Here is a 55,682-nt window from a genome sequence, read left to right on the forward strand (position 1 = left end):
CGCGTTTCACGTGAAACACCACCCGGTCATTGAGCGAGGAGCCCAGCACCGAGACGAAATGAGCCTGCGCCCTCGAGGGATACTCGTTTCGACTCGCTTCGCTCGCTCAACGTCCGAGTCCTCTCACCCGGTCATTGAGCGCGGAGCGCAGCGACGAGACGAAATGCCCGCCGCCCGTTGCGATGCGTTTCGACTCGCTCCGCTCGCTCAACGACCGAGTCCCCTCCCCTGTCAAACCTCTCCGCAGACGCCCGGCGATGGCTGCCGTTTCACGTCAAACACCACCCGGTCATTGAGCGACAAGCGAAGCGACGAGACGAAATGAACGCCACCGCAGGGTGTGCGTTTCGACTCGCTCCGCTCGCTCAACGACCGCGGCGTCACTTCCGGCCACACTGCGGAACTCAGTACCGGCACCCGTTTCACGTGAAACACCACCACCGGTCATTGAGCGAGGAGCGAAGCACCGAGTCGAAATCTGCGCCCCCAGTAGTCGCGCACGTTTCGACTCGCTTCGCTCACTCAACGACCGGAGGCGCCACCGCGGCGGAGAGCACGTTCGCGTGCACTCCAGCCCTTGATCGCGTCGTAGCCTCCCTCCATGAACGCCAGACGCTTCGCGTGACTCCACCCCTGCATTCGCTTCTCGAGAGCAAACGCCTCATCAATGCGATCGAACTCGGCCCACCAAACCAGCGTCACCGGTAGCCGGCAGGACGTGTAGTCACTCCCCAACCCCTGCGCGTGGGTCTGCACTCGGGTATCAAGGTCTTTGGTGCTGCCTACGTAGAACGTGCCGTCCGAGCAGCGGAGAACATAGGTGTATCCGATCATTTTCGGACACTATGCGCACCGGGGAGTACGGCGATGTCGAGATCACGGGAGCTGTGGATGTTTCACGTGAAACGTGGAGTTGGGGAGAGCGAGGATTTCGGGGGCGCTAGTGGTGTTCGCGTTTCGTCTCGCTCCGCTCGCTCAACGACCGAGGAGAGATCCGCTCACGTACTTGCGTTTCGTCTCGCTCCGCTCGCTCAACGACCGGGGGTCGCGCGGACGCGAGCGCGGAACACACGCGTCGGCTCGGCGAGCACTCCCTCGCCGAGCACGTCCACTGTGGCGTCCGACACCTTGAACTTCTTGAACACCTTCTGAGCGGCATCGATCTCGGCCGGCACGTTGTGCCCCTTCAGCAAGATCAACTCACCGCCGTCCTTCACCAACGGAGCAGTAATCGGGATCAACGTACGAAGTGCACTCACCGCACGTGCCGTGACGGAATCGAACTCCAGTCCGACATCCTCGCCACGAGCGCGCATCACACGTACGTTATCCAGTCCCAGAGCATCGACCTGCTCCGTCAGCCACGCCACCCGACGCTCCATCGGCTCGATCAGCGTGAAATGGACATCCGGACGAGCAATCGCGAGCACAAGACCCGGCAACCCCGCACCGGAACCGACATCAGCAACCGAGCCATTGAACAACGGCGCAGCGATCGCAGAGTTCAGAACATGACGCGTCCAGATGCGCGGCAGCTCGAGCGGGCCAATCAGGCCGCGCGTCTCCCCCTCAGCGACCAACGCATCGGTGAAACGACGCGCAAGATCAATGCGTGCGCCGAAGAGCTCCGCGGCGACGGAGGGTTCAGGTTCAGGGGTGTGGGACATTTCGTCTCGCTTCGCTCGCTCAATGACCGGGAGTTGGGGCGGTGCTGGGGGTTCCGGTCATTTCGTCTCGCTTCGCTCGCTCAATGACCGGAAAAGGGGACCGTTCAATGACCGGGGACCGGGGCGGCTATGCGCATCACCGTTTCACGTGAAACATCACCGACGGGTGATGACCGTGTGGCGGTCTGCTCCCTCGCCGTAGGACTCCGACACCAACCCACGCTCCGAGACGATATCGTGCACGACCTTGCGCTCGTAGCTCGACATCGACGGCAGCGATGCCTGGCTGGCACCGCCATCAAGCTTCACAACCGCAGCGTCAACCAAGGCCTCGAGCTGCCGGCGACGCGTGTCGCGCGAACCACCGATGTCGAGGATCATCCTCGAGAACGAGCCCGTCTTGTTCTGCACGGCGAGGCGAGTGAGCTCCTGCAGAGCCTGCACGGTGTCGGGGGCCGACAGTACCGAAAGCCCCTCGCTCTCGGCCTCAACCGAGACATATGCCCGCCCCTGCCGCACATCGAGGTTCAGATCACCGTCGATGTCGGCGATATCGAGCAGCTCCTCGAGAAAGTCGGCTGCGACATCCCCTTCACGCTCGAGATCCTCCACCGAGGGAACCGACGAGGTCTTCACGTCTTCAACGGTCATCAGTTCGAGCCCTTCTTCTTGGCACGCTTCTTGCTCATCGGCTGCTCACGCTTGGGAGCCTCCGCCTTGGCGCGCTCCATCTCTTCGAGCTTGCGCTGCTCCTCTGCCCGCACGACCTCGATCGGAACGATCTTGCCCTCGGCGTTGATGGCCTTGCCCTTGCGCGCAAGGCGCTCTTCACGCGCCTTCGCCGCCTCGGATCCCGGCGTGGGCATCTCGCGGATGACCAGGAACTGCTGACCCATGGTCCACAGGTTCGAGACGAACCAGTACATGACGACACCGAGCGGGAAGAAAACACCCGAGAAGATGAAGCCCAGCGGCAGCACATAGAGCATGATCTTCTGCATCTGGTACGCCTGGCCAGTCTTGGCCTCAGGCGAGAGGTTCTTCGAGATGATCTGCAGCTGGGTGAAGAACTGCGACACGATCATCAGGACGACGAGGATCGCCAGCAGCACGATCGCCGGCGTGTTCCCAGCCGACCAGGCCTCGCCCAGCGTCTCGTGCAGCGACACCGAACCGAACAGCGTCGCATCGAAGAACTGCTTCGTCAGCTCGGGGCTGAGCAGCCCGACACCACCGACCCCGGCCTCCGCGTGCATCTTGACGTCGCGCAGCACGCTGAACAGCGCGAAGAAGATCGGCATCTGCACCAGCAGCGGCAAGCAGCTCGACATTGGCGTCGTGCCGTGCTTCTTGTACAGGGCCATGGTCTCGCGGCTCATCGCCTCGCGAGAGAGCTGATCCTTCTTGCCCTTGTACTTCTCCTGAACCTTTCGCAGGTCAGGAGCGATTTCCATCATCTTCCGCTGGCTCTTGATCTGCTTCACGAACAGCGGGAAGACCGCCGCGCGAACCACAATCACCAGACCGACGATCGACAGCACCCAGGTGATCCCGTCGGCCTCGGGCATGCCGGCGGCCGTCAGCAGCCAGTGCCAGGCGACGAGGATGAGCTCGACGGCCCACTTCAGCGGCCAGAGAATGGCACCGAACAGGTCGAAGCCACCGCCGGAGTCCTCGGCGGCAGGGGTGCTTGCGAGCAGGAGGTCAAGACCCACTGTTCAGTCCTTTCGAGCAGGTACGACGAAACCACGGGCGGTCAAGTCGTATCGGAAGTGAGCGTGCGGGCGGACGTCGTCAACGCCGCCTTTGCTCCAGGGATTGCAACGCAGGATGCGCCATGCCGAGAGCATCGCTCCCCACACGGCGCCGTGCTGCTGCACCGCTCCTACAGCGTACGCGGAACAGGACGGGTAATACCTGCACACGTCGCCATACAGCGGAGAGATGATCGCCCGATACACGACGAGGAACGCAAGCACCGCGTTACGCGGCAGCACCAGCAGACCTCGAAACAGATCGGATGCCCGGAACCGCGCCGTTCCGAAGGCGTAGGAGGGCAGTGCGCTCATAAGCTCACCGCATCGGCGAACCGTTTGTTCAGGCAGCGTGCCACGTCTGCCCGCAGCGAGGAGAATTCGGCGGTCGCAGACGCAGGAAGGGCACGGATGACGACATCCGTGCCCTCAGGAACCATGTCGACGAACTCCGCGCACACGGCTTTGAGCCGTCGACGAACGGTGTTGCGAACCACAGCGGTTCCTACCTGCTTGCTGATGATGAACCCGAACCGAGGGGGCCGCGCGTCGGTGCTCACGAGCACCGAGATGATGAGTCGCGGACCGCCGCATCGTGTGCCCCGGCGAACAGCCTGACGATAGTCAGCGCCGCGGGTCAGACGATTCGGTCGGGCGAGCACTGGGCGTTACGCCGAGAGCTCGGTGCGGCCCTTCGCGCGGCGTGCCGACAGGATGGCGCGGCCGGCGCGGGTACGCATACGGGCGCGGAAGCCGTGCTTCTTGGCGCGACGACGGTTGTTGGGCTGGAAAGTGCGCTTGCTCATGGAATCACTCCGGGACTGGTGTCACCGGTATCAGACATCCGGAGACAGGGGGTACTGCCGTTAGGCATAAGTCAACCGATTAAGGGTACGACTCGCCGACGCACAGAGCAAATCGTGTGCGAAGACCGCCATCGGCACTGAGAGTTACGCACAGCCATTATCCACAACTGTGGAAACGCGTTCCATCTCAGGAAGATCCGCGTATTTCCGCGGACGGCTTGCCGTTCGGGCCTTCGGTGACTACCGTTGCATCCATCGTTATCCACAGGGGGAGATCACGCTTCAAGGCGACCTTTCCACAACCTCGCCCGGAGCACCATGAGCGCAGCAGAACAGCCCGATGTACCGATCTGGTCGACGGTGCTCGAGAAGCTGACCGCCGATGAGCGGGTCAGCCCGCAGTTGCACGGTTTCCTGAGCCTGGTCGTTCCGGCCGGCGTCATGGGCGGCGTTCTCTATCTCGATGTGCCGAACGATCTGACGGCCGCGCAGATCAACAAGCGTCTGCGCGCTCCGCTGATGGAGGCGCTCTCAGCGAGCGGAAACGAGGTCACCTCGTACCGCACGGTCGTGAACCATGAGCTCGCCGACCAGCCCACGGCGCCGATCAGCGTTCCCGACTTCACGACACCGGAGCCGCTTCGCGTCGAGTCGCCGATCGAGCAGCATCCGACCCCGGTGCGGCACGAATCGCGTCTCAACCCGAAGTACACCTTCGACAACTTCGTCATCGGTCAGTCGAACCGTTTCGCGCACGCGGCCGCGGTCGCGGTCGCCGAAGCGCCGGCCAAGGCGTACAACCCGCTGTTCATCTACGGCGACTCCGGCCTGGGCAAGACGCACCTGCTGCACGCGATCGGTGACTACGCGCAGTCGCTGTACGCGGGAGTGAAGGTCAGGTACGTCTCCAGCGAGGAGTTCACGAACGACTTCATCAACTCGATCGCGAACAACCGCGGTGCCGCGTTCCAGAGCAGGTACCGCGAGGTCGACATCCTGCTCATCGACGACATTCAGTTCTTGCAGGGTCGCGCCGAGACGCAGGAAGCGTTCTTCCACACGTTCAACCAGCTGCACGACCACAACAAGCAGGTGGTCATCACCAGCGACGTCGCGCCGAAGCTGCTCACGGGTTTTGAAGACCGCATGCGCAGTCGATTCGAGTGGGGTCTGATCACCGACGTCCAGGCGCCCGACCTCGAGACCCGCATCGCGATTCTTCGCAAGAAGGCGCAGAGCGAGTCGCTGCACATCCCCGACGAGGTGCTGGAGTACATCGCCAACGTCGTCTCGTCGAACATCCGAGAGCTCGAGGGCGCACTCATCCGCGTCTCGGCGTTTGCCAGCCTCAACCGGTCCTCGCTCGATATCGCCTTGGCCCAGACGGTGCTGCGCGACATCGTCGACACGACCGAAGACAACGTGATCTCGCCGACCGACATCATCACGGCGACGGCGGCGTACTTCAAGCTCACGGTCGATGACCTGTACGGCTCGAGCCGCTCGCAGCAGATCGCGACGGCCCGGCAGATCGCGATGTACCTGTGCCGTGAGCGTACGAGCCTGTCGTTGCCGAAGATCGGTCAGCTGTTCGGCAACCGCGATCACACCACCGTCATGTACGCGTGCAAGAAGATCAGCGAGCTCATGAAGGAGCGTCGTTCGATCTACAACCAGGTGACCGACATCACCACCCAGATCAGCCGTCGCTGATCCCGCGAAACGCCTGTCCGGACGCGGTTAACGTGTAGTTATCCGCAGTGGGTGTGGATAACTTGTGCAGAACTCGACGTTCGGATGCCCGTTTCGCAACGCACTGTGGATAACTCGAGCTCGAGGCCTCAGACCGGGTTCCCCCGAATCCCGCGGATTCCTCAGCGTTTCCACAAGTCACACGGCTGTAGTTTCCTACTCTCGAGCGCTATCCACCGAGTTATCCACAGAATCCACAGTTGTTAACACCGTTAAGAGATTTTCAGTGAATTCGGGTGATTCGATCACCGGACGGATGTGGACAGATCCCTCGAGCCGCTCGCAGATCGGTAGCGTCACGCCGACAGCGTGCGGCTAGCATGGGATGGCTTGCGGTGGGCCCACCGCAAGCGCAGATGTGCAACGAGGGAGCGCCCGTGAGGTTTCAGGTCAACCGCGATGTGTTCAGCGAGGCTGTGTCCTTCGTCGTCAAGCTGCTTCCGCAGCGCAATCCGCAGCCGATCCTCGCGGGAGTGCTGATCGAGGCGAACGAGAACGGACTCACGCTCTCGGCCTTCGACTACGAAGCATCCGCGCGCACCACGATCGAGGCGACAGTCGATGAGCCGGGCACGATCCTCGTGCACGGGCGCCTGCTCTCCGACATCGCGAGTCGGCTTCCGAACGCTCCGATCCAGATCGCTGTCGAGGAGGATGGCGGCATCGCCGTCACCTGCGGGTCTGCACGCTTCACCCTGGCGTCCATGCCGGTAGAGGAATATCCCTCGATCCCCGAGGTCGCTGGTGCAACAGGTGTCGTTCCCGCCGAAGAGTTCGGCACCGCGATCGCTCAGGTCGCCTTCGCCGCATCGCGCGACGATGTCACCCCCGTGCTCACCGGTGTGCAGCTCGAGGTCTCCGGACAGACGCTCAGCCTGGTCGCGACGGACCGCTACCGCGTCTCGCTGCGTGACGTGCCGTGGGACGGCGCCGAGGCAGAGCAGACCGCGCTCGTTCCCGCGCGTACCCTGACCGAGGTCGGCAAGACCTTTGCGCACGCCGGCACGATCGAGATCTCGTTCTCGGGCGGTGGCGACCGCGAGATCATCGCGTTCACGGCGGGCAACAAGACCGTCACTTCGTTGCTGATCAAGGGCAACTTCCCGCCGGTCCGGCGACTGTTCCCCGAGCAGACCGACCACTACGCCGTGATCAACACCGCCGACCTCGTCGAGGCCGTCCGCCGTGTTGCCCTCGTGCTCGATCGGTCCGCCCCGCTGCGTTTCACCTTCAGCAGCGACAGCGTGACGATGGATGCCTCGGGCAGCGAGCAGGCACGGGCATCCGAATCGGTGGACGCGCACCTCAACGGCGGCGACGAGGTCACGCTCGGTCTGAACCCGCAGTACCTCCTCGAGGCGCTCGGCGCCGTCAAGAGCGAGTTCACGCGTGTGACGTTCACCTCGAGCGACAACGCCAACAAGCTCAGCCCCGTGCTGGTCACCAGCCAGACCTCGGTCGACCAGGCGGGTCTTGACTCGTTCAAGTACCTGCTGCAGCCGAACCTGCTGCTGCGCTGAGGCCTCGAGCCCGCCCAACGATTCCGCCGGGCCGATGTCGGTCGCCGAAGGTAGGCTGATGCGGTGATTGTGGAGCACCTGAACCTGGTCGATTTCCGCAATTACGCGACCGCCGACCTCACACTGCACCGCGGCCCGAACGTGCTCGTCGGCAGCAACGGGCAAGGCAAGACCAACCTCGCCGAGGCGATCGTCTTTCTCGCGACGCTCGGGTCCCACCGGGTGTCGTCGGATGCGCCGATGGTGCGAGATGACAAGGATTTCGCCGTTGTGCGCGCCCGGCTGGCGCATGGAAAGCGCACCGTTCTTGTCGAAGTGCAGATCAATCGACAGGGATCCAACCGGGCTCGCATCAACGGGTCGCCGTCGAAGACCAATGAGCTGCCGCGCTACGCGCACGTGGTGCTGTTCGCCCCGGAGGATCTGCAGATCGTGCGCGGCGACCCGTCGTCCCGACGACGCTTCGCCGATCAGTTGCTGATCCAGCGCACCCCGCGCATGGCCGGTGTGATCGCCGACTACGACCGGGTGCTGCGCCAGCGAACGGCGTTGCTGAAATCCGCTCGTGCACGCGGTGTGCGTGGCGAAGGGCTGAGCACCCTCGACGTGTGGGACGACAAACTGGTCGCGCTGGGTTCCGAGATCATCCATGCGCGGCTGCGCCTCGCCGCGGATCTGCGCGGTCCATTGACCGAGGCGTATGCGGCCATCGCCGGCGCCGATCACCAGCCCGAGCTCGAGTGGGCGCTGTCGGTGCGCGGCGCGGATCCGGATGCTGACGATTCCGCGGCCGATGCACCGGCATCCGACGAGGGCGACATCCCGACCATGTTCCGCGCCGCGCTGCAGCAGCGCCGCGCGAAAGAGATCGAGCGGGGTCTCACCCTGGTCGGCCCGCACCGCGATGACCTGCTGCTGCGGGTTCGCGATCTGCCGGTGAAGGGGTATGCCTCGCACGGCGAGTCGTGGTCGGTGGCGCTCGCTCTGCGGCTCTCTTCGGCGGAGTTGCTGCGTTCCGAGTCCCCGGCCGGCGATCCGGTGCTCATCCTCGATGATGTCTTCGCCGAGCTCGATGCCGACCGCAGGCGTCGCCTGGCGGCGTTGACCGCCGGATACGAGCAGGTGATCGTCACCGCCGCGGTCGAAGCCGACATCCCCGAGGCGTTGCACCGTCACGTGGTGCGGATCAGCGCCGGCACGATCACCGATGAGAGGGACACAGACGAGAGGGAGGATGCCGATGACTGATCCGCAACCCCCGGAGACGGTCGCCACCTATCTGCGCCTGCGTGGACTCAAGCCGAGTTCGACGAACTGGAAGCGCAAGAAGCGTCTCGTCGTCGATGATGACAACGCCCCGTTCACGAAGGGGCGGGATCCGGGAACGCTCGGCGACGTTCTCGCCAAGCTCACGCGCGATTCGGGCTGGGAGAAGACGCTCGCCGCCGAGGATCTCGTACGCCAGTGGGCCGAATTGGCCGGGGCAGACACCGCCAAGCACTCCGAACCGGTGTCGCTCGAGCGCGGGGTACTCACAGTGAAGTGCGATTCGACGGCGTGGGCGAAGAACCTGCAGTTCATGCGCGCGGTCATCATGACCGAGATCACGAATCGGTATCCGGATGCCGGTGTGCAGAACCTGCGGTTCATCGGACCGGACGTTCCGTCATGGAAGTGGGGACCGCGGGTGGTGCCCGGACGCGGCCCACGGGACACCTACGGGTAGGGCATCACGCGCGCACCCTCAAGCGCTCAGAACGCCCCACACGGCCTTAGAGCCGCATCTCGATGCTCGAAACCCGCTAGAATGGCAGCGACCTTTCGAAGTGTGGAGATCTACCTCTGATGACGTCTGAAACACCTGCCGACGACAACGAGCGCTCGACGAACCCCGAGACCGCGAACGGGCAGGCGCCCAGCGATTACGGCGCGGATTCGATCCAGATCCTCGAGGGGCTGGAGGCCGTCCGCAAGCGTCCCGGTATGTACATCGGTTCGACGGGTCCTCGAGGCCTGCACCACCTGGTGTATGAGATCGTCGACAACTCGGTCGATGAGGCGCTGGCGGGCTACGCCGATCGCATCCGTGTCACCCTGCTCGCCGACGGTGGCGTGCGTGTGGTCGACAACGGTCGCGGTATTCCCGTCGATCCGCACTCCTCTGACCCCACGAAGTCGACCGTCGAGGTCGTGCTCACGATCCTGCACGCCGGCGGCAAGTTCGGTGGCGGCGCCTACGCCGTGTCGGGTGGTCTGCACGGTGTCGGGTCATCGGTCGTGAACGCGCTCTCGACCCGTTTCGAGGTCGAGGTCAAGCAGAAGGGCTACGTCTGGCGGCACAGCTTCGCCGATGGTGGCACCCCGCAGCAGTCGCTCGAGCAGGGCGAGGCGACCGACGAGACCGGAACCACGATCACGTTCTGGCCGGATGCTGAGATCTTCACCGAGACGGTCGAGTTCGACTACGACACGCTGCGCACGCGATTCCAGCAGATGGCGTTCCTCAACAAGGGGCTGCGCATCTCGCTCAGCGACGAGCGTCCGGCATCCGCCTACGAGGTCGAAGAAGAGGGCGCGCTCATCAGCAAGCAGCCGTCCGATGACTTCCTCTACGAGCGCGGTCTGGTCGACTACGTCGAGTACCTGAACAAGGTGCGCAAGGCCGAGCCGGTCAGCGAAGAGATCATCGACTTCGAGGCCGAGGACACCGAGCGCAAGATCTCGCTCGAGGTCGCCATGCAGTGGACGACCTCGTACAACGAGAACGTCTTCACGTACGCCAATACGATCAACACGCACGAGGGTGGAACCCACGAAGAGGGATTCCGCGCTGCGCTCACGAGCCTGGTCAACCGCTACGCGCGGGCGAACAACCTGCTCAAAGAGAAGGACGACAACCTCTCGGGTGATGACGTGCGCGAGGGACTGACGGCGGTCATCTCGATCAAGCTCGGCGAGCCGCAGTTCGAGGGGCAGACCAAGACCAAGCTCGGCAACACCGAGGCGAAGACGTTCGTGCAGAAGATCGTCAACGAACAGCTCGGCGACTGGCTCGACCGCAACCCGGCGCAGGCCAAGAACGTCATCCGCAAGGCGATCGATGCGGCCACCGCCCGCATCGCGGCACGCAAGGCGCGCGAGACCGCACGACGCAAGAGCGTGTTCGAGTCGGCCGCGATGCCCGACAAGCTCAAGGACTGCACCAGCAAGGACCCGTCGATCAGCGAGATCTTCCTCGTCGAGGGTGACTCGGCAGGCGGTTCGGCCGTGCAGGGTCGCGACCCGCACACGCAGGCGATTCTGGCGCTGCGCGGCAAGATCCTGAACGTCGAGCGCGCGCGACTCGACAAGGCGCTGGCCAATAAAGAAGTCCAGGCGATGATCCAGGCCTTCGGCACGGGCATCGGTGAGGACTTCGACATCGAGAAGGCCCGGTACCACAAGATCGTCCTGATGGCGGATGCTGACGTGGACGGCCAGCACATCACGACGCTGCTGCTGACGATGCTGTTCCGCTACATGCGCGGGCTCATCGAGGCGGGCTTCGTGTATCTCGCGATGCCGCCGCTGTACCGCCTGAAGTGGACCAACTCGCCCCACGAGTACGTGTACTCGGATGAGGAGCGCGATGCGCTGATGGCCTACGGGCAGGAGAACGGCAAGCGCCTGCCGAAGGATGCCGGCATCCAGCGCTACAAGGGTCTCGGCGAGATGAACGCCAAGGAACTCTGGGAGACCACGATGGACCACACCACGCGCACGCTGCGTCAGGTGTCCATCGACGACGCGGCCACGGCCGATGAGATCTTCAGCGTGCTGATGGGTGAGGACGTCGAGTCTCGACGCACTTTCATCCAGCGCAACGCCAAGGATGTCCGCTTCCTCGACATCTGAGCGCGTCGCCTCGTACGTGAACGACCGGAACTGAAAGACACTCATGACTGACGAAGAACGCCCCGAGCCGGCCCACGAGCACGGCCGCATCAACCAGGTCGACCTGCAGGCCGAGATGCAGCGCAGCTATCTCGACTACGCCATGGCTGTCATCGTCGGTCGTGCGCTGCCCGACGTGCGCGACGGACTCAAGCCCGTGCACCGCCGCGTGATCTACGGCATGTACGACGGCGGATTCCGCCCCGACAAGTCGTTCTCGAAGTGCGCGCGTGTGGTCGGCGAAGTGATGGGTCAGTATCACCCGCACGGTGACTCGGCGATCTACGACACCCTCGTGCGTCTGGTGCAGCCGTGGTCGCTGCGCTACCCGCTGGCGCTCGGCCAGGGAAACTTCGGCTCCCCCGGCAACATGGGCGCTGCCGCGCCCCGGTACACCGAGACCAAGATGGCTCCGCTCGCGCTCGAGATGGTGCGAGACATCGAAGAGGAGACCGTCGACTTCTCGCCGAACTACGACGGGCAGACGCAGGAGCCCGACGTACTGCCGGCGCGGTTCCCGAACCTGCTGGTCAACGGCTCGATCGGTATCGCGGTCGGCATGGCGACGAACATCCCGCCGCACAACCTGCGTGAGGTCTCGGCCGCGGCGCTGTGGGCACTCGACAACGCCGGAATCAGCCGCGAGGAGTTGCTCGAGGGCCTGATCCAGCGCATTCCCGGCCCGGACTTCCCGACCGGCGCGCAGATCCTCGGCACCAAGGGCATCCACGAGGCATACCGCACCGGACGCGGGTCGATCACGATGCGCGCCGTCGTCGAGATCGAAGAGATCCAGGGGCGCACGTGCCTGGTCATCACCGAGCTGCCCTACCAGGTCAACCCCGACAACCTCGCGGTGAAGATCGGTGAGCTGGCTCGCGACGGCAAGATCACCGGCATCGCCGACATCCGTGACGAGTCCTCGGACCGCACCGGACAGCGCCTGGTCGTCGTGCTCAAGCGCGACGCGGTCGCGAAGGTCGTGCTGAACAACCTGTACAAGCACACCCAGCTGCAGGACAACTTCGGTGCCAACATGCTGGCGATCGTCGACGGCGTCCCGCGCACGCTGGCCCTCGACGGCTTCATCACGCACTGGCTCGACCACCAGCTCGACGTGATCGTGCGCCGCACGATGTACCGCCTGCGCAAGGCAGAAGAGCGCATGCACATCCTGCAGGCATTCCTGAAGGCGCTCGACGCGCTCGACGAGGTCATCGCGCTCATCCGTCGCTCGCCCACGGTCGCCGAGGCGAACGAGGGGCTGCGCGAGCTGCTGACCATCGACGAGAAGCAGGCGGATGCCATTCTGCTGATGCAGCTGCGTCGTCTCGCGGCGATGGAGCGCCAGAAGATCATCGACGAGGCCACCGAGCTCGAGGCGAAGATCGTCGACTACAAGGACATCATCGCCACCGAGGCCCGCCAGCGCGACATCGTGCGCACCGAGCTCACCGAGATCGTCGACCGTTTCGGCGACGAGCGCCGCACGCACATCCTGCACGGCTTCGACGGCGACATGTCGATGGAAGACCTCATCCCCGTGGAAGAGATGGTCGTCACCGTCACCCGCGAGGGCTACATCAAGCGCACGCGCAGCGACAACTACCGGTCGCAGCACCGCGGTGGCAAGGGCGTGAAGGGTGCGCAGCTGCGCGCCGACGACCTGGTCGAGCACTTCTTCGTCACCACCACGCACCACTGGCTGCTGTTCTTCACCGACAAGGGCCGCGTGTACCGCACGAAGACCTACGAGGTGCCCGAGGCCGGCCGCGACGCGAAGGGCCAGCACGTGGCGAACCTGCTCGCGCTGCAGCCGGACGAGAAGATCGCCCAGGTGCTCGCCGTGCGCGACTACGAGGCCAAGGAATACCTGGTGCTCGCCACCCACGACGGTCTGGTGAAGAAGACGCGCCTCAGCGACTACGACACCAACCGCCAGGGCGGCGTCATCGCCATTCGCCTGCGCGAGAACGACGAGCTGGTCAGCGCCAAGCTGGTCGACGCCGACGAGGACATCCTGCTGATCAGCGCCAAGGGCATGTCGGTGCGGTTCCACGCCACCGACGATGCGCTGCGCCCGATGGGCCGCGCGACCGAGGGTGTGCGGGGTATGAAGTTCAAGGACGACCAGGATCACCTGCTGTCAGCATCCATCGTCGACGAGGACTCGTACGTGTTCACCGTCACCGACGGTGGCTACGCCAAGCGCACCTCGGTGTCGGAGTACAAGGTGCAGAAGCGCGGCGGAACCGGCATCAAGGTCGCCAAGCTGAGCGACGAGCGGGGCGAACTCGCGGGTGGTCTGATCGTCTCTGAGGACGACGAGGTCTTGGTGGTTCTGTCCAGCGGCAAGGTGGTACGCTCTGCCGTGGCCGAGGTGCCCGCCAAGGGTCGCGACACCATGGGAGTGGTGTTCGCCCGCATGACGAACGGGGATCGCATCCTCGCCGTCGCCCGCAACAGCGAGCGGGTGGTCGCCGAAGACGACAACGAGGGCGAGGCACCCGAAGCCCCGAGCCCCGAGACCCCCGAAGCCTGATCTGAAGAGAGCAACGACACATGAGCACAGTCGCGGACAAGCTGGCGAAGAAGTCCACCCGCAAGACCGCCGGCAAGCAGGTTCGCCTGCGCCTGGTCTACGTGGACTTCTGGTCTGCCGTGAAGCTGTCGTTCCTCGGGGCGGTCGCCCTGGCGATCGTGACCATGGTGTCGTTCTTCTTGATCTTCATGGTGCTGCAGGCGACGAATGTCATCGCGCAGGCGGGTGAGATCCTCACGACACTCACCGACGGCAGCGTCGACCTCGAGAGCCTGCTGGGTCTGCCGCAGGTGATGGCCTTCGGCGCGGTCGTGTCGATCCTGAACCTGATCGTGTTCACGGTGCTGGGCGCCGTGATCGCCGGTATCTACAATCTCGCGGTCAAGGTGACCGGCGGTTTGCTCGTCGGCTTCATGTCGAACTGACGCAGCGGGGTTGAACCCCGCCGCGTGAGTAAACCCGCCGAGCCGGCGATTTCGGGGGTCAGACGACTCCGGTCGTACCCAGCAGGGTACCGATGACCCAGGTGACCAGCAGCGCCAATGCGCCTCCGACCACCAGGCGCACGGTTGCTCGCACAGGTGAGGCGCCACCCACCTTCGCCGAGATCACCCCGGTGAACGCGAGGGCGAGCAGCACCGCGACGAAGGTCACGGGCACGCGCAGTTCGGGCGGCGGAAGCAGGATCGCCAGCAGCGGCAGCAGCGCGCCGATGGTGAACGAGATGGCTGACGAGATCGCCGCGTGCCACGGGTTCACCAGATCATGCTGATCGATACCCAGTTCGATGTCGAGGTGCGCCGCGAGAGCATCGTGCTCGGTGAGCTCGGTGGCCACCTGACGGGCCGTACTTTCGCTGAGACCGCGCTGGCGGTACAGCTCGGTGAGCTCATCGAGCTCCTGCTCGGGCATCGTGCGCAGCTCTTCGCGCTCCTTGGCGATCAGTGCACGCTCGCTGTCGCGCTGGCTGCTGACCGACACGTACTCGCCGAGGGCCATCGAGATGGCTCCACCGACCAGGCCGGCGATTCCCGCGATCAACAGCGGCGCCGAGTCCGTCGACGCGCCGGCGACACCGACCACGAGGGATGCCACCGAGACGATGCCGTCGTTCGCGCCGAGCACTCCGGCGCGCAACCAGTTCAGTTTCTGACCGAGACCTGCTCCGTGCGGCTCGGCGGGATGCGTAGCGCTCATGCCCCCATGATGGCCGAGTTCGGCCCCGATCACAGCCCGAAGGGTAGGGAAAACCCGAATGGGGCTCTCGGGCTGGCCCCGTGTCGGGAAATGACGAACGACCGTAGCGTTGTTGACATGACCACGAATCCGTCTCCCCCGCCGCCACCGGTGCCGCCGGTTCCCCCGGCACCCGCACCGCCCGTGGCCGATGCCCAGGCCAAGGACGGCAACACGCCACCGTTGCGCATTCTGCTCACCATCCTTGAGCTGGCCGCTCTCGGTGCCATCGGCACCGGGGTCATCAGTGTGCTGGCGGGCGCTCTCGGCGTCGGTGTCGGGCTGTTGTTCGCCTTCGGTATCGGAGCGATCGTTCTCGTGGGTGTGGTGTACGGCCTGTTCGGCGTCGCCTGGTTCGAAGTGCGTCGCGTGAGCACGCTGTACGACATCGACCTGCCTGATCTGAGATGGCGCGCGTTCGCCAAGCCCGGTTTCAGCGGCTGGCTCGGATCTCTCGCACGGCAGTCGATCAGCGGCCCGATGTGGCGCGCGGTCGCGAACTTCACACTCGCCTGCATCGCCGGTTCGCTGGTGATCCGCCTGTTCGGGGGCATGATCTGGTCAGCGTTCTTCGCGTTGTCGCCCCTGACCGGACAGGACACCACCCCGGGGCCGTTCGGCGCAGTGATCCACTCCGCGTGGGCGCCGTTCGTCGGCATCCTCGGTGTGCTCGCGGCGGGCGCCGCGATCGTCGGCCTCGCGTTGCTGCATCGCGTCATCAGCCGTGCTCTGGTGGTTCCCAACCGTGAGGCCGAGCTGACCGCGCAGGTGCGCACGTCCAGCGCGCAGCGCGCGGGCGCTGTGCGCGCCGCCGAGGTGGAACGCACCCGCATCGAACGTGACCTGCATGATGGCGTCCAGCCCCGGCTCGTATCGGTGGGCATGACCCTCGGCCTGGCGCAGCAGAAGATCGACAATGATCCCGCCGCGGCCAAGGAGCTGATCGGCGAGGCACACACCTCGACGAAGGCGGCGATCACTGAACTGCGGCAGCTGGCCCGTGGCATCCACACCTCAGTGCTGGACGATCGCGGACTCGACGCGGCGCTGTCGGCGCTGGCGGGGCGCTCACACATCCCCGTGCATCTCGACGTGCGTATCGAGCCGGGTGCGGTGGGCGGATGCCGGGACGCCGAGGCGGCCGTGTACTTCGCGATCGCCGAGTCGTTGACCAACGCCGCCAAGCATTCGCGCGCCAGCGAGTGCCGTGTCGTGGTGCGTAGTCGAGACAACGGTCTGTGGGCCCGTGTCGAGGACAACGGACTGGGTGGTGCCCAGGTGCAGCCCGGTGGTGGCCTCGACGGCATCACCAACCGGGTGCTGGCGGCCGGCGGAACGTTCCGCCTGGAGAGCCCCGCGGGCGGTCCGACGAGCTTGGAGGTGACGGTGCCATGCGCATCCTGATCTGCGAGGACTCCGTGCTGTTGCGTGAGGGGCTGGTGCGTCTGCTCGAAGACGCCGGTCACGAGGTGGTCGCGGCTCTGCCCGATACGGACGGACTGCTGGATGCCGTTGTCGAGACCGCACCCGATCTGTGCATTCTCGATGTGCGCCTGCCGCCGTCGTTCACCGACGAGGGCATCCGTGCGGCTCTGGCGCTGCGCGCCGGGCATCCGACACTCCCCCTGCTCGTGCTCTCGCAGTATGTTGAGGAGCGGTACGCGAGCGAGCTGATCGCCGCGCAGGGTGGCGCGCTCGGGTACCTGCTCAAGGATCGTGTCGCCGACGTCGGTGACTTCGTGGGATCGGTGGAGCGGATCGCGGCGGGCGCGACCGAGCTGGATCCCGAGGTGGTCGCGCAGCTGCTGACGCGTCGCAATCGCGACGAGCGGATGCTGCGGCTCACCGAACGGGAGCGCACGGTGCTTGCGCTCATCGCCGAGGGCAAGTCGAACGGCGCGATCGCCGGATTGCTGTTCCTCAGTGAGGCGAGCGTCGAGAAGCACATCACGTCGATCTTCCAGAAGCTCGGGCTCGACCCGGCGGACGGCAACCGTCGGGTGCTGGCGGCGCTCGCGCACATCGACAACACGAACAATGGCAAAGAACAGGGAGGCCAGTGATGGCGAGCAAAGCGGTGACGATCGTGCTGGCCGTGGTCGGTGGAGTGGTGCTGATCAGCGGCGGGACCATGGCTGCGGTCGCAGCAGTGGGTGCCATGGCACCGGTGTCGGAGGTCAGGGACGTCGACATCAGCGGAGTACAGGGACTGGATGCCACGGTCGATGCGGCTGGCCTGACCATCGAGTTCTACGACGGCGACGACGCACGTTTGCGTGCGGATGAGGGATCCACGGATGGGTGGACGCTGCGCACGCGCGGCGAAGAGCTCGTGGTGCGCACCCCACAACCGTCGTGGCTCGGGTGGCTCTCGCCGGACTGGCTGCGCGGAGACTGGTTTGATGGTGGTGACCAGGTGACCCTGCTGTTGCCGGAGACGCTGAAGGGCATCGACGCCGATCTCACACTCAACGCCGGTGCGCTGTTCGCCAATGGGGACTTCGATGAGATCGAGGCGCAGGTCAATGCGGGACGTATGGAACTGCTCGGTTCAGCCGAATCGTTGGACCTCTCGCTGAACGCCGGTGCCGGTAGTGTCGAGCTCGAGGGCGTCGATGAGGCGGGCTTCGACGTGGCTGCAGGGCGGATCGATGCCGAGTTGACCGGAACCGCACCTTCCGAGGTGACGATCGATGTGTCGGCGGGCGATGTGACGCTGACGCTTCCGCGCGGCGACTACGACGTCCGCCAGGACGTGTCGGCGGGAGACCTGAGCAGTGAACTGCGTCAGGACCCGGACAGCACGAACCGGGTGCGGGTCTCGATTTCGGCGGGTTCGGTGAACCTCCACGAGGGGTGATCAGTGACGGGCGCGCCGCGGGTTTCGACTCGCGGCGCGCCCGGGATTCATCCTCTCGGCGTCCGATTGGATTTCTCCCGTGTTCTTCGGGTAAAGTCTTCAAGGTTGACGGGGCTATAGCTCAGGCGGTTAGAGCGCTTCACTGATAATGAAGAGGTCCCAGGTTCAAGTCCTGGTAGCCCCACTCCGTTCGCGGAATCCCCGCGGTGACCGTGCCGCACGGGGCCTTAGCTCAGTTGGTAGAGCGCTGCCTTTGCAAGGCAGATGTCAGGAGTTCGAATCTCCTAGGCTCCACAGTAGAAACCCCCGTGCTTCGCACGGGGGTTTCTTCGTTTACGACGCCCGTCCCACACCCGAGGCAGACGGTCGAAGAACCCGGCGCCGAGTATCTCGCCGCTAACTGATCGCCTGATATCCACGGGCGTACGGCGCCCGGAATCCCCGCGGAATCAATAGAGTGGAAGTCCTCGCGGATGGAGACGGAAATGACTGAGAAGATCGTCGTCGGAGTCACTGGGGCCTCAGGCAGCCGCCGTGCTGTCGATTGGGCCGCGGCACGTGCGGTGGCACGCAAGCAGCAGCTCGAACTGATCAACGTCGTCGGTGGTGCCGTCGGCATGATCGGTGAAGGAGCCGTGCTGCAGGCCGCCAGAGAAGCCGCGGACGAACTGCTCCGCGAAGAGGCCGAGCGGATCGCATCCGATGGTCTCACCGTCACCACGCGCATCGAGACCGGCGACCCGGTTCACACGCTCATCGACGCGTCCAAGGACGCCGCCCTGCTCGTGATCGGCAGCGACTACCAGGGGCCGGGACAGGGACCTGCCCGTGGTTCGCACGGCATCCGCATCGCGGCCGCGTCGTCGAGCCCGGTCGTCGTCGTCCCCGACTTCGACATCACCGGGGAGCGCTCCGGTGTCGTCGTCGCGGTCGACGGCTCCCCCGTCTCGGAATCGGCCATCGCCTTCGCCGCCGCCGAGGCCGACCGACTCGGCGAGCCGCTCACCGCGCTGATCGTCTGGACGCCCATCGCGGTACCCCGCAACGCGCTGATGGTGATGCCGCAGGCCTACCGTGAGGGCATGGAGCAGAGCGCCCGTGAGGCGCTGTCGCTCTCGTTGGCCGGCCTGCGTTCGCAGTACCCGGGTCTCGAGATCGAAGAGGCCGTCGCTGAGGGCTTCCCGTCGGTGATCATCAACGAGCTCGCCGAGAGCGCGCACCTCACGGTCGTCGGCAGCCGCGGTCACGGTGCCGTGCGTCGCTTCCTGTTGGGCTCGATCAGCCACGAGGTGCTGCAGCGACTCGCGACGGTGACCGCCGTCGTGCACTGAGCGCTGATCGACAGGTGATCGATCCGCGCACTACTGTGAACAGATGGATCTGCGGGTAGCGGCGTACGGGGTCGTCACGGACGATGCCGGTCGCATCCTGCTGGCGCGGTGGGTCGAGGGCCGTCGCGTCGCATGGACGATGCCCGGCGGAGGCCTCGAGGCGGGCGAGGATCCCGAACTCGCCGTGCGCCGGGAACTGCGCGAGGAGACCGGTTTCGACATCGAGCCGACCGAACTGCTCGGCATCCACTCCCGGGTGATTCCCGCGTCACGGCGCGTGCGCCGAGACGACATGGACACGCCGCTGCACACCCTGCGCATCGTCTACCGCGCCAGGATCATCGGAGGCACCCTGCGCTTCGAGAAGAACGGCTCGACCGATATGGCGGCCTGGTTCACTCTCGACGAGGTCGCCGAACTGCAGCGCGTCCGGCTCGTCGACACGGCGCTGCGGATGGCGCAGATCCTCTGAAGCGACTCCCGCGCCCGCCGTGCCGCAAGATGGTGGGATGCACTCGTCGTTGCTCGCCGTATCCGCCGTCCGCAACATCCGCCCGTGGGGCGGTGACCGAAGCGACATCCTCATCGAGAACGGCCTGATCACCGCCGTCGTTCCCGCCGAAGACCGCGCGCCCGCGCACGGAGAGATCGACGGCCGAGGCATGCTCGCCCTGCCCGGGCTCGTGAACGCGCACGCCCACGTCGACAAGTCGTGGTGGGGCCACCCGTGGCAGTCCTACGGTGGAGAGCCGGGCACCGACGGACGGATCCGCCATGAGCGCGCCCGCCGCGACGAGTTGGGCATTCCCAGCGTCGAGACCACCGCCCAGGTGCTCGAACAGTTCGCGCGGCACGGCACCACCGCCATGCGCACGCACGTCGACGTCGACACGGGCATCGGTCTGCGCGGCATCGACGCCGTGCGCGAGGCCGTAGCGGCGTACCAGGGGGCGTTGGCGTGCGAGATCGTCGCGTTTCCGCAGGACGGAGTGCTGCGCAGGCCGGGAGTGCTCGAGCTGCTCGCCGACGCCGCGCGCGCCGGCGTGGAGCACATCGGTGGTCTTGATCCGGCGGGCATCGACCGTGACCCGGTGGGGCAGATCGATGCGATCTTCGCGCTGGCGGATGAGCACGGGTGTGGCCTGGACATCCACCTGCACGACGGTGGATCGCTCGGGGCGTTCCAGTTCGACCTGATTCTGGATCGGACGCAGCGCCTCGGTCTGCAGGGCAGGGTCAATATCGCGCACGGCTTCGCCATCGTCGAGGTGGATGCTGTGCGCCGCCGCGATCTGCTGCACACGATGGCCGAGCTCGACGTGACGATGACGACCGTCGCACCGGTGCGGATGCCGCAGCTGAGCGTGCACGAGTTCGATGACGCCGGCGTGCGCTACGGACTCGGCACCGACGGCATCCGCGATCTGTGGAGTCCCTACGGAACGGGGGACGTGATGGGCATTGCGTGGCAGCACGCGCGCGGCGGAGGAATCGTGCGTGACGAGGACCTGCGGCGCGTGGTCGAACGGGCGACGTCGGCCGCCGCTCCGTTCGCGGGCGTGGAGCGCGCTGATCTCACGCCGGGATCGCGCGCGGATGTGGTTCTGGTCGACGCCGAGAATCCGATGGATGCCCTGGTGCGCGTCGTTCCGCGCGAGATCGTCATCGGCGCCGGGCGTGTACTGCACGGCTGACGACCGAGATCACTCCGGGACGGAGATGTCGGCGATCGTCGCGTCGTAGGCGCGCACGAGGGCATCCGCGTCGACGAACAGGCTGAAGCCATGACTTCCGGCACCCATCGCGACCCGTCGGCCGAGCACCGTCTCATCGACGTATACGGGCCAGTCGACCGTGCTGCCGATCGGGACGATCGTGCCGCGTTCATAGCCGGTCGCGGCCAGTGCGAGGTCGGGTTCCGGCAACCGAAGCCGGTTGACGCCGACGACGGCGCGCAGCTTCGGCCACGAGATCGACCTGCCGCCGGGCACCAACGCGAACAAGTACGTGTCGTCCGACTTCTTGACCACCAGGGTCTTCACGATGTCGGACGGCGTGAGTCCGAGCAGTTCAGCGGCCTCGTGCAGACTGCGCGCGTCAGGCCGCTCGCGGATCTCGATCTCGAGACCGCGAGCGGTCGCAGCGTCGCGCACCCTGCGGTGCGGATCGGATGTCACACGTTGGGCGGCGACAGCGGGTCGTCAGCGACCCACAGCTCATCATCGGCACGCAGCGCCTGCCATGCGGCGACGACAACGCCCACGGCGGCAGCGGCACCGAGCACGATGGCGATGACCGAGCCGAGGCCCAGGCCCTTCTTCTCGGGCACGGCCACGGGGACGGGCCGACCGGTCAGCACGTGCCGCTTCTGATTCGCGACATCCCATGCCGAAAGGGCGGTGCCGACGACGCCGCCGACGATCGGGACGACCCGCTCATCGACGACCTTCTTGCCGCGGTTCACCGTCGGAGCGACGTGGCGCTCGTAGGAGTCGTGCATCGCGGGCACGACCTGCTCACGGTTGAAGTTGCCGAGCTGGCGTCCGGCCTCGCGTGCGATGTCTGCGGCATCGGCCACGAGAACCTGCTGCGATTCCCAGAGTCGGCCGGCGTTCTTCTGAAGCTGGCGCAGTTCTTTCTTGCGCTTACGGCTGAGGTTCACGTTGCTCTCCCGTCGGTCGGAGTCCGTTCAGCACTCATCTAACCAGAACAGACTGAACGACAGCACAGTCTTGTGGATGTGCTGTAGGCGTACACGATACGCGGCTTGTTCCAGAGTCGCTCTGAGACAATGGAGCCATGGCTCACGCTTCTCACGTCGCAACCCTGCACACCAACCACGGTGACATCGTCATCAACCTGTTCGGCGACCACGCGCCCAACACGGTCGCGAACTTCGTCGGCCTCGCCGATGGGTCGAAGGACTGGACCGACCCCGCCACGGGCAAGCCCGGTGAAGGCCCCCTGTACAAGGACGTCATCTTCCACCGCATCATCCCGAACTTCATGATTCAGGGCGGTGACCCGCTCGGCCAGGGCATCGGCGGCCCCGGCTACAACTTCAACGACGAGATCCACCCCGAGCTGAACTTCAACGCTCCGTACATCCTCGCCATGGCCAACGCCGGCCTGCGTCGCAACGCGATCACCGGTCAGGCCGAGGGCACCAACGGCTCGCAGTTCTTCATCACCACCGACCCGACGCCGTGGCTGATGGGCAAGCACACCATCTTCGGCGAGGTCGCCGATGACGCCTCGAAGGCCGTCGTCGACGCGATCTCGGCCGTTCCCACCGGTGCCGGCGACCGCCCGGTCGAGCCGGTCGTGCTGCAGTCGATCGACATCGTCGCGGCCTGACGAGAGCACGAGCCGATCCGGATGACCTCGCCAGACCTCACGCAGAACCGCGAGAACTTCTGCTACCGGCATCCGGATCGGCAGAGCTTCGTGCTCTGTCAGCGATGCATGCGCACGATCTGCCCCGAGTGCCAGACCCAGGCACCGGTCGGTGTGATCTGTCCGGAATGCATGAAGGCCGAGCGCAAGGCGCGCGCGCCCGCCCAGCGTCGGGCGCAGCGCCGCTGGGGCGGATCGATCGCCGCTGACGGGCGTCCGCTCGTCACCTACGCGATCATCGCCGTCACCGCGGCGGTCAGCCTGCTGCAGATGGTTCCGGTCATCGGCGGCTACATCCAACGCGCGCTCATCTTCGCGCCGGCCTTTCTCTACCCCGACCTGTCGGGTGCCCCGTTCGAGCCGTGGCGCATGCTCACCGCGATGCTGCTGCACGGCGGCTTCATCCACCTCGGCCTGAACATGCTCGCGCTGTGGATGCTGGGGCGGTCGCTCGAACCGATGCTGGGGCGCTGGCGCTTCTTGAGCCTGTACCTCATCAGCGGGTTCGGTGGCTCTGTCGCCGTCGCATGCCTGGCACCCAACACGCTCACCGTCGGTGCATCGGGTGGCGTCTTCGGTTTGATGGCCGCGCTGTTGATCATCGGCCGCCACATCGGCGCCAACGTCACGGGCATCCTCGTCGTCCTCGGCATCAACTTCGCGTTCGGACTGTTCGTCGGCGGCATCTCGTGGCAGGCACACCTGGGTGGTGCCCTCGTCGGTGCCGCCGTGGCCTACATCTTCACGCGCACGCGGCAGCGGCAGCAGCGCACCGCACAGATCTGGCTGCTGGTGGCGCTGGTCGTCGTGCTGATCGGGATCACCGCGTTCGTGCCGCCGGCATTGATCGCCGCGGGCATCTTCGGCTGAGTCCTGCGCGGCATCCGCAGGTTTTACACGGAGTTATCCACAGGACTCTCCACAGATGGGGAGAATTACACCGGTGTTATTCACAGTTCTCCCCCGTTGTTAACAACTTTCTGGGGATAGCACGAGGCCCCCTCACGTTCGTGAGGGGGCCTCGTGTCAAGAAGCGGATGCTGGTCAGCGCCAGCGTGTGGTCATCAGGAAGCCGATCAGCGCGATACCCAGGCCGATGCCGAGGTTCCAGGCGTCGAGGCCGGGGATCGGAAAGCGCGAACCTGAGATGTAGTACACCAGGATCCAGATGAGCCCGAGCAGCATGAAGCCGACCATGACGGGCTTGAACCAGACAGCGTTGGGGGCCTCATCGGTGCCCTCGGGGCGGTCGACGGGCTCTTCGGGTACGCGGGATCGTGCCATGCGAGTCAGTCTAGCCCGGGTGAATAGACTTTCCCTATGCACGAACACGGCTCCTCGCGCCGATCGCGCCGCGCAGCGCGCCGATCGCGCCCGAGGGCGACCTTCACGAGCGTCCTCGGTGAGCTGCTGCTGACGGCCGGCACGCTCGTGCTGCTGTTCGTCGCCTGGCAGATGTGGATCGGCGACATCATCATCGGCGCCGAGAACAACGCCAAGGGCGCCGAGCTGTCGCAGGAATGGGCGGCCGTTCCGGCCCCCGAACCGCCGCCCGCCATCGAGCAGGACGGCGAGCTTGTCTACGAGCCGCCCGTGCTGCCCCACCCGGACGACGCCGAGATCTTCGCGAACATGCTCATCCCCCGGTTCGGCGACGATTACAACGTGCACATCGCCGGCGGCACCAGCCGCGCCCGCACCCTCGACACGATCGGCATCGGGCTCTACGAGCAGTCGAAGATGCCCGGTGAGGTGGGCAACTTCTCACTGGCCGGTCATCGCACCACGTGGGGCATGCCGTTCAACAAGGTCGACAAGCTCAAGCTGGACGACGCGATCGTGGTCGAGACGCCCGAGGGCTGGTTCACGTACCGTTTCCGCACTCTCCAGTACGTCACGCCCACCCAGGTGGATGTGCTGCTGGACGTGCCCCAGATGCCCGAGCTCGACACCGACGAGCGCTACATCACCCTCACCGCGTGCTCACCGCTGTACTCGCTCGCCGAGCGCATCGTCGCCTACGGCGTGTTCGAGTCGTTCCAGCCGAGGGCCGAGGGCCCGCCGGCATCACTGGCATCGGTCGAGGCGGCGACGCCGTCGGCCGGAGCCGCACCGTCCGAAGGAGTCCGCTGATGTACGCCGCCCTGTGGCGCCTGCTGCCCGGCCCGTGGTGGGTGCGGCTGCTGATCGTGCTGATCGTGCTCGCCGCCGTGCTGTACGCCCTGTTCTTCCACGTCTTCCCGTGGGTGAGCCCGTACATCCTGCCCGAAGAGGTCGACCTGGCATGAGCGTGCGCGTGCTGGTCGTCGACAACCACGACAGCTTCGTGCACACCCTCATCGGATACCTGCGCGAACTTGGCGCGGACGTCACGATGGTCGAGGCCGATGCGTCCGACGCCGACTGGCCGGCGCTGCTCGGTGCACACGATGCGGTGATGATCTCACCCGGGCCCGGCACACCCGCCGACGCCGGTGCATCCGTCGCCGTCGTAAGGCTGGCGGCAGACCGGCGGATGCCCCTGCTCGGCGTCTGCCTCGGACACCAGGCGATCGGCGAGGCATTCGGTGCAACCGTGGCACGCGCCCCCGAACTGATGCACGGGATGGTGTCGCACGTCACCCACGACGGTTCGGCGCTGTTCACGGGCATCCGATCGCCCTTCGACGCCGGACGCTACCACTCGCTCGCTCTCGCGGATCTGCCGGCGACGCTGCGCGTCACCGCGCGCGCCGAGCACGGCACCGTGATGGCCGTCGCTCACGAGGAGCTACCGATCGTCGGCGTGCAGTTCCACCCCGAGAGCGTGCTTACCGAAAGCGGGCATCGGATGCTGCAGAACTGGCTGTCAGAGGTCGCCGCGCCGACTCACTCGCCGGCGACGCAGTGACGCAGCTCGACGGTCGAGTTGATCGGCACCTCGCCCGGGGCCTCTGACATCGAGACCACCACGCCCGGAACCTGACCGTCCGAGCACGTGCCCAACTCGACGGGCGCAGCCGTCAGGCCGAGCTTCTCGAGCTGGCGGGTGGCGGCATCCAGTGACCAGCCGGTCATGTCTTCGATGGTGACCCGGCCATTGGCGACCACGAGATCGACGACGGTGTCAGGAGCCACCTCTGCTTCGGGCTCGACGCTCGCGCTCAGCACGATTCCTGCCCCGGTGTCGGGGTCGTTCTGCTGCCGTACCGTGCCCAGGGTGAGGCCGGCATCGGTGAGCGCCTTGGTCGCGGCGTCTTGCGTGAGTCCCTCGATGCTCGGCATCGTCACGGTGTCGGCACCGGTGGAGACGTAGACGATCACGGTGGTGCCCTCGTCGACCTTCTCGCCGCCGGCGGGCTGCGTGCGGATCACATTGCCCTCGTCGACGTCGGTGCTCGCCTCATCACGCAGGTCGGCGATCAGACCCTCGTCCGTGAGCGCCTCTTCAGCCTCGCTCGAGGTCAGGTTCGCCACGCTCGGCACGGTCACCGTGGTGGTCGGCACCTCCTTCGGAGCACTCGCCAGACTGATCACCCAGAACAGCACCGAGATCAGCAGCACCGCCAGCAGAGCGACGCCGGCCCAGATCCATGCCACTGGAGGTCCGGACTGGGTGCGGGTCATGGTGGCATCCGTGCTCAGCTGACGCAGCGACCGCGCGGTCTCCTGGGCCTGGCGCGGACTGGGGCCGTACAGCTCGCTGGTCAGCGCCCCGATGTCCTTCTTGGTGGGTGCGTAGCCGGCGGCGACCTCCTTCAGCGCGGCCCGGAACGAGCTCGCGTCGGGAAAGCGCTGGTACGGGTCCTTCGCCAGAGCGCGCAGCACGATGGCATCCAAGACCCGAGGCAGGTCCTCGTTCAGCTCGCTCGGTGGCTCCGGCGTCTCGCTGACGTGCTGGTAGGCGACCGCCACCGGCGAGTCGCCGCGGAACGGCTGACGTCCGGTGAGCAGCTCGTAGAGCACCACGCCGGCGGAGTACAGGTCGGTGCGCGCATCGACCGACTCGCCCTTGGCCTGCTCGGGCGAGAAGTACGCTGCCGTGCCGATGATCTGCGTGGTCTCGGCGACCGTCGACGACGAGTCCGACACAGCACGCGCGATGCCGAAGTCCATCACCTTCACGGCGCCGGTGGTCGTCACCATCACGTTGCCCGGCTTGATGTCGCGGTGCACGACGCCGGCGCGGTGCGAGTAGTCGAGAGCCTCGAGGATGCCGTCGGTGTACCGGATGGCGTCGGCCACGGGCACCGGTCCGTCCGCGATCAGATCCTTCAGCAACGTGCCGTGCACGAGCTCCATGACGATGTACGGCTCTGCCTGGGCGCCCGGATCACCGGCGTCGTACACGCGCACGATAGACGGATGCGACATGCGCGACGCCGCCTGCGCCTCAAGACGGAATCGCGTGCGGAACGCGGCGTCACGAGCGAGATCGGGGTCGAGGATCTTGATCGCGACATCGCGCCCGAGGGTCAGGTCGTAGCCACGATGAACCTTCGCCATGCCGCCCTGGCCGATGACCTCGTCCACTCGGTAGCGGCCCGCGATGATGCGCGGCTCTGTCGACACAGATGACCCTCTCTCGGTGCTGGCTGATTCGCTAACAGGCTACCCGCCGATGGGGGGAATCACGGCGCCGGAGCTCTGCTCGCTGCCGCCCTCGTCGGCACCGCTATCATCGCCGCCGCCGTTGGGCGTCGCCTGAACGATCAGCACCTCCATCTGCGGAGAGCGGGGCGAGGGGCGCTCATCGCCGCAGAACGCGATGTACGATGCGGTCACCTGCTGACCCGCGGTGCTGTCGTCGATCGTGATCTCGGCGGTGCGCACGTTGGGGCGGAAGTTCTGCTCGGTGTCGCCGGTGTCGGTGAAGACGGCATTGGTCAGCTTGACCGAGTACGCAGAGAGCGCGGGCACACCACTCGGGCATTCGAAGTTGGTCCAGTTGAGGGTCACCGGCTCGCCTTCGACGGCGTCGCCGCTGAGGGTCGGTGCCGAGCCCGGTGCCGGGATCTCGACGGGGTCTGCGTACGTCGTGAGGGTGATCGTGGTGCCCTCGGGAACATTGCCCGTGTTGCTGACGCTCTGCACGCGGTTCTGCAGATCTGCCGACGGCGCGGGGGTGCTTCCTGCTTCGCAGACACCTTCCAGACCGTTCTCCTCGAGGATCGCCACTGCATCCGGGCAGGCCATGCCCACCAGGTTCAGATCGCCGACGTTGACCAGCGCCGCCGTGGGCGTATCAGACGGTGTGGGCTCTTCGGTGGGTGTCTCGGACTGCGAGGTCGGCGGCGTGGTCGGGACCTCGTCGCGGTCCTGCGGGTTGCCCAGCAGCGCCCACAGCGTGCCACCCAGCACGAGCACCAGCAGCACGATCAGCGCGATCAGCGGCCAGGTCCAGGGGCTGCGCTTCTTCTTCTCGGTCTCTTCGCCCTCCGCGGCTCCCTCAGTGGGAAGCTGCGCCGTGGTCGGCATGATGCGCGTGGCGTCGTCTGCACCGGTGAGCACCCGCGTGGCGTCGTCGAGCATGGCGGCACCGGCGGCCGCCGCGATGGCGGGCACGGCGATGGCGGCCGAGTTCAGATCGCCGCGGCGCAGCGCCTGCGCGGCCCGGGCGACGGTCGCGGCCGAGGACGGCCTGTCGGCGGGTTTCTTGGCGATCATCGCCATCACGAGGTTCTGTACCGGCTGCGGCACGGTCGCCGGCAGCGGAGGCGCTTGCTCGTTGATCTGCGCCATTGCGATCGCGACCTGCGACTCACCCGTGAACGGGCGCTTGCCGGCCAGGCTCTCGTACGCGACGATGCCGAGCGAATAGATGTCGGTCGCGGGCGACGCCGGGTGCCCCGACGCCTGCTCGGGCGACAGGTACTGCACCGTGCCCATGACCTGACCGGTGGCCGTCAGCGGCACCTGGTCGGCGATGCGTGCGATGCCGAAGTCGGTGATCTTCACACGTCCGTCGGGCGTGATCAGCAGGTTTCCCGGCTTGATGTCGCGGTGCACCAGCCCGGCCGCGTGCGCGGCCTGCAACGCCGCCGCGGTCTGCGCGACGATGTCGAGCGTCTTGTCGGCGCTCAGCGCACCATCGCGCTCGAGGATCGTCGACAGCGCCTCACCGGGCACGAGCTCCATGACGAGGTAGGCCGAGCCGTTCTCCTCGCCGTAATCGAAGACGCTGGCGATGCCTTCATGGTTGACCAGTGCGGCGTGGCGGGCCTCGGCGCGGAAGCGCTCGAGGAACCCGGGGTCGCCCATGTACTCGTCCTTGAGGATCTTGATCGCGACGGTGCGGCCGATGACGTGATCCGTCGCCTCCCACACCTCGCCCATGCCGCCGATCGCGATACGCGACAGCAGCTCGTAGCGTCCTCCGAACGACACACCCTGCGTCGGCCTCATCTGCCCAGCACCGCCTCTATGACCTTCTTCGCAATCGGGGCGGCGAGCTCATTGCCCGTTCCCGACTGACCCTTTCCACCGCCGTCTTCGACGAGGACCGCCACTGCGACCTGCGGATCATCCGCGGGCGCAAAACCTGTGAACCACAGCGTGTACGGTGCGTCTTCACCGTTCTGCGCTGTGCCTGTTTTTCCGGCGACATCGACGCCATCTATTCTTGCACCCGTCGCGGCTCCCGACTCGACGCCCTCGACCATCACCGCGGTCAACGCGGCGGCGTCCGCGGCGTTGAGCACCTGGTCGAATGCCTCGTCGGTGAACTGCTGGTGCACGGCGAAGTCGTCGCCGATGACGGCATCCGCCATGCGCGGCTTCATGACCGTTCCCGCATTGCCGACCCCGGCCGAGACCATCGCCATCTGCAGCGGCGTCGCGGTGACCTGGCCCTGTCCGAACCCGGTCAGAGCAGTCTCGGGCTCGTTCAGATCATCCGGATAGCTCGACGCCGTCGCTTCCAGCGGAATCTGGAACTCGGTGTTGAAGCCGAACTTCTCGGCGGTCTCACGGATCGCATCGTCGCCAAGCTCGACCGCCAGCTGTGCCATCGGAATGTTGCAGCTACGCTTGAGCGCCTCGGCGATGGTCGCGGTGTCCCCGGGCCCGCACGTGCCACCCCAAGCGTTGGAGATCTTCACGTCTGTGCCCGGCAGGGTGTACCGCGCAGGGTTCGGGAGCGTCGACTCCATGGTCCATTCGCCGGACGCCAGCGCTGCAGCGACCACGACGACCTTGAACGTCGAACCCGGCGGGTTCAGCTTGCCGGCGATGCCGCGGTTGTAGAGCGGCTTGGTGGGATCAGCGGCGAGTTCGTCGTGCGCGGCATTGACCGCCGCGGGGTCGTGCGCCGCGAGGACGTTCGTGTCGTACCCGGGGGTGGATGCCATCGCGAGCACGCGACCGGTGGCGGGCTCGATGGCGACGACGGCTCCCTGCAACCCGTCCAGGGCCTCGTAGGCCGCGCGCTGCGCACGGGCATCCAGCGTCAGCTCGACGCTGAGACCCTGCTGGGGCTGACCCGACAGGATCCGCTCGATCTCGCTGAAGAACCGGTTCGACCCGGTGCCCGAGAGATCGGCGTTGAAGGCGCTCTCGATACCCGTCGCCGAGTTCAGTGCGGGGTTGACGTAGCCGGTGACCGGCGCCCACATCATCGGGTCGGTGTAGACCCGCTGGTACTGGTAGCGGTCGGTCGACGGCACCGATGACGCGATCGCCGACCCGTCGACGATGATCGATCCGCGCTGGATCTGGAAGCTGTCCAGGCGCGTGCGGGTGTTCGCCGGGTTCTGGGCGAGGTTGTCGGCGTCGACGACCTGGATCCAGCTCGTGGCCAGGAACAGCGACAGGAACATCGCCAGCACGACGAAGCTCAGGCGGCGCAGCTCTTTCGTCATCCGTTCACCACCTCTCTCATCCGATCACGACCCTGGGTTGACGACGCACGGCATCGCTGATGCGCAGCAGCAGCGCCACGATCAACCAGTTCGCCACGAGCGACGAGCCACCGGCAGCGAGGAACGGCGTCGTCAGACCCGTCAGCGGGATCACCCGGGTGACACCGCCGACCATGATGAACACCTGCAACGCGATCGTGAACGACAGGCCGGTAGCGAGCAGCTTTCCGAAGTCGTCCTGGCCGGCCAGCCCGATGCGCAGTCCGCGGCTGACGAAGACCATGTAGAGGCACAGGATGGCGAACAGCCCGACGATGCCGAGCTCTTCGCCGAGACTCGGGATGATGTAGTCGCTGTGCGACAGGGGCGTGATGTGCGGCCGGCCCTGTCCCCACCCCGTGCCGATGAGCCCGCCGTGCGCGAGGCCGAAGATGCCCTCGACGAGCTGGTAGCTGCCGCCGTCGGCGGCGATCACATCGGGGTTGAACGCGTCGAGCCAGTTCGTGAAGCGACCCTGCACGTAGGCGAGCACCCGGGTCGCGAAGAACACGCCGACGGCGACACCCGCAAGGCCGATCAGCACCCAGCTGGTCTTGCCGGTCGCGACGTACAGCATGGCGATGAACATGCCGAAGATCAGCATTCCGGTGCCGAGGTCGCGCTGGGTGACGATGATCAGCAGCGAGATCAGCCAGACCACCAGCACCGGCCCGAGCTCGCGCATGCGCGGCCAGGTGATGCCGAGGAACTTCTTGCCCACCGAGCTGAGGCTCTCGCGGGTGCGCACGAGGTAACCGGCGAAGAAGATCGCCAGACAGATCTTTGCGAGCTCACCCGGCTGGAACGAGAACAGGCCACCGATCGACACCCACACATCGGCGTTCGCGCCCGTGGCGCCGAGCCCGGGGATGAACGGCAGGATCAGCAGCACGATGCCGGCCAGACCCGAGATGTACGTGTACCGGTACAGCACCCGGTAGTTGCGCAGCAGCACGACCAGGGCGATCGCCCCGGCGATCGAGATCGCGGTCCAGGCCAGCTGTTTGGTCGAGAACGCTTCCCAGCCGGTGTTGTTCTGGGCGATGTCGATGCGGTAGATCATCGCGATGCCCAGGCCGGTGAGCACCGTCGCGATCGGCAGCACGAACGGATCGGCATCGGAGGCGACGAAGCGCAGCACGATGTGCAGCGCGAAGACCAGTACGGCCAGTCCGCCGCCGATCGCCAGGATCATCGGATCGACGACGCCTAGGGCGCCCAGCTGCACCAGGGTCAGGGCCGAGCCGGCGATCGCGATCGCGAACAGCAGCAGCCAGAACTCGCGGTTGCGCTGCTTCTGCGGCATCCGAAGCTTCTTCAGCGCCTTCACGACGCTGGTGTCGGCACTCACGGCGGTCATGGTGTCGGCACCTCCGTGGGCAGGGGCGTCGCCGTCGGCGAGATGTCAGGAACCGGGGTCGCCTCGGGAACCGGGGCCAGCTCACTGGCCCGCAGTCGCTCGGTGATCGCGAGCGCGTCGGTGTACGAACGGGCGTTGATCGTGCGCTCGACCGAGGCGCGCTGGTACGAGGGAAGATCGGCGAGCAGGATGCCGGTGTCGTGCACCTCGGTCGACAGCGAGATCGGGCCGAGGTTCTGCTGCACACCGCGGAAGATCACGACGCTGTCGTCATCGGCGCCGACGAAGTAGCGCGTCTGCGTCCAGTTGTACGCCAGCATCCCAGCGCCGACGAGCGCGGCGATCGCGAGGAACAGCGCCACCAGCCATGCCGCGCGTCGACGACGCGCGCGACGGCGATCCTCTTCGATGATCTCCTCGAAGTAGTCGGAGTCGGGCTCGAAGTGGCTGGGCTCGTTGGCGGCCTGCCGCACCGGGTGCAGCCAGCTGCTGAGCGAGGGGCGCACGGTCGGCATCGGCAGATCCGACGGGTTGGACGCCGCTCCGACGATGGTGGGCGTGCCGGAAGAGAGCGGATGCGCGCCACCGACGTCGACGAGCACGACCGTGACGTTGTCGGGGGCGCCGCCGTCGAGCGCCTGCTTGAGTAGGTTGTCGGCCGTGCGGCCCGGGGCGAGGCCCAGTCCCATCGCCTTGGCGATGTGCTCGTCGTCGACGACACCGGACAGGCCGTCCGAGCACAGCAACCAGCGATCGCCCGGCCGGGTCGGCATGACGAACATGTCGAGGTCGGGCGCGATGTCCATGTCGCTGAGTACGCGCATCAGCACCGAACGGCGCGGGTGGTAGCGCGCTTCTTCGACGGTGATGCGGCCCGAGTCGACCAGGCGCTGGACGAACGTGTGGTCGGTGGTGATCTGGGTGAGCGCGTCGTCGCGGTACAGGTAGATGCGCGAGTCGCCGATATGCCCGATCACGGCGTAGTCGTCGACCATCACGATGGCGCTGAGCGTGGTGCCGAGGCCGGCGAGCTCAGGGCGCTCCTTCGACGCACGCACGAGGTCGGATGCCGCGCTGGTGGCCGCGGCCTGCAACGAGGCCTGGGCGTCGTCGGTGCTCGCGTAGGCCTGGTCGAGGCCCTCCATGCGGGCGATGGCCATGCTCGAGGCGACGTCGCCTCCGGCGTGCCCGCCCATGCCGTCGGCGACGACGAACAGGTTGGCGCCGGAGTAGCCGGAGTCCTGGTTGTTGGAGCGGACCTTCCCGGTGTGGGAGATCGCGGCGCTCGAGCCCTCGAAGACCATCGTGGTGCGCGCCCTTACGCTCGCAGCTCGAACGTTGTGGCGCCCACCTTGATGGGGGTGCCGAGGGCGACCTGCGTGGGGGTATCGCCGAGACGCTGGCCGGCGAGGAAGGTGCCGTTGGTCGAGCCGAGGTCCTGCAGGGTCCAGATGTCGCCCCGCTTCGAGAGGCGGGCGTGGTGGCTGGAGGTGTAGTCGTCTCGGATGACCAGGCCCGATTCGCTGGACCGGCCGATGGTCATCGAGTCGGCGGTGCCGAGGGGGACTTCGAGCCCCACCTTCGGTCCCGAGGTGATCACCAGCCGCGTCGCGACCTGCGCCGATGATGCGGTCGGGCGCGGTGCGGCAACCGGCGCGGATGCTACGGGCGCTGCGCCCGCTTCACCGGCCGGCATCTTGCGCACGCGCACGCCGAACAGGTCGGAACGCAGCGAGTAGACGACGCCGAAGACGAAGAACCACAGCATCACCAGGAAGCCGATGCGCAGCACTAGCAGCATCAGTTCACTCATCGGGTGCCCTCCTTGCTCGTGAGCGGGACGACACGGAAGGTCAGCTCGGTGCGACCGATGGTGAAGGTCGCATCGGGCGTCAGGGCGGCTTCGCGCACCTTCTGCCCCTCGAGCTTGGTGCCGTTGGTGGAGCCCAGATCGCGCAGCAGGGCGCGTTCGCCGTCCCAGAGGATCTCTGCGTGGCGCCGGCTGGAGCCGGCGTCGGCGATGGTCAGGTCGGCGTCGCTGCCGCGCCCGATCACGGTGCGCGCGCCGGCGAGCGGATGCTGTCGCCCGTCGATCTCGACGACACCCTGCCAGCTGACGCGGCTCTCGACGGAGCTGGAGTTCACGCGGACGGTGCCGGTCGCGATGCGGTCATCGGCCTCGATGGCGATCGAGAGCGGGCCGGCGAAACTGTATCCCTGCGTGCGGGCGTGCTTGGTCAGCAGAGCGTAGAGCTCGTCATGCAGTGCGCGGCCGAGGGATCGCATCCGCTCATCGTCTTCGGGGCTCAGGCGCACCAGGTAGTCGCTGGGGGTGATGATCCGATCGCGGCTGACCACCGCGGCCTTCGTGTCGGCCTCGCGGCGCAGGGCGGAGGCGATCTCGACCGGCTGGATGCCGCTGCGGAAGGTCTTGGCGAAGGCACCGTTGACGGCGCGTTCCAGACCCTTCTCAAAGCTGTCGAGTAGTCCCACGGGGTTCCTTTGGCATGCTGATCGGTCACGTCATCGTATCGGTGCGGCCTGAAAACGCGCCCCCGACGTTGCGCAGTCGTGAATCTCGCCCGCCCGTGTGACGCCCTCCTCCCCGTGAGAAACCACTTCCCGCATGAGAAACCACCCCGCACGTGGTGTTTCAGACGGGAAGTGGTTTCTCAGCGGGGGCGACGGGGCGACGGGGGTGACGGGGGGTGCGACGGGGGGTGTGCAAGAGCAGGGGGAGAACCGTGATATCTTTGGGAGGTTGGCTTCTGCGGAAGACAACATGCGCGAGTGGCGGAATAGGTAGACGCGCTGGCTTCAGGTGCCAGTGCCTGCAAGGGCGTGGGGGTTCAAGTCCCCCCTCGCGCACCACGGGAAAGAGGCCCGGATCTCAGGATCCGGGCCTCTCGTGTTTCCGCGCACCAGTCGGCCCCGCAACCGCGCAGGCACTCTTACGCGGGCCTCCTAGGCTCGAAGCATGGAGTCTGTTGAGCAGTCCTCGCGGACGGGTACGTCCCGCGGCATCGTCGTTCTCGTCGCCGGCACGGCGCTCGCCCTGTGGATCGTGCTCGGACGCTTCCTGTTCGGCGCCGGGGGTGACCTCGTCACCGCGTACCTGATGATCGGCGTCGTGGTCATCGTGCTGCACATCTTCATCGCCCGGGCCATCGCACGTACGGCCGACCGCGGGTTCACACTGCGCCCCTCGACGCGCGGCACTCTCATCGGCGCCTGGGCGTGCGGCATCCTTCTCGGTCTCACGATCCCCGACATCACACCCGACGGACTGCAGACCATCATCAGCGGCACCCGCCAACCCGCCCTCGACGTCGCCGTCGGCGTCGCCAACCCGGCGGGGATCATCATGATCGCCCTCACCATCACCGCTCTTGTTCTCGCGAGTCAGGACGCCAACGGGCCGCGCCCCACCGAAGACGAGTACTGACCCCGAAGGTGCCGTCGCACGTCGGTGCTTGACGACCGCGCTGACGACCTACTATGACGGTATGTCCCGCACAGAGGGTCGAGCCGCCGGCTTCGGCGATGCGGACAGCGGAGTGCCCGGCGATCCGGGCAAACGTGCAGCCCGCCCGCTGCACGTGCGGCGCGGGCGGATCGTCGACTACGTCTACTTCGTGGTCGCCACTCTCGCCGCGGTCTGGCTGGCCTGGTTGCTCGCCCGCGAGAGCCTCAGCTGGGGCTGGTGGCTGTTCCTCTTCTTCGTGCTCTTCTGGGCGCTGCTCGCCTACCTGCTGCTGCCGAGGCTGCACAGCATCCTCACCCGCATCTACGTGCCCGGGTACTTCATCGGGCGGGCGCGGACGAGCGACGGACTGCTCGGCGACCCCATCAACCTCGCGATCCGTGGCAGCCAGGCGCAGCTTGAGTCAGCGATGGCGGATGCCGGATGGACGCGCGCCGACCCGGTCACCGCGCGCACCAGCATGCGTATCGTCACGTCGACGCTGACGAGACGCAGCTACGACGAGGCGCCGGTCAGCCCGCTGCTGCTGTTCGGGCGGGTACAGGACCTCGCTTACCAGCAGGAGGTCGAGGGAAACCCGGCCAAGCGTCACCACGTGCGCTTCTGGCGCTGCCCGGAAGGGTGGCGGCTGCCGGGCGGAGGCGAGGCCGATTGGCTGGGGGCGGGTACCTTCGACCGCGCCGTGGGCTTCTCGCTGTTCACGCTGCAGATCACTCACAAGATCGACCGCGATACCGATGTGGAGCGCGACCACATCGTCTCCACGCTCGCGACGGCGTGCCCCGATGCGCAGGTCGACGTCATCCGCGACTTCTCCACCGGGTACCACTCCCGCAATGGCGGTGGCGACACGATCACGACCGACGGCGATCTGCCCATCGTCGACCTGCGGAACGTGCCGGCGCGCCCGGAGTTCGAGGCGGCTGGCGACGTGGTCGAGGAGGCCGCTGATCGACGTCCCGTCGCGATCACCCTCGGCGTGCTGCTGCTCGCGCTGCGGGCTGTCGCCGGGCTGCTGTTCATCGCCTCCATCGTCATCGGCTGGGATGCCTTCGTCGCCTCGCTGGTGGTCGATGTCGACGACGCCGACCTGGACGCTCAGGTCGTCGCGCAGACCGCCGCGATTGTCGTGATCCTGCTGGCCACGATCGGTGTGATCGCGCAGTTCGCACTCATCGGCCTGATCGATCGCGGCAGCAACTGGGCCCGCATCCTGGCGATGACGCTGAGTGTCATCTCGGTCGTCGTCTCGGCCATCGACTACTTCAACGGCGGTCCGCCGGTGAGCCTGCGCGCCAATCTGCTTGGGCTGCCGCTGGACATCCTCGTTCTGCTGGCGCTGTCGTCTGCCAGTGCCAGCGCGTGGACGCGGCGCATCCGCTATCTGCGTCTGCGTCGCTCGCACATGACAAGCCCGAAGGGGCATAGCGCGCGCGACGCATAGATGCGCTCCGCTAACGCCGCAGCCCCGCCACCAGCTCGTCGACGATCTCGGTACGCTGCTCGATGCTCATCGGCTTGCCGGGCACACCCGGTCGACGCTGGTCGGGACGCGGTCCGTCGAGCGGTCGGTACTGCACACCGGCGGCGGCGAGTCGGCGCAGGTGCACGTCGAGGCGCTCCGCGAAGTCGTCGAACGATCCAGGCTCTCCCCCGAGCCACAACCGCTCGGCGATCGCCGAGAGCCGGGGGAACATCGCGAAGTCGACCCGGTCGCGGGTGGGCAGATGCTCGGTCCACACGTTGGCCTGGCCGCCAACCGCCCCGTCGGGGATGCGCAGCGTGTAGGCGCGTTCGATCGGGAGCGGTGGACCCACTCTGATCGGCTCATCGACGGTATCGGCCTGCGGGTAGTCGAGGTACGCCTCGAGATCGGGGCATCCGATCACCGGGATGCCACGGCGCAGCGCCTCGGCCATCGCGACCGGCCCGCGCCAGGCGAGCAGCCGCACACCGTCCGGCACATCGCCTTCGAGCACCTCATCCCAGGCGAGGGCGGTGCGTCCGCGCGCGCGCACGTGGGCGACGAACGCGCGCGTGAACCAGGGCTGCACCTCGTGCACGGACGTGAGACCCAGCTGCAGCATCCGCTCTTGGGCAGCCGCGCTGGCGGTCCACTCCTGCGTCGACACCTCGTCGCCGCCGATTCCAATCCACTCACAGTCGAATATGCCGCAGAGGGCATCGATTGCCGCGTAGCCGAAATCGAGCGCCGCCTGGGTGGGTGCGAGCGTGCGGTGGTTGATCCCGAAGCGCTCCCACGCGCTGGTCGCCGGTTCGGAGACGTCGGTATTGCCGAGCTCGGGGTACGCGGCCAGTGCGGCCTGCACGTGCCCGGGCAGCTCGACTTCGGGTACGAGCGTGACGAACCGCTCGGCCGCATAGGCGACCAGCCCACGCAGTTCGTCCGCGGTGTAGAAGCCCTCGTGTCGCCCGGGCTGCACGGTGGCCTGCGGGCCGTGGCCGAGCTGCGTCGCCTCGCGCACCGCACCGATCTCGGTCAATCGGGGGTAGCCGGGCACTTCAAACCGCCACCCCTGATCGTCGGTGAGATGCAGGTGCAGCACGTTCAGGTGGTGCGCGGCGAGCAGGTCGATCAGACGGCGCACGTCGTCGACCGGACGGAAGTGCCGCGCCACGTCGAGCATCGCCCCGCGCCAGCCGAAGGCCGGCGCCCCCGTCCACGTGCCCGCCGGCAGCTCGGAGCCCACGGAGCTTTCCGGCGTGCAGAGCTGGCGCAGGGTCACCGCACCGCGGAAGACCCCCTCGGGTGTCGCCCCGACGACCTCGACGAGAGTCGGCGAGACGGTGATGCGGAACCCTTCGCGGTCGTCGCCGACGTCGTCGGTGACCCGCAGGGTGATCGACGGCCGCTGTGAACCATCGGAACCTTCGGCGCCGACCTGCAGCCAGTCGCCGAGCTGTCGGGCGATACCCGTCAGCTCGGCGTCCGCGACGATCGGTGTGTCGGCGCGCAGCACGAACATTCCGCGATCGGAATAGACCTCGTGCTGCACCGCGGGAACCGTCGCCAGGTAAGGGGGCAACGACGCCGGTAGCATCCGCCCCGGCTGGGAGCCGGTGAGAGCTCCGTCCGCGACGACCGGTACACCTGCGACGAGCACCTCGACGGGCGCAAGGTCGGTGCGCAGCCGCTCGGGTGCGAGGTCGGTGGGATCGAAGAGCACCAGGTCGGCGATCGCTCCGGCACGAATGACGCCGCGCGGCGCGTCGCCGAGGTCGAGCCCCAGACGCGCGGCGGGCTCTGCGGACGCCAGGCGCACGGCATCTTCGAGCGAAAGGCTGCCGCGCGGAGCCGCGGCACGCGCGTCGGAATCGTGCGCAGATCCGCTCGCAGCGACGTTCATCACGCCGGCGGCATGTACGCCCGACACAGTGGTCACACCCACCAGCGGTGACCCACCGGCGGCATCCTCAGCAATCAGGCCCGGCGCCAGCACGAGAGCGGTGCCGTCGATCTCGACGGTGCCGGGCGGCACGTCGAACGCATCCGTGGCATCCGTCCGAGAGATGGCGGCCACGCGCGCACCCTCGACCGCGACGTCGGCGACGTAGCGCTCGGCACCCGTGCCGTCGATCACCGAGACGCCGCGGTACACGCGCACGCGCCCCTCACTTGCCAGGCGTTCGCTCAGCAGCATCCCGTCACCTCCCCCATCGGAACATCGGTCGAGATCGGATGCGGGACGACGGAAGGCACGAAGCGCTCCCCCTTCTCGGTGCTGTGCGCCCGCCCGGTGGGCGGAGTTCGCTCCGCCCACCCTAGCGGGAGCCGCGGGGCTCAGTTCTGCTGGTACGCGATGGCGCGCATCATGCCCGATTCGCCGTGATAGACGTTGTGGCAGTGGGTCATCCAGCGCCCCGGGTTGTCGGCATCGAACTCGACGCGCAGCCGCTGCCCGGGCAGCACGATCGAGGTGTCTTTGCGGGGTCCACCACCGCTGTGCTGGTACGTGTGACCGTGCAGGTGCATCGGATGCCACATCATCGTCGTGTTGACGAACTCGAGGGCGACCCGCTCGCCGGCCGCGATGCCGATCGCATCGCGCATGGGCTGATCCATGTCCATGCGACGGCCGTTGATCCCCCAGTTGTAGCTCATCATCCCGCCGGTGAGTCGAAGCTCGATCGTCCGGTCGACGGCGCGCTCGGCAAGCCGAACGGCTTCAACGGCCCGCAGATCTGCCGCGGTCGCCGGTGTACGGGTGCGCGGCAGGCGGTCTTCGGCGCTCGGCACGGCCCCGGCTCCTGTGCGCAGGACAGCACGCGCCTGCTGTCCTTTGCCGAGCGCCTCGGCGATCACCGCGAACGCGCCGTCGGCGGCTGTGATCACGGCGTCGTAGCGTTCGCCCATGCCGAGCACGACGCTTTCGGCCGTGAACGGCTCGATGGGGAATCCATCGGTGTGGGTGAGGGTGAGCGGATGCCCGACGATGCCGAATCGGAAGGCGGTGTCGCCGCCGGTGTTGATGACGCGCAGGCGGATGCGCTGCCCCGGCGTCGCCGTGAACGTCTCGGGATCCTGGGGACCGCGTCCGTTGATCAGGTAGAGGGGGTAGTAGACGTCTCCGGCGTCCCCGCCGAGCAGATCCGATCCGGCGCCCATGAGCATGTGCCCCTGCCGCTGCGGCTCGTCGTCATCGTCGTCTACGCCGCCGTGACCCATCGCGCCGTGATCCATCCCCGCGCCCATACCCTGCGAGAGCTCGGCCAGCACCTCGTCGGGTGTGGACGTAACGCCGTCGAGCCAGTCATCGAGCACGATGATCCACTCGTGGTCGTAGTCACCGGGCTCGGCCGGGTCATCGATGATCAGAGGCGCATACAGGCCCCGATCGAACTGGGTCCCCGAGTGCGGGTGGAACCAGTACGTGCCCGGGTGTGAGAGGGCGAAATCGTAGGTGAACGTCTCGCCCGGGGCGATCGGCTGCTGGGTGAGGTGCGGCACACCGTCCATGTCGTTGCGCAGCGCGAGACCGTGCCAGTGCGCGGTCGTCGAATCGGGCAGGTCGTTGGTCAGCGTCACCTGCAGGCGATCGCCGACCGTGGCGCGGATCGGCTCGGTGGCCGAGGCGCCCCGGTAGGCCCAGGTGTCAGCCGTGGTGCCCCCGAGGTCGAGGGTCATCGGGGTCGCGGTGAGCGTGCGGCGCACGACGGTGCCGGTGACGCGCCGCGCGGCCTCGGCTTCGGTCACGGGAGCGCCGGTGGGAGGGATGAACGCGGATGCCGTCGGGCGCGGCGTGCATGCGGCGAGGCCGGCCGTGGCCAGGGTGAGAGCACCCAATGCGAGGAAGTGTCTGCGGTCGAGTGGGGAAGCCATGACAAGGATCTTTCGTGTCGGTGAGAGAGTGACGAGCGCACGGGGCGAGCCCGCGCAGACTCGACTCACGTGCGACTGATCGACAGTTCTTGTGGTGACAGTGCGGTGCGGCGGGGCGCGGAATGCGCGACGGCTTCTGCGGTGATGGTGTGCGGTGAGAGCCGCGGCATCGCGGACAGGGGCGGGTCGACCGCGGTCGGCGCGGCGGGACCTGCCGGCGCCGACAGGCACGGCGTGCCCTCATCGCCGTCGTCCGTCGGGCACGGCATCGGCGTGTGCGCCGCGTCTTCGGGTGCGTGCTCGACCGAGGCGGTGCTCGAGATGGAACCGGAGGCGTGCGCCGGTGCGGCCCCCGCCAGTGAGTGCATCGACAACAGCCCCGCGGCTACGAGGAGGGCGAGCACGACTGCCAGGGCACCGCGCGGTGCCCTGAGGCGGATTCGGACAGGAGCCCTCACGCCGCAGAGCATACCCCTCGGGGGTATGAATCGGCTCCCAATCGCAGCCCACGTGACATCCCCCAAAAGGTGGAGGCCGGATTCGACCGGTCGCCCGATGATTCCGGCGGCCGATCGGAGTGGAATCGTTGACATGCCGTCCTCTTCGTATCGCCCCCGCTTCTCCGACCGGCTCACGTCGCGACGCGGCGCTTGGCTCGCGCTCGGTCTTGCCCTGCTCGTGCTGACGCTCCTGTTCGGCGCGTTCAGCGGCGCGACAGCGCCGTCCGGCAACGCGCAGGCGCCGCAGGACTCGGAGTCGGCGCAGGCCGCCGACCTGATGGCGCAGTTCCCGAACGCGGACCGCCAGTCGGTGCTGGTCGTCGCGTCGCGGGACGACGGTGCAGAGCTGTCGGATGCTGATATCGCCGACCTCGAGGCCGTGCTGCCGGCTCTCGATGAGCACACCGAGGCACCATCGTCGGGTCCGATGATCAGCGACGACGGTCATGCCGCACTGCTGGTTGCGCCGATCGCGGTGGGCGAGAGCAACACCGAGAACGCGACGACCATTGAGGGGCTGCGCGATAGCATCCGCGAACATTCCCCGACCGGCATGAGTCTTCTCGTCACCGGCGGACCCGCATTCGGCGCCGACATCGCCGCGGCGTTCGACGGCGCCAACATCACCCTGCTGCTGGTGACCGTGCTGATCGTCGCGGTGCTGTTGATTATCACCTATCGCTCGCCGGTGCTGTGGCTCGTGCCCCTCATCGTCATCGCGCTCGCCGACGGCCTCGCCGGCCGGGTCACCGCCGCTGCCGCGTCGTTGTGGGACTTGCAGTTCGACGCCGGCATCGTCAGCGTGCTGGTGTTCGGCGCCGGAACCAACTACGCCCTGCTGTTGATCTCGCGCTATCGCGAAGAGCTGCTCACCGCTGATGATCATCGCAGGGCCCTCAGCGTGGCCTGGCGCCGGACGGCGCCGGCCATCCTGGCATCCAATGTCACGGTCGTGCTCGCCTTGCTCACGCTCGTGCTCGCGGTCACCCCGGGAACGCACGGGCTGGGCATCACATCGGCGATCGGTCTGCTCATCGCACTGGCCGCCGTTTTGCTGGTGCTGCCGCCGGCGCTGGCGATCTGCGGACGAGGCGTGTTCTGGCCCTTCGTCCCCCGGCCCGGGGTCGAACGCTCTCAGGGACGCGCGTGGCGTTCGGTGGCGACGCACGTCGTGCGTCGGCCCGCCCGCAGCCTGCTGGCGGGTCTGGCACTGCTCGCCGTGATGTCGGCAGGGCTGTGGGGTACCAACGTCGGGCTGGACCAGATCGAGAAGTTCCGTGTGCAGTCGGAGTCGGCCGCAGGTCTCGAGGTCGTCTCAGCCCACTTCGCCGGAGGTGAGGCGCAACCGATCTGGGTGGTCGCCGACGCCGAGCAGGCCGATGACGTCGTCGATGTCGCGGCCGCCGTGCCGGGTATCGTGCGCGCGCATCCGGTCGCATCGACTGAGGATGCCACCCTGACCAAGATCATGGTGACGAGCCAGTACGCGCCGAGCACGCCGCAGAGCCTCGAGCAGATCGGTGAGCTGCGCGCGGCGGTCCACGCCGTGCCGGGAGCGGATGCAGTCGTGGGCGGCGCTGTCGCCACCGATGTCGATGCCCGCGCCGGCAACACACAGGATCTGTGGGTCATCGCTCCCCTGGTGCTGGTCGTCAGTCTCATCGTGCTGCTGGTCTTGCTGCGCGCGGTGATGGCTCCTCTGCTGCTCATCGCGGTGAACGTGGCCAGTGCCCTCGCAGCGATCGGCGCGGGCGCCTGGCTGAGCCGCGTTCTGTTCGATCAGCAGTCGCTCGACCTGCAGGTGCCGCTGCTGTCGTTCCTCTTCCTGGTCGCCCTGGGTATCGACTACACGATCTTCTTGGTGCACCGGGCGCGTTCCGAGGGCGCGAGCCGGGGTACCAGGCAGGGCATGATCGAGGCCGTCACGCATACGGGTGGCGTCATCACCAGTGCGGGTATCGTGCTCGCCGCCGTGTTCGCCGCGCTCGGTGTGCTTCCGTTGGTCACTCTGGGGCAGCTCGGTCTCATCGTCGGTGTCGGTGTGGTGGTCGACACGCTCGTCGTGCGCACCGTGATCATCCCGGCGCTGTTCAGCGCACTCGGCGACCGCATCTGGTGGCCGGGGGCGCGACCAGCCGGGGCATCCAGCACCATCGCGGTGTCCGCAGACTCCGCCTCGGCGCCTGCGGAACGGCTCGATGGAGAGGCAGAATCGACCCATGAGCGTCGTGAGCGCATCGCTGAACCGTCCTGACCCGCCCGGTGCAGCGCACACCGCCGCACCGGGCACGGGTGCGGCGGTGCGGGCGATGGAGATCGGTCAGTACCTGATGGTGCTGCTGCTGACGGTCATCGGCGTCGTGCGGGCGGTCGGCGACGGAGTTGCGGTAGCGGTGGCGATCATCACGGGCGCCGCGATCATCGTCTGGCACGTCGCCGGGGCTGTTCTGCTCGCACGGGCACCCTCGCGGGCGCTGTCGATCGGGTGGCTGCTGGGCCTTGCCGCCGTGTGGGTGGGGGCCGTGGCGGTGTCCGCCGAGTTCGTCTGGCTTGCGTTCCTGCTGTGGCTGCTGGCCGGTCACCTGCTCTCGTTGCGGTGGGGTCTCGTGTTCTCGGGCGTGGTGCTGTCCGTGGTCGTCGTCGCGCCGATCCTGCACCACGGCACCACGACCTACGCCACCGTCTTCGGGCCGCTGATCGGTGGGGTGTTCGCGTTCGGGATCTCTCGGGGCTATCTGCAGCTGCTCAAGGACGCCGCCGAGCGTGAGCGCCTGGTCGCCTCGCTCACCCGAGCCCAGCACGAGATGGCCGAACTGCAGGACGAGCTCGCCGACGCGCAGCGCACGTCGGGGGCGATCGCCGAGCGCACCCGCATCTCGCGCGATATCCATGACACCGTCGCTCAAGAGATCTCCTCGATTCGACTACTCGCCCACGCGGCGATGGAACGCAGCGACGATCCGGACGCGATCCGCGCTCTCGCGCAGATCGAACAGCTCGCCGGCGAGAGCCAGTCCGACATCCGCCGTATCGTCGAGGCGCTCGCGCCCGCCGAACTCGATGACGACGCGCTCGCTGCTGCGCTGCGGCGGATGCTGGATCGCATGCACGCCGAGACCGGCCTGCAGACGGATCTGCACGTGGACGACACGCTTCCGGTGCTGCCGACTGAGGTCGAGGTGGCGCTGTTGCGGGTCGCGCAGTCGGGGCTGGCCAACGTGCGGCTGCATTCGCACGCGACCCGGGTGGTGATGAGCCTGATCGACGCCGAAGATGCCGTGCGCCTGGACATCATCGACGATGGCACCGGCTTCGATCTCGTCGCCTGGGAGGCGGATGCTGACGCCGGGGCATCCAGCTACGGACTGCGTTTCATGCGCGCCCGCTTGCGCGAGCTGGGCGGAGGGCTCGACATCGAGAGCACGCCGGGAGAGGGCACCGCGATCTCGGCGCACCTGCCCGTATCGACCTCGACGCGCAATCATGAGAGTCGAAGCCAGGAGGAGACCCCATGACGATCACCGTGCTTCTCGTCGACGACCACCCGGTCGTCCGCAGCGGCCTGCGCGCCGTGCTCGACGGTGACGCGTTGCGCGTCGTCGGTGAGGCTGCGACGGGGGAAGAAGCCGTGACGCTGGCGACGACGCTGACGCCCGATGTCGTCCTGTGCGATCTGCGCCTCGGTGCAGGGATGGACGGCATCCGCACCACCGTCGCGCTGCGCGCGCTCTCCCCCGCCCCTGTCGTCGTCATCCTCACCACGTTCGAGCGCGATGCCGAGATCCTCGGCGCGATCGAGGCGGGAGCCGCCGGGTATCTGCTCAAGGACGCCGCCCCCGAGGACATCGCCGAGGGCATCCGCCGCGCCGCCGCCGGAGAGACGGTGCTCTCCCCCGCACTGGCGGGCCGTGTGCTGCGCGGCATGCGCAACCCGCTCCCGCGGCTCACCGACCGTGAGATCGAGGTGCTGCGCCAGCTCGCCCAGGGGGCGGCGAACAAAGAGATCGCGCGCGAGCTCTTCGTCACTGAGGCGACGGTGAAGAGTCATCTCGCGCACATCTTCACCAAGCTCGGCGTCGACAGTCGTTCGCGGGCCGTGCACGTGGCACGCGAGACGGGGTTGATCTGAGCATGAGTGTTGATCTGAGCATGAGTGACGCACCCACACGGCGGGAATGGGTCGGCCTCGGCGTACTCGCTGTCGGCCTCGGGCTGATCGTGCTCGACGGCACGATCGTCGGTGTCGCCCTGCCGGCGATGATCAGCGACCTGGGCCTCGCCCTCACCGACGCGCAGTGGGTCAACAGCCTGTACGCCGTCGTGCTGGCTGCGCTGCTGCTGTCGACCGGCAAGCTCGCCGACCGCTGGGGCCGCAAACGGCTCTTCCTGGCCGGACTCGCCATCTTCATGGGGGGCAGTCTGCTCGCGGCGCTGTCGACCTCAGCCGGCCCGCTGATCGGCGCGCGGGCGGTGCAGGCCATCGGGGCCGCGCTGATCATGCCGTCGACGCTCTCGACCGTGAACGCGGTCTTCCGCGGCAGGTACCGCGCCGCGGCCTTCGGCGTCTGGGGCGCTGTCATCTCGGGCGCCGCGGCGATCGGGCCGCTCGCCGGCGGCGCACTGACCCAGTGGACGACGTGGCACTGGATCTTCTTGGTGAACCTGCCGCTGGGCGCGATCGTCTTCATCGCGGCCGTGCTCGCGGTTCCCGAGACGCGTGGCGGCACACCGCGACCGGGTGCCGATGTCGACGGCGCACTGCTGAGCGGAATCGGCTTCGGTGCCCTCGTGTTCGCGGTGATCGAGGGCCCGCAACTGGGGTGGTGGACGCCGCGGGGCGAGTTCACGCTCTTCGGATGGCGCTGGCCGTCGGATGCGCCGGTCTCGATCGTTCCGATCGCGCTCGCTGTCGCGGTGGTCGCGCTGACGCTGTTCGTGATCTGGGAACGGCACCGTGAGCGTGTGCGACGGTCGGCGCTACTCGATCTGCGACTGTTCACGTTCGCGACCTTCTCGTGGGGCAATGTCACCGCCGCCATGGTGGCGATCGGTGAGTTCGCGCTGCTGTTCGTGCTGCCGCTGTACCTGATCAACGCTGTGGGCCTCGATGTGATGGGGGCAGGTATCGTACTGGCCGCCATGGCGCTCGGGGCCTTCCTCTCGGGAGCGGCCGCGCGCCACCTCGCCGTGCGGTTCGGTGCGCCGGGGGTGGTGCTGATCGGACTGGGACTGGAGGTCACCGGCATCCTGGTGCTCGCTGTCGTGATCCATTCCGACACCGCCGGGTGGGCGATCGCGCTGCCCTTGGTCGCTTACGGACTCGGGCTGGGTCTCGCCTCGGCGCAGCTGACCGGAACGGTGCTGCGCGACATCCCCGTCGGAGTGTCGGGGCAGGCCTCTGCGACGCAGAGCACCGTGCGGCAGATCGGCTCGGCGCTCGGCACGGCGTTCTCAGGCGCCGCACTCGCGACCGCGCTGGCGGTCACGCTACCCGCGTCGCTGAGCGCCGCCGGCATCGGTGGCGCAGAGGCGGAACGGCTCGCGGATGCCACGCGGGAGTCGGCCGGGACCACGATCGCGCAGCTGCGCGCGCAGGGCGAGGCCGGTCCGCTCGGCGAGCGGACGTCGAGCGCTGTCGAGGCGCTGGCGAGCGGATTCGCGGATGCCACACGCTGGTCGATGCTGTTCGCGGCGATGTTCCTGGTGCTCGGTCTGATCGGTGCGCTGCGGCTGCGCGCCGCCGCACGGCGGTCGGAAGAGGGTTCCGCGGCCGCACTGGATGCTCGTCATGCGGCGGATGCCCGTCGTATGCCCGACGCGGAGATCCCCCCGGGCGCCTAGGCGTCCGGAGGGATCGTCGTCCGCGCTGCGGCGGGCGTAGGCGGCCTACTTGTTGAAGGCGTCCTTGATGTCATCGCCGACCTTCTTGGCATCCGCCTTGGCCTGGTCGAGCTTTCCCTCGGCCTTGAGCTTGTCATTGTCGGTCGCGTCGCCGATGCTCTCCTTCGCCTTGCCGACGAGCTTCTCGGCGTTGTGCTTGGCGTCGTCCATGGCTCCCATGTCGGGCTCCCTTCATCGTGGGCGGGGTCGCCGCCCGGCGTGATCTGACGTCGTCAGCGTCTCATCGGTGAGACGGGTGCTCAACGGGATTGACACACAGAGAGGTGCGCGTTAGGCGGGGTGCTCCTGCGCGGCTCGGAGGGAGACCGTTGCGGTACATCTCCCTCCGAGCCTGCAGCAACCCCATGTGGTCCTTCACGGGAGGGAGCGGAGTCCGTTGGCTCCGCGGGTTCCCTCCCTCACTGTGAAGGAGCATGCCCTGTCGTTCTCGCCGATCCCCGTCAGCGAAGGAAACTCCCCAGTATCCGAAGATCAGTGCATGCGGCTTGGTCTCTTCCCCAGTAGCGCCCCCAGAGAGCGTGGGATATCAACCGCGATCATCCTCTCACCGATCCGCCGATTTGTCCCCCTTTTGGGGGACAAATTTCGTCGAAACTGTGTATGCTGATCTCGACGCACCCTCCGGTCGTCTTCGGCCCTCATCGCTCCCCCCGCGATGAGGGCCATCACTTTTCTTGGGACGTGCGTCACCGTTTCGGACGTGTGCGGCGTCGAATCCGGATGCAACGTTTAGGTCACCATCTGCTGAGTGCTGTTGTCGGGCGGGTCGCCTGGGATAGCGTTAGCGCAGTCGGTGCATCCTGCGTCGGCATAGCAACAAGCAGAACGGCAGTAAATGAGCACCCAGGGCACGGTCAAGTGGTTCAACTCGGAGAAGGGCTTCGGCTTCATCTCCCCCGACGACGGAGGCGCCGACGTTTTCGCGCACTACTCCGCCATCCAGTCTTCCGGCTACCGCTCGCTCGACGAGAACCAGCGCGTTGAGTTCGATGTGGCGCAGGGCCCCAAGGGCCTGCAGGCTGAGAACATCCGCCCTCTCTGAGGCGTGATCGAACTCCCCGGCGGACGCTGACCCGGCATCCGCCGGGGAGTTCTGTGTTTTCGGAACGCTACCCCAGCAGCAGGGGCCGCAGATCGGCGGCGGTCGCGGCGGTCGCGATCGCGCCTTCCGCTTCGGCAGCGTCGCCGAAGCCCCATGCCGAGAAGATCACCGGGATGCCGTGTTCGGCGGCTCCGTCGATATCGTGATGGCGGTCGCCGATCAGTACCGGCCGAGAGACGTCCACCCCGGCTGCGGAGAGACGCTCCAGCGCCTGCGCGATGACGAACGCCTTGCCGTCATCGTTGCCCACCTGGCCGACCCGAGCTCCGGAGATCGCGGTGAACAACGGCGTCAGGGTGTAGTGGTCCAGGATCGCGCGCACCTGGTTCTCGGGCTTGGTGCTGGCCGTCGCCTGCGGAATGCCCGCCGCATGTACGGCGTGCAGCACGTCTTCGACGCCCGGATAGATGTCGACGGATGCCGCGTACCCGTCGGCTGCGGCCAGGGCGCGGTACCGCTTGACGGCCTCCTCGGCCTGTTCGCGGTCCATGCCGGCCAGCCGCTGGAACGATTCCAGCATCGGCGGGCCGATCCAGAGCGCCAGGGCCGCGGGGTCGGGCTGCGGACGGTCATAGGAGTCCAACACCAGACGCAGACGGGGAAGAATGCCGGCAGAGGCGTCGGCGATCGTGCCGTCGACGTCCCAGAGGATGCAGGTGTAGGGCGAGGTGGACATGAGCCCCACTCTAGGCGGCGGCCCTATGAGCGGCGCCGCCGGCCCGTGACGGCGGGCTGTGGCTCAGAACAGCCGGGGGACTCCCGACTCGATGCCCTTCATGTCCTCGTAGTCGAGTACGACGCAGCGGATGCCGCGGTCCTCGGCGAGCACTCGGGCCTGCGGCTTGATCTCCTGCGCGGCGAAGACGCCGGTGACCGGGGCGAGATGCGGGTCGCGGCCGAGTAGTTCGAGATAGCGGGTGAGCTGCTCGACGCCGTCGATATCGCCGCGCCGCTTCACCTCGACCGCGATCGCGGCGCCGTGGGCATCGCGCACCATCAGGTCGACCGGACCGATCGCCGTCGGGTACTCGCGGCGCACTAGCGTGGCGCCCTCGCTGATGAGGTCGACCTGCTCGGCGAGCAGTCGCTGCAGGTCGGCCTCGACACCGTCCTTCTGCAGTCCGGGATCGATGCCGAGGTCGTGCGCGGAGTCGTGCAGGATCTCGTAGATCTGCACGCGGAGCGCATCACCGGTCTTCTTGTGCGTGACGCGCCACACCTCGACGACACCTGCGCCGGCCTCTTCGTCGCCGGGTTCTTCGGATGCCAGTGAGCAGGGCGGACTCATCCAGTTCAGCGGCTTGTAGCTGCCGCCGTCGGAGTGCACGAGCAGGCTGCCGTCGCCCTTGTGCACCAGCAGGCGCGTGGCCAGGGGCAGGTGGGCATTGAGGCGACCGGAGTAGTCGACGGAGCAACGGGCGATGACGAGACGCACCCGACGAGCCTACCCGTCGGCCAGGCGTTCGGATGCGTCGTCGCGGGCTTCGGCTGTCATGCGACGGGTGTCTTCTCGTCGGCACGCAGCGGACGCGCGGCCGCCGAGAACAGGCCCGACAGCACGACGAGCACGACCAGGATGTACAGCGTGTTGAGCAGGCCGATCTGCTCGCTGATCAAGCCCAGCAGCGGGGGCCCGCCGAGGAACGCGACGTACCCGATGGTCGCGGCGGCGCTGACGCGGGCCGCGGCTTTGGCCGGATCGTCGGCGGCGGCCGACATGCCCAGCGGGAATCCCAGCGAGGCACCGATACCCCACAGCGCGGCACCGAGCAGCACGAGCGGCAGGGTGGGGCCGAGGATGAAGAGCAGGATGCCCGCCGCGGCCGTTGCCGCGAGTACCCGCAGCACGGCTACGCGACCGAAGCGATCGACCAGTGGTCCGCCGAGCAGTCGCACCATTGTCATGCCGACCGAGAAGACGGCGAGGGCGAGCGCGCCCATGCCGGGCTCTTGATGGTGCCCCTCGACGACACCGAGCGCGATCCAGTCGTTCGCCCCGCCTTCGGCGAACGACATGCCCAGCATGACGACGCCGAGCGCGTAGATGCGCGGCTCGCGCCACGCCTCGAATGCGGTGTGCACGCGTTGGCGCCAGTGTGGCTTCTCTTCAGGTGCCGGGTCGAGAGCGGCCTCGCGCACGGGAACCTGGGTGTAGCACCCGACTGCCGCGACGAGGATCAGCGCGCTGATCAGCGCGGTGTGCGCGGCGACGTTCAGTCCCAGGAGTGCGGCGAGGGCGCCGATGCCGGCGCCGATCACTGTGCCGAAGCTGAAGAAGGCGTGGAAGACGGGCAGGATCGTCTTGCCCATCTGTTGCTCGATGGCCGTCGCCTCGACGTTCATCATCACGTCGACGGAACCGTTGCCATAGCCGAACAGCATCATGCCGAGCACGACGACCGGCAGGGCACCGAAAACGTCAGTGCCCAGGCCGATCAGCAGCACGCCTGCGCCGAAGACCAGCATCATGATGAGCATGCCCACCCTGGCGCCGGTACGTGCCATCACGAGCGGACCGGTCGAGATGCCGACGATCGACGAGATGCCCATTCCCAGCAGCAGCAGACCGATCTGTGCCTTGTCGATGCCGAGTGCCTCGGCGATGCTGGGCACGCGCGAGGCCCAGGTCGCGATCGACAGACCGCTGGCGAGGAAGATCACGAAGATCGCGGTGCGCCAGCGCACGAACTGCGAACGAGTGAGGGCGGTGTCCATTCCGCCATCGTAATCGAAACGTTTCGATTACGTGTGCGCAAGCGGGATATCCTCGGAGGATGAGCAGCAGCGGCCGTCGCGCGACCATCGCGGACGTGGCGCGAGAGGCCGGGGTGTCGACATCGACGGCGTCCGTGGTCTTCAGCGGCAAGGTCAATGTCGCCGAGGCGACGCGCGAGCGCGTGCTCGCCGCGGCCGACGCGCTCGGCTACGCCGGCCCGGATCCGCGTGCCGCATCGCTGCGCACGGGCCGCAGTGGCATCGTCGGCGTGCTGCTCGGCGGTGATCTGCGCCATGCCTTCCTCGACCCGGTCACGACGGTGATGATGGACGGCCTGACCGAGGCGATGGCCGCCGACAGCGTAGGTCTGCTGTTGCTGCGCGATGACCCTCGTGGCGCGGAGGCGCCGCCGATCGGCGAAGCGCCGGTGGACGCGGTCGTGCTGATCGGCTGCTCGGCCCGGACGCGTTCGGCACTGGAGACGGTGCGCCAGCGCGGCCTGCCCGCCGTGGTGATCGAAGGCGACGCAGGACCGGATGTTCCCCAGATCACGCTGAATAACCGCGAAGCCAGTGCCGAGATCGCACGCCATCTATTCCACTTGGGGCATAGACGGGTGAAGACCATCACGCTGCCCCTGGATGCGGCACGTGAGCGGAGCGAGTTGACGCCCGAGCGCGAGGCGGCCGCCACGGTGGACGTCACTTTGGACCGGCTCGCCGGTTTCCGTGAGGTGTACCCCCAGGGCGGTGGCGTCTCGGCGGCCGGAAGCCTGGTCGACGAGGGCAACCATGGCGCGCGGATGCTGCTCGCTGATCCGGACGGGCAGCTACGAGATGACCGACCCACCGCGATCGTCGCACAGAGCGATCTGTTGGCCGTCGGCGCGATCCGCGCCGCCGAGGAGCTCGGTCTGCGTGTACCGGACGACCTCAGCGTCGTCGGCTTCGACGGCATCTCGGCTGACGGGCTGGGGTCACGACGCCTGACCACCATCACGCAGCCTGCGCTCGAGAAGGGGCGTGCGGCGGGCACCCAGATCTCGCGGATGCTGGCCGGGGAGCCGGGGGAGTCGGTGCACTTCACGTGCGTTCTTCGCGTCGGAGGGACCTCGGCCGCCCCGCGTGCATGACGCGTCGGTGCCATGCCGGCATATTGCGAGGACGGCTAACAAACCCTGCTATTTCGCAGGATTTCGCGGCTCGACAGCGGTCCACAGTTTGTGCATACTTGACGCTTGACGCGCCGCCAGCACTGTGGGGGTGCACGGTTGCGACGTGAGGTGGGGACCTTCGCGCGACTTCGTTAGGGCGGCGCGTCGTGATCGCTGGGGGATCAACCATGTTGCATGTTCTGTTGTCGGCTGCCGTGTTGGCAGGCGCCGCCGTGGCCGCTGGTGCGACCATGCACCGCACTGCTCGCTGGATCGACCGCGAGTTCCGCTACGGCCGAGTGCTTCGCAGTGTCGTTGCGGCGATCGGCATCGCGCTCGCGACCAGCGCGATGGCCATCGTGCTCACCACCGGGCACGCGCACGACATCGCGGGCCTGTTCGCCTGCTGCGCCACCCTGTTGCTCGTCAGTGTGCTGTTCATCGCGCCGTACCTGCGCCGAACGGTGTCGGTGACGCTGCGGCCACGTCGCATCCTCGCGATCGGGGCGCACCCGGACGACCTGGAGCTCGCCTGCGGTGCGACCCTCGCGAAGCTCGTAGACCAGGGGCACGAGGTGCACACCGTCGTGATGAGCCACGGTGCGTCGGGCGGCGACGAGCACACGCGTGCATTGGAGGCGCGTAACGGGTCGCTGTACCTGCGAGCCACGACCGTCAACGTGCTCGACTTCGAGGACACCGCGTTGCGTGAGCACGAGCAGGGCATGATCGCCGCGATCGAGCGTACGATCCGCGACGTACGCCCGGATGTCGTGCTCACCCACTCGGCGCATGACCAGCACCAGGACCACCACGCCGTGCACCAGGCGACCATGCGCGCCGCGCGACAGTGCCCATCGATCCTCTGTTACGAGAGCCCGTCGGTGACTCGCTCGTTCTCGCCGGAGTTCTTCGTCGACGTCTCGACCCACGTCGACGTCAAGGTGCGCGCCATTGAACTGCACCGCGACCAGCGGAACAAGCCATACATGACCGGCGCGCGTGCGCGCGCGACCGCCGCGTTCCGCGGAGGCCAGGCCAGGGTCGGCTTCGCGGAGGGCTTCGAGGTCGTGCGCCTCGAGGCATCGGCGATCGGCGAATTCTGATGCGCGTTCTGCTCACGGGCGTCGGAGGCCCTGCCGGACGCTCGCTCGCCCGGCAGCTCTCAGCGCGCGGCCACTGGGTTGCCGGAACCGACCTGCGCGACACCGGTGCCGAGGTGGATGCGTTCCGTCGGGTGTGCGCCGTGTCGGACCCGGCGTACCTGCCGACCCTCCGCGAACTTGTGGGGGAGTGGAGTGTGGATGCTGTCATCCCGAGCATCAGCGAGGAACTGCCCCTACTCGCCGGGCAGCACGCCCTGCTTCCGGTGCCGGTCCTGATCGGCTCGCCCGACGCGGTCGGGACGGCCGACGACAAGCTGCTGACCGCGCAGCGATTGCAGCACGCGGGGGTTCCTGTGCCACGTTTCGCCGGCCCCGCGGACTTCCCGTCTGCCGCGGACGCCGTGAGCGCCCTTGGGGGACCGGTGATCGTCAAGCCGCGCGTGGGGCGGGGAGGACGTGGGGTACGACTGCTCGACGTGTACGAAGCCGCCGGGCCCATCGCCGAGGGGTTCTGGGTCGATCTCGATGAGGAGAGCATCGTGCAGGAGTTCGCACCCGGCGCGGAGTACGCGCCGGTGCTCTTCCGCGACATCGACGGCGCGTTCCCGGTCTGCACGGTCCTGCGCAAGACGGCGTTGAAAGACGGCGCCGTCGGCAACGCAGTCTCGGTTGTGCGCGTCGAGGGCACAGAAGATGACGACGTGAGATCGGTCGCCCGCGCCGCCGCCGAAGCGCTTGGTCTGCACGGTCCGATCGACATCGACGTGCGTCGCCGCGCGGACGGGAAGCCGGTGGTGCTCGAGATCAACGCCCGATTCGGAGCGAACAGCGCTCATGCCCCGGAGCTGCTCGATGCCGCGCTCGCGTCTCTGTCGGAACGTACCGCGGCCGCCCGCGTATGAGTCTGATGCAGGTCGTTCAGACCATTGCGATCCTGCTGTTCGCAGTGAGTGTGGTCAAACTCGTCTTCGTGCCGCTGGCGCTGTGGTTCGAGGCGCGTCTGCGCACGACCCCGTGGCGCCGTGCGCGCCTGAAAGCGGGGCCTGGCCCAGGAGTGCGCGGGTTCGCGGGAAGGTCCGCGCGACGGCGCAGCTCACGACACCTGCGGTACCTGGACGGCACCACGGTGTCGGTCATCATCCCGGCGTACAACGAGGGCATCGTGCTGCGCAATTGCGTCGACTCGGTGATGCGCAGCGACTATCCGCATGTCGAGGTGATCATCGTCAACGATGGTTCCACCGACGACACCGGCGACGTCATGGCAGACATCGTCCACCGGCATCCGAGCGTCCGCGCCATCCATCAGGCCAATGCGGGCAAGGGTGCCGCTCTCAACCGGGGGATCGCCGAGGCGAGCGGTGACGTGCTGCTGTTCGTCGACGCCGACGGCCTGTTCACGCCACGCACGATCGACTGGTTGCTGGTGGGGCTCTCATCACCGGACGTCGGCGCGGTCTGCGGCGACGATCGGCCGGCAAACCCCGACCGACCGCTCACCCAGATGCTCTCGGTGATGAGCCACGTCGGTACCGGGCTGGTCCGCCGCGCCCTCTCGCTGTTGCACTGCCTGCCGATCGTCTCGGGCAACATCGGCGCCTTCCGCGCATCGCTCGTGCGCGAGATCGGCGGTTTCCGCGAAGACACCATCGGCGAGGACCTCGAACTCACCTGGCGGGTGTACGCCGCGGGCTACCGCGTGGTCTTCCAGCCCCGTGCCATCGTCTACGCCGAATCGCCCTCGACCCTGCGCGGACTCTGGCGTCAGCGGGTGCGCTGGTCGCGCGGACTGCTGCAGACGACACGCATCCACTGGCGCCTGATCGGCAATCCGAACCACGGGGTGTTCGGTAGCTTCCTGGCTCTGAACACCTTCGCGATGATCATCGCGCCCCCCTCACAGATGGTCGTGCTGATCGCGCTTGGCGGGGCCCTCCTACTCGAACCACAGCCCGCCGCTCCCGAGGTGATGGCCGTGCTGTCGTGGCTAGGGGTCTTTCTCAGCCTGGCACTGGTGCTGCTCGCGATCGTGTTGAACGCGGCCTGGCGCGACCTGCGCTACCTGTGGACGCTGCCGTTCTGGCCGATCTACTCGATGGCGATGGGGCTCACCATGGTCACCGCGCTCGTGCAAGAGGTGCGCGGTGCCCCGGCCCGCTGGAACAAGCTGCAGCGCACCGGTGTGGTCACCGGCGGTGCGGTTGCGGGCATGGTCCCGGTCGGGAAAGCCGCCTGATGTCAGGGATATCCCCGCCGCACTCCTGGCGTCGGTCGATCACCGGCATCCTCGCTCTCGTCGTGCTCGTGGGTGCCATCATCGCCACCGCCGTCATCGCCACACGTGA

General features: G+C 67.3%; 55 protein-coding genes and 3 tRNA genes (1 of these 58 running past the window's edge). 33 read left to right on the forward strand and 25 right to left on the reverse strand.

Annotated elements, in window-relative coordinates; all coding sequences use genetic code 11:
- Positions 1-522: 522 nt before the first annotated feature.
- The 7 genes from ACLD0U_RS08915 to rpmH form a co-directional block, all read right to left on the reverse strand.
- Positions 523-834: a GIY-YIG nuclease family protein gene (locus tag ACLD0U_RS08915; protein ID WP_410340409.1), complete on the reverse strand. Its 312-nt coding sequence runs from the start codon at positions 832-834 to the stop codon at positions 523-525.
- Positions 835-1,031: 197 nt separating this feature from the next.
- Positions 1,032-1,667: a 16S rRNA (guanine(527)-N(7))-methyltransferase RsmG gene (gene rsmG, locus ACLD0U_RS08920; RefSeq protein ID WP_410340410.1), complete on the reverse strand. Its 636-nt coding sequence runs from the start codon at positions 1,665-1,667 to the stop codon at positions 1,032-1,034.
- Between the two features lie 156 nt (positions 1,668-1,823).
- A complete protein-coding gene (locus tag ACLD0U_RS08925) occupies positions 1,824-2,318 on the reverse strand; it encodes a protein jag (RefSeq protein ID WP_179409579.1) in 495 nt (164 codons plus the stop codon).
- Positions 2,318-3,382 carry a membrane protein insertase YidC gene (yidC, locus tag ACLD0U_RS08930; protein ID WP_410340411.1) on the reverse strand — a complete coding sequence of 355 codons (1,065 nt, stop codon included), beginning with the start codon at positions 3,380-3,382 and terminating at the stop codon, positions 2,318-2,320. The genes ACLD0U_RS08925 and yidC overlap by 1 nt, the downstream gene beginning before the upstream one ends.
- A gap of 3 nt (positions 3,383-3,385) precedes the next feature.
- The gene (gene yidD, locus ACLD0U_RS08935; protein ID WP_179409577.1) at positions 3,386-3,736 is read right to left on the reverse strand and encodes a membrane protein insertion efficiency factor YidD; all 351 of its coding nucleotides are present in this window, start codon (positions 3,734-3,736) and stop codon (positions 3,386-3,388) included.
- Positions 3,733-4,083 (reverse strand): ribonuclease P protein component, encoded by a 351-nt coding sequence (rnpA, locus tag ACLD0U_RS08940; RefSeq protein ID WP_410340412.1) that lies wholly within the window; start codon positions 4,081-4,083, stop codon positions 3,733-3,735. Before rnpA ends, yidD begins: the two co-directional genes overlap by 4 nt.
- A gap of 6 nt (positions 4,084-4,089) precedes the next feature.
- On the reverse strand, positions 4,090-4,227 hold the full coding sequence (rpmH, locus tag ACLD0U_RS08945; protein ID WP_022879826.1) for a 50S ribosomal protein L34: 138 nt from the start codon (positions 4,225-4,227) through the stop codon (positions 4,090-4,092).
- Between the two features lie 318 nt (positions 4,228-4,545).
- On the opposite strand from rpmH, the gene dnaA reads away from it, so the two are divergent.
- From dnaA to ACLD0U_RS08980, 7 genes are all read left to right on the forward strand, one after another.
- A complete protein-coding gene (dnaA, locus tag ACLD0U_RS08950) occupies positions 4,546-5,940 on the forward strand; it encodes a chromosomal replication initiator protein DnaA (RefSeq protein WP_179409575.1) in 1,395 nt (464 codons plus the stop codon).
- A 416-nt stretch (positions 5,941-6,356) separates the two neighbouring features.
- Entirely contained in the window at positions 6,357-7,499 is a 1,143-nt protein-coding gene (gene dnaN, locus ACLD0U_RS08955; RefSeq protein ID WP_179409574.1) for a DNA polymerase III subunit beta, read from the forward strand.
- 63 nt (positions 7,500-7,562) lie between these two features.
- Positions 7,563-8,747, forward strand: coding sequence for a DNA replication/repair protein RecF (recF, locus tag ACLD0U_RS08960; RefSeq protein ID WP_410340413.1), 1,185 nt, complete (start codon positions 7,563-7,565; stop codon positions 8,745-8,747).
- The gene (locus ACLD0U_RS08965) at positions 8,734-9,225 is read left to right on the forward strand and encodes a DUF721 domain-containing protein (RefSeq protein ID WP_179409572.1); all 492 of its coding nucleotides are present in this window, start codon (positions 8,734-8,736) and stop codon (positions 9,223-9,225) included. The genes recF and ACLD0U_RS08965 overlap by 14 nt, the downstream gene beginning before the upstream one ends.
- A 119-nt stretch (positions 9,226-9,344) precedes the next feature.
- Positions 9,345-11,393 carry a DNA topoisomerase (ATP-hydrolyzing) subunit B gene (gyrB, locus tag ACLD0U_RS08970; protein ID WP_206550878.1) on the forward strand — a complete coding sequence of 683 codons (2,049 nt, stop codon included), beginning with the start codon at positions 9,345-9,347 and terminating at the stop codon, positions 11,391-11,393.
- A 43-nt stretch (positions 11,394-11,436) separates the two neighbouring features.
- Positions 11,437-13,974, forward strand: coding sequence for a DNA gyrase subunit A (gene gyrA, locus ACLD0U_RS08975; protein WP_410340414.1), 2,538 nt, complete (start codon positions 11,437-11,439; stop codon positions 13,972-13,974).
- 20 nt (positions 13,975-13,994) lie between these two features.
- The gene (locus tag ACLD0U_RS08980; protein ID WP_179409569.1) at positions 13,995-14,399 is read left to right on the forward strand and encodes a DUF3566 domain-containing protein; all 405 of its coding nucleotides are present in this window, start codon (positions 13,995-13,997) and stop codon (positions 14,397-14,399) included.
- A gap of 58 nt (positions 14,400-14,457) precedes the next feature.
- Here the strand turns inward: ACLD0U_RS08980 and ACLD0U_RS08985 are convergent, their stop codons facing one another.
- Positions 14,458-15,171: a VIT family protein gene (locus tag ACLD0U_RS08985; RefSeq protein WP_206550876.1), complete on the reverse strand. Its 714-nt coding sequence runs from the start codon at positions 15,169-15,171 to the stop codon at positions 14,458-14,460.
- 117 nt (positions 15,172-15,288) lie between these two features.
- Here ACLD0U_RS08985 and ACLD0U_RS08990 point away from each other — a divergent pair, with 117 nt between their 5' ends.
- The 8 genes from ACLD0U_RS08990 (at position 15,289) to ACLD0U_RS09025 (ending at position 21,095) form a co-directional block, all read left to right on the forward strand.
- Positions 15,289-16,614 (forward strand): sensor histidine kinase, encoded by a 1,326-nt coding sequence (locus tag ACLD0U_RS08990; protein WP_179409567.1) that lies wholly within the window; start codon positions 15,289-15,291, stop codon positions 16,612-16,614.
- Positions 16,602-17,273, forward strand: coding sequence for a response regulator (locus ACLD0U_RS08995; RefSeq protein ID WP_410340415.1), 672 nt, complete (start codon positions 16,602-16,604; stop codon positions 17,271-17,273). The genes ACLD0U_RS08990 and ACLD0U_RS08995 overlap by 13 nt, the downstream gene beginning before the upstream one ends.
- Positions 17,273-18,070: a DUF4097 family beta strand repeat-containing protein gene (locus tag ACLD0U_RS09000; protein ID WP_206821392.1), complete on the forward strand. Its 798-nt coding sequence runs from the start codon at positions 17,273-17,275 to the stop codon at positions 18,068-18,070. The genes ACLD0U_RS08995 and ACLD0U_RS09000 overlap by 1 nt, the downstream gene beginning before the upstream one ends.
- 110 nt (positions 18,071-18,180) lie before the next feature.
- Positions 18,181-18,254, forward strand: a tRNA-Ile gene (locus tag ACLD0U_RS09005).
- 37 nt (positions 18,255-18,291) lie between these two features.
- Positions 18,292-18,364 (forward strand) — tRNA-Ala (locus ACLD0U_RS09010).
- A gap of 191 nt (positions 18,365-18,555) precedes the next feature.
- Positions 18,556-19,401, forward strand: coding sequence for a universal stress protein (locus tag ACLD0U_RS09015; RefSeq protein WP_224818446.1), 846 nt, complete (start codon positions 18,556-18,558; stop codon positions 19,399-19,401).
- A gap of 43 nt (positions 19,402-19,444) precedes the next feature.
- Positions 19,445-19,873, forward strand: coding sequence for an NUDIX hydrolase (locus ACLD0U_RS09020; protein ID WP_224818447.1), 429 nt, complete (start codon positions 19,445-19,447; stop codon positions 19,871-19,873).
- A gap of 37 nt (positions 19,874-19,910) precedes the next feature.
- On the forward strand, positions 19,911-21,095 hold the full coding sequence (locus tag ACLD0U_RS09025; RefSeq protein ID WP_224818448.1) for an amidohydrolase family protein: 1,185 nt from the start codon (positions 19,911-19,913) through the stop codon (positions 21,093-21,095).
- A gap of 9 nt (positions 21,096-21,104) precedes the next feature.
- Here ACLD0U_RS09025 and ACLD0U_RS09030 read toward each other — a convergent pair whose 3' ends face one another.
- A complete protein-coding gene (locus tag ACLD0U_RS09030) occupies positions 21,105-21,554 on the reverse strand; it encodes an aminoacyl-tRNA deacylase (RefSeq protein ID WP_224818449.1) in 450 nt (149 codons plus the stop codon).
- 20 nt (positions 21,555-21,574) lie between these two features.
- Entirely contained in the window at positions 21,575-22,063 is a 489-nt protein-coding gene (locus ACLD0U_RS09035) for a DNA helicase (protein WP_179409548.1), read from the reverse strand.
- Positions 22,064-22,200: 137 nt separating this feature from the next.
- Between ACLD0U_RS09035 and ACLD0U_RS09040 the strand changes: the two genes are divergently transcribed.
- A complete protein-coding gene (locus tag ACLD0U_RS09040; protein WP_179409547.1) occupies positions 22,201-22,758 on the forward strand; it encodes a peptidylprolyl isomerase in 558 nt (185 codons plus the stop codon).
- Between the two features lie 21 nt (positions 22,759-22,779).
- The gene (locus tag ACLD0U_RS09045) at positions 22,780-23,667 is read left to right on the forward strand and encodes a rhomboid family intramembrane serine protease (protein WP_410340416.1); all 888 of its coding nucleotides are present in this window, start codon (positions 22,780-22,782) and stop codon (positions 23,665-23,667) included.
- A gap of 174 nt (positions 23,668-23,841) precedes the next feature.
- On the opposite strand, the gene ACLD0U_RS09050 is transcribed toward ACLD0U_RS09045, so the two are convergent.
- A complete protein-coding gene (locus ACLD0U_RS09050) occupies positions 23,842-24,081 on the reverse strand; it encodes a cell division protein CrgA (protein ID WP_179409545.1) in 240 nt (79 codons plus the stop codon).
- Between the two features lie 36 nt (positions 24,082-24,117).
- Between ACLD0U_RS09050 and ACLD0U_RS09055 the strand changes: the two genes are divergently transcribed.
- From ACLD0U_RS09055 to ACLD0U_RS09065, 3 genes are read left to right on the forward strand one after another with little or no spacing between them, the layout of a single operon-like run.
- Positions 24,118-24,930: a class E sortase gene (locus ACLD0U_RS09055; RefSeq protein WP_179409544.1), complete on the forward strand. Its 813-nt coding sequence runs from the start codon at positions 24,118-24,120 to the stop codon at positions 24,928-24,930.
- On the forward strand, positions 24,930-25,085 hold the full coding sequence (locus ACLD0U_RS09060) for a hypothetical protein (RefSeq protein ID WP_179409543.1): 156 nt from the start codon (positions 24,930-24,932) through the stop codon (positions 25,083-25,085). Before ACLD0U_RS09055 ends, ACLD0U_RS09060 begins: the two co-directional genes overlap by 1 nt.
- A complete protein-coding gene (locus ACLD0U_RS09065; RefSeq protein WP_179409542.1) occupies positions 25,082-25,687 on the forward strand; it encodes an anthranilate synthase component II in 606 nt (201 codons plus the stop codon). The genes ACLD0U_RS09060 and ACLD0U_RS09065 overlap by 4 nt, the downstream gene beginning before the upstream one ends.
- Here the strand turns inward: ACLD0U_RS09065 and pknB are convergent.
- The 7 genes from pknB to ACLD0U_RS09100 are packed head-to-tail and all read right to left on the reverse strand — an operon-like array spanning position 25,666 to position 34,527.
- Positions 25,666-27,348, reverse strand: a complete 1,683-nt coding sequence (pknB, locus tag ACLD0U_RS09070) for a Stk1 family PASTA domain-containing Ser/Thr kinase (protein ID WP_224818451.1) — start codon at positions 27,346-27,348, stop codon at positions 25,666-25,668. The two genes, ACLD0U_RS09065 and pknB, sit on opposite strands and share 22 nt — an antisense overlap.
- A 39-nt stretch (positions 27,349-27,387) precedes the next feature.
- On the reverse strand, positions 27,388-29,181 hold the full coding sequence (locus tag ACLD0U_RS09075; RefSeq protein WP_410340417.1) for a serine/threonine-protein kinase: 1,794 nt from the start codon (positions 29,179-29,181) through the stop codon (positions 27,388-27,390).
- Positions 29,178-30,635: a peptidoglycan D,D-transpeptidase FtsI family protein gene (locus ACLD0U_RS09080; RefSeq protein WP_410340418.1), complete on the reverse strand. Its 1,458-nt coding sequence runs from the start codon at positions 30,633-30,635 to the stop codon at positions 29,178-29,180. Before ACLD0U_RS09080 ends, ACLD0U_RS09075 begins: the two co-directional genes overlap by 4 nt.
- Positions 30,636-30,651: 16 nt before the next feature.
- Entirely contained in the window at positions 30,652-32,034 is a 1,383-nt protein-coding gene (locus ACLD0U_RS09085) for an FtsW/RodA/SpoVE family cell cycle protein (protein WP_179409538.1), read from the reverse strand.
- Complete coding sequence (locus ACLD0U_RS09090; protein ID WP_222446593.1) at positions 32,031-33,338, reverse strand: PP2C family protein-serine/threonine phosphatase; 1,308 nt, start codon at positions 33,336-33,338, stop codon at positions 32,031-32,033. The genes ACLD0U_RS09085 and ACLD0U_RS09090 overlap by 4 nt, the downstream gene beginning before the upstream one ends.
- A gap of 14 nt (positions 33,339-33,352) precedes the next feature.
- Entirely contained in the window at positions 33,353-33,847 is a 495-nt protein-coding gene (locus ACLD0U_RS09095; RefSeq protein ID WP_179409536.1) for an FHA domain-containing protein, read from the reverse strand.
- Positions 33,844-34,527 (reverse strand): FhaA domain-containing protein, encoded by a 684-nt coding sequence (locus ACLD0U_RS09100; protein ID WP_179409535.1) that lies wholly within the window; start codon positions 34,525-34,527, stop codon positions 33,844-33,846. The genes ACLD0U_RS09095 and ACLD0U_RS09100 overlap by 4 nt, the downstream gene beginning before the upstream one ends.
- A gap of 291 nt (positions 34,528-34,818) precedes the next feature.
- Here ACLD0U_RS09100 and ACLD0U_RS09105 point away from each other — a divergent pair.
- From ACLD0U_RS09105 to ACLD0U_RS09115, 3 genes are all read left to right on the forward strand, one after another.
- Positions 34,819-34,905, forward strand: a tRNA-Leu gene (locus ACLD0U_RS09105).
- Positions 34,906-35,011: 106 nt separating this feature from the next.
- Positions 35,012-35,479 (forward strand): hypothetical protein, encoded by a 468-nt coding sequence (locus tag ACLD0U_RS09110; protein ID WP_410340419.1) that lies wholly within the window; start codon positions 35,012-35,014, stop codon positions 35,477-35,479.
- Positions 35,480-35,540: 61 nt separating this feature from the next.
- Positions 35,541-36,962, forward strand: coding sequence for an LssY C-terminal domain-containing protein (locus ACLD0U_RS09115; RefSeq protein WP_410340420.1), 1,422 nt, complete (start codon positions 35,541-35,543; stop codon positions 36,960-36,962).
- A 10-nt stretch (positions 36,963-36,972) separates the two neighbouring features.
- On the opposite strand, the gene ACLD0U_RS09120 is transcribed toward ACLD0U_RS09115, so the two are convergent.
- From ACLD0U_RS09120 to ACLD0U_RS09130, 3 genes are all read right to left on the reverse strand, one after another.
- Positions 36,973-39,180, reverse strand: a complete 2,208-nt coding sequence (locus tag ACLD0U_RS09120; protein ID WP_410340421.1) for a family 20 glycosylhydrolase — start codon at positions 39,178-39,180, stop codon at positions 36,973-36,975.
- A gap of 140 nt (positions 39,181-39,320) precedes the next feature.
- Positions 39,321-40,859 carry a multicopper oxidase family protein gene (locus ACLD0U_RS09125; RefSeq protein WP_410340422.1) on the reverse strand — a complete coding sequence of 513 codons (1,539 nt, stop codon included), beginning with the start codon at positions 40,857-40,859 and terminating at the stop codon, positions 39,321-39,323.
- 65 nt (positions 40,860-40,924) lie between these two features.
- Positions 40,925-41,317 carry a hypothetical protein gene (locus ACLD0U_RS09130; protein WP_410340423.1) on the reverse strand — a complete coding sequence of 131 codons (393 nt, stop codon included), beginning with the start codon at positions 41,315-41,317 and terminating at the stop codon, positions 40,925-40,927.
- A gap of 133 nt (positions 41,318-41,450) precedes the next feature.
- Here ACLD0U_RS09130 and ACLD0U_RS09135 point away from each other — a divergent pair, with 133 nt between their 5' ends.
- The 4 genes from ACLD0U_RS09135 to ACLD0U_RS09150 are packed head-to-tail and all read left to right on the forward strand — an operon-like array spanning position 41,451 to position 47,200.
- Positions 41,451-43,613, forward strand: coding sequence for an MMPL family transporter (locus ACLD0U_RS09135; protein ID WP_410340424.1), 2,163 nt, complete (start codon positions 41,451-41,453; stop codon positions 43,611-43,613).
- Complete coding sequence (locus ACLD0U_RS09140) at positions 43,579-44,874, forward strand: sensor histidine kinase (protein WP_410340425.1); 1,296 nt, start codon at positions 43,579-43,581, stop codon at positions 44,872-44,874. The genes ACLD0U_RS09135 and ACLD0U_RS09140 overlap by 35 nt, the downstream gene beginning before the upstream one ends.
- Entirely contained in the window at positions 44,871-45,488 is a 618-nt protein-coding gene (locus ACLD0U_RS09145) for a response regulator (protein ID WP_206821376.1), read from the forward strand. The genes ACLD0U_RS09140 and ACLD0U_RS09145 overlap by 4 nt, the downstream gene beginning before the upstream one ends.
- 20 nt (positions 45,489-45,508) lie before the next feature.
- Entirely contained in the window at positions 45,509-47,200 is a 1,692-nt protein-coding gene (locus tag ACLD0U_RS09150; protein WP_410340426.1) for an MFS transporter, read from the forward strand.
- Between the two features lie 45 nt (positions 47,201-47,245).
- Here the strand turns inward: ACLD0U_RS09150 and ACLD0U_RS09155 are convergent, their stop codons facing one another.
- Complete coding sequence (locus ACLD0U_RS09155) at positions 47,246-47,419, reverse strand: CsbD family protein (protein ID WP_179409525.1); 174 nt, start codon at positions 47,417-47,419, stop codon at positions 47,246-47,248.
- A gap of 676 nt (positions 47,420-48,095) precedes the next feature.
- Here ACLD0U_RS09155 and ACLD0U_RS09160 point away from each other — a divergent pair.
- Complete coding sequence (locus tag ACLD0U_RS09160; protein WP_136034351.1) at positions 48,096-48,302, forward strand: cold-shock protein; 207 nt, start codon at positions 48,096-48,098, stop codon at positions 48,300-48,302.
- 67 nt (positions 48,303-48,369) lie between these two features.
- On the opposite strand, the gene ACLD0U_RS09165 is transcribed toward ACLD0U_RS09160, so the two are convergent.
- From ACLD0U_RS09165 to ACLD0U_RS09175, 3 genes are all read right to left on the reverse strand, one after another.
- Entirely contained in the window at positions 48,370-49,038 is a 669-nt protein-coding gene (locus ACLD0U_RS09165) for an HAD hydrolase-like protein (RefSeq protein WP_179409524.1), read from the reverse strand.
- Between the two features lie 63 nt (positions 49,039-49,101).
- Positions 49,102-49,797 (reverse strand): endonuclease NucS, encoded by a 696-nt coding sequence (nucS, locus tag ACLD0U_RS09170; RefSeq protein ID WP_179409523.1) that lies wholly within the window; start codon positions 49,795-49,797, stop codon positions 49,102-49,104.
- Positions 49,798-49,853: 56 nt separating this feature from the next.
- Positions 49,854-51,077: an MFS transporter gene (locus ACLD0U_RS09175; protein WP_410340427.1), complete on the reverse strand. Its 1,224-nt coding sequence runs from the start codon at positions 51,075-51,077 to the stop codon at positions 49,854-49,856.
- 59 nt (positions 51,078-51,136) lie between these two features.
- Here ACLD0U_RS09175 and ACLD0U_RS09180 point away from each other — a divergent pair, with 59 nt between their 5' ends.
- The 5 genes from ACLD0U_RS09180 to ACLD0U_RS09200 form a co-directional block, all read left to right on the forward strand.
- Entirely contained in the window at positions 51,137-52,210 is a 1,074-nt protein-coding gene (locus tag ACLD0U_RS09180) for a LacI family DNA-binding transcriptional regulator (RefSeq protein WP_410340428.1), read from the forward strand.
- Positions 52,211-52,419: 209 nt separating this feature from the next.
- Positions 52,420-53,337: a PIG-L deacetylase family protein gene (locus ACLD0U_RS09185; protein ID WP_410340429.1), complete on the forward strand. Its 918-nt coding sequence runs from the start codon at positions 52,420-52,422 to the stop codon at positions 53,335-53,337.
- Entirely contained in the window at positions 53,337-54,239 is a 903-nt protein-coding gene (locus tag ACLD0U_RS09190; protein WP_410340430.1) for an ATP-grasp domain-containing protein, read from the forward strand. The genes ACLD0U_RS09185 and ACLD0U_RS09190 overlap by 1 nt, the downstream gene beginning before the upstream one ends.
- 5 nt (positions 54,240-54,244) lie before the next feature.
- On the forward strand, positions 54,245-55,573 hold the full coding sequence (locus tag ACLD0U_RS09195; RefSeq protein WP_242521933.1) for a glycosyltransferase: 1,329 nt from the start codon (positions 54,245-54,247) through the stop codon (positions 55,571-55,573).
- A protein-coding gene (locus ACLD0U_RS09200; protein ID WP_410340431.1) for a hypothetical protein crosses the window boundary here: on the forward strand, positions 55,573-55,682 show its 5' end (the start). The gene runs 1,171 nt beyond the window's last position; 110 of the gene's 1,281 nt are visible here — the first part of the coding sequence; the start codon lies at positions 55,573-55,575; its stop codon lies off the right edge, out of view. The genes ACLD0U_RS09195 and ACLD0U_RS09200 overlap by 1 nt, the downstream gene beginning before the upstream one ends.

The sequence above is a fragment of the Microbacterium sp. 2216-1 genome (assembly GCF_046507855.1).
GTDB lineage: Bacteria > Actinomycetota > Actinomycetes > Actinomycetales > Microbacteriaceae > Microbacterium > Microbacterium esteraromaticum_C.

Excerpts from the sequence above, each read along its gene's own strand:
- ACLD0U_RS08915 (WP_410340409.1), bottom strand. The coding sequence starts at position 834 with ATGATCGGATACACCTATGTTCTCCGCTGCTCGGACGGCACGTTCTAC.
- rsmG (WP_410340410.1), bottom strand. The coding sequence starts at position 1,667 with ATGTCCCACACCCCTGAACCTGAACCCTCCGTCGCCGCGGAGCTCTTC.
- ACLD0U_RS08925 (WP_179409579.1), bottom strand. The coding sequence starts at position 2,318 with ATGACCGTTGAAGACGTGAAGACCTCGTCGGTTCCCTCGGTGGAGGAT.
- yidD (WP_179409577.1), bottom strand. The coding sequence starts at position 3,736 with ATGAGCGCACTGCCCTCCTACGCCTTCGGAACGGCGCGGTTCCGGGCA.
- rpmH (WP_022879826.1), bottom strand. The coding sequence starts at position 4,227 with ATGAGCAAGCGCACTTTCCAGCCCAACAACCGTCGTCGCGCCAAGAAG.
- dnaA (WP_179409575.1), top strand. The coding sequence starts at position 4,546 with ATGAGCGCAGCAGAACAGCCCGATGTACCGATCTGGTCGACGGTGCTC.
- ACLD0U_RS08965 (WP_179409572.1), top strand. The coding sequence starts at position 8,734 with ATGCCGATGACTGATCCGCAACCCCCGGAGACGGTCGCCACCTATCTG.
- gyrB (WP_206550878.1), top strand. The coding sequence starts at position 9,345 with ATGACGTCTGAAACACCTGCCGACGACAACGAGCGCTCGACGAACCCC.
- gyrA (WP_410340414.1), top strand. The coding sequence starts at position 11,437 with ATGACTGACGAAGAACGCCCCGAGCCGGCCCACGAGCACGGCCGCATC.
- ACLD0U_RS08980 (WP_179409569.1), top strand. The coding sequence starts at position 13,995 with ATGAGCACAGTCGCGGACAAGCTGGCGAAGAAGTCCACCCGCAAGACC.
- ACLD0U_RS08985 (WP_206550876.1), bottom strand. The coding sequence starts at position 15,171 with ATGAGCGCTACGCATCCCGCCGAGCCGCACGGAGCAGGTCTCGGTCAG.
- ACLD0U_RS08990 (WP_179409567.1), top strand. The coding sequence starts at position 15,289 with ATGACCACGAATCCGTCTCCCCCGCCGCCACCGGTGCCGCCGGTTCCC.
- ACLD0U_RS08995 (WP_410340415.1), top strand. The coding sequence starts at position 16,602 with ATGCGCATCCTGATCTGCGAGGACTCCGTGCTGTTGCGTGAGGGGCTG.
- ACLD0U_RS09000 (WP_206821392.1), top strand. The coding sequence starts at position 17,273 with ATGGCGAGCAAAGCGGTGACGATCGTGCTGGCCGTGGTCGGTGGAGTG.
- ACLD0U_RS09015 (WP_224818446.1), top strand. The coding sequence starts at position 18,556 with ATGACTGAGAAGATCGTCGTCGGAGTCACTGGGGCCTCAGGCAGCCGC.
- ACLD0U_RS09020 (WP_224818447.1), top strand. The coding sequence starts at position 19,445 with ATGGATCTGCGGGTAGCGGCGTACGGGGTCGTCACGGACGATGCCGGT.
- ACLD0U_RS09025 (WP_224818448.1), top strand. The coding sequence starts at position 19,911 with ATGCACTCGTCGTTGCTCGCCGTATCCGCCGTCCGCAACATCCGCCCG.
- ACLD0U_RS09040 (WP_179409547.1), top strand. The coding sequence starts at position 22,201 with ATGGCTCACGCTTCTCACGTCGCAACCCTGCACACCAACCACGGTGAC.
- ACLD0U_RS09045 (WP_410340416.1), top strand. The coding sequence starts at position 22,780 with ATGACCTCGCCAGACCTCACGCAGAACCGCGAGAACTTCTGCTACCGG.
- ACLD0U_RS09050 (WP_179409545.1), bottom strand. The coding sequence starts at position 24,081 with ATGGCACGATCCCGCGTACCCGAAGAGCCCGTCGACCGCCCCGAGGGC.
- ACLD0U_RS09055 (WP_179409544.1), top strand. The coding sequence starts at position 24,118 with ATGCACGAACACGGCTCCTCGCGCCGATCGCGCCGCGCAGCGCGCCGA.
- ACLD0U_RS09060 (WP_179409543.1), top strand. The coding sequence starts at position 24,930 with ATGTACGCCGCCCTGTGGCGCCTGCTGCCCGGCCCGTGGTGGGTGCGG.
- ACLD0U_RS09065 (WP_179409542.1), top strand. The coding sequence starts at position 25,082 with ATGAGCGTGCGCGTGCTGGTCGTCGACAACCACGACAGCTTCGTGCAC.
- ACLD0U_RS09075 (WP_410340417.1), bottom strand. The coding sequence starts at position 29,181 with ATGAGGCCGACGCAGGGTGTGTCGTTCGGAGGACGCTACGAGCTGCTG.
- ACLD0U_RS09080 (WP_410340418.1), bottom strand. The coding sequence starts at position 30,635 with ATGACGAAAGAGCTGCGCCGCCTGAGCTTCGTCGTGCTGGCGATGTTC.
- ACLD0U_RS09085 (WP_179409538.1), bottom strand. The coding sequence starts at position 32,034 with ATGACCGCCGTGAGTGCCGACACCAGCGTCGTGAAGGCGCTGAAGAAG.
- ACLD0U_RS09090 (WP_222446593.1), bottom strand. The coding sequence starts at position 33,338 with ATGGTCTTCGAGGGCTCGAGCGCCGCGATCTCCCACACCGGGAAGGTC.
- ACLD0U_RS09095 (WP_179409536.1), bottom strand. The coding sequence starts at position 33,847 with ATGAGTGAACTGATGCTGCTAGTGCTGCGCATCGGCTTCCTGGTGATG.
- ACLD0U_RS09110 (WP_410340419.1), top strand. The coding sequence starts at position 35,012 with ATGGAGTCTGTTGAGCAGTCCTCGCGGACGGGTACGTCCCGCGGCATC.
- ACLD0U_RS09115 (WP_410340420.1), top strand. The coding sequence starts at position 35,541 with ATGTCCCGCACAGAGGGTCGAGCCGCCGGCTTCGGCGATGCGGACAGC.
- ACLD0U_RS09120 (WP_410340421.1), bottom strand. The coding sequence starts at position 39,180 with ATGCTGCTGAGCGAACGCCTGGCAAGTGAGGGGCGCGTGCGCGTGTAC.
- ACLD0U_RS09125 (WP_410340422.1), bottom strand. The coding sequence starts at position 40,859 with ATGGCTTCCCCACTCGACCGCAGACACTTCCTCGCATTGGGTGCTCTC.
- ACLD0U_RS09135 (WP_410340424.1), top strand. The coding sequence starts at position 41,451 with ATGCCGTCCTCTTCGTATCGCCCCCGCTTCTCCGACCGGCTCACGTCG.
- ACLD0U_RS09140 (WP_410340425.1), top strand. The coding sequence starts at position 43,579 with ATGAGCGTCGTGAGCGCATCGCTGAACCGTCCTGACCCGCCCGGTGCA.
- ACLD0U_RS09145 (WP_206821376.1), top strand. The coding sequence starts at position 44,871 with ATGACGATCACCGTGCTTCTCGTCGACGACCACCCGGTCGTCCGCAGC.
- ACLD0U_RS09150 (WP_410340426.1), top strand. The coding sequence starts at position 45,509 with ATGAGTGACGCACCCACACGGCGGGAATGGGTCGGCCTCGGCGTACTC.
- ACLD0U_RS09155 (WP_179409525.1), bottom strand. The coding sequence starts at position 47,419 with ATGGGAGCCATGGACGACGCCAAGCACAACGCCGAGAAGCTCGTCGGC.
- ACLD0U_RS09160 (WP_136034351.1), top strand. The coding sequence starts at position 48,096 with ATGAGCACCCAGGGCACGGTCAAGTGGTTCAACTCGGAGAAGGGCTTC.
- ACLD0U_RS09165 (WP_179409524.1), bottom strand. The coding sequence starts at position 49,038 with ATGTCCACCTCGCCCTACACCTGCATCCTCTGGGACGTCGACGGCACG.
- ACLD0U_RS09175 (WP_410340427.1), bottom strand. The coding sequence starts at position 51,077 with ATGGACACCGCCCTCACTCGTTCGCAGTTCGTGCGCTGGCGCACCGCG.
- ACLD0U_RS09180 (WP_410340428.1), top strand. The coding sequence starts at position 51,137 with ATGAGCAGCAGCGGCCGTCGCGCGACCATCGCGGACGTGGCGCGAGAG.
- ACLD0U_RS09185 (WP_410340429.1), top strand. The coding sequence starts at position 52,420 with ATGTTGCATGTTCTGTTGTCGGCTGCCGTGTTGGCAGGCGCCGCCGTG.
- ACLD0U_RS09190 (WP_410340430.1), top strand. The coding sequence starts at position 53,337 with ATGCGCGTTCTGCTCACGGGCGTCGGAGGCCCTGCCGGACGCTCGCTC.
- ACLD0U_RS09195 (WP_242521933.1), top strand. The coding sequence starts at position 54,245 with ATGCAGGTCGTTCAGACCATTGCGATCCTGCTGTTCGCAGTGAGTGTG.